Raw genomic sequence first — 57,671 nt, 5'->3', positions numbered from 1 at the left:
CGACTGCTTTGAGTCGGAGTACTCGATTATGTGGTTGCGGCATAAGCAGGACGATCGCCAGTCCCTTGTTGTTATGCTCACGTGTCAGTTCGTGGAGATCATGGGCGGCGCGGAAAAGCAGTGCTTGAGCCTGTCTCGGGCGCTGGAAGGTCGTGGAGAGAATGTCATCGTCTTGTCGAGCCGCGTACCTGGTGTCGCTCTCGATGATGCTGCTATCGGTATCCGAGTGATCCGATTCTGGTGTCCGTCGCCGCCGCAGCTCGCCGGTCGCCATTTGTTGTCGTCATTGCTTTGGGCGGTTCAGGCGCTGTTCTGGCTATCCTGGCATCGCCAGCACATCAAAGTCGTTCACGCGCACCAGCTCCGGATCAATGCCTATGTTGCCGCGGTCGCAAGCAAGTTCCTGAAGCTGCCATCGGTCCTGAAGTTGGGCGTTGGCGGAGAAGAGAACGATCTCGTGGTGATCGGACGGAGGAAGTATCTGTTCGGGAAGGCCGGTGTCGATTTTGTGGTTAGGCATGCGAGTCGGTTCATTGCGATCAGCAAGCAGATCGAAGACGATCTGAAGGCGCATGGCGTATCTCCATTTGCAATCGCGTCGATCCCGAACGGTGTCGATCTCACTCGTTTCGCAGCGCGTATTGAGGAGACACAGGAAGCGCGGGCCGCAAGTGTCAAAGACGCGGCGGTGTTCAGCTTCGTGGGGCGGTTGTCTACCGAGAAGAATGTGTTGTCGATGATTGCGGGCCTCCAGTCCGTACCGGCGCCGAAGGGGACATCGGTGATGCTGGCCGGTGAGGGACCTTTACGGGGAGCAATCGAAGCCAGATTGAAAAGTGCGCGAAATCCGCTAGATGTACGGCTGCTCGGTGCCATTACGGACGTTAGCGGACTTCTTCACCGCTCGCATTTTCTGCTGCTGCTCTCAAGCTCTGAAGGCCTCTCTAACGCGCTGCTGGAGGCGCTCGCGGCTGGTGTGGTGCCAATCATTACGGATATGAGCGGCGCGCGCGACGTGATTCCGTTCGAGAATTATCCGCTGTTTTCGGTGAGCGGTAGCGAAGTCGATATCGCGGTCGCCGTTCGCAGGGCCTATGCACTCGATCCCGCGGTCTGGTTGGAGTGGTCGCGGCGGCTGTCCCAGCACGCGGAGAGAACGTTCGATCTTGAGTCAGTCGCGATGCGCTACGTTGAACTCTATCGTGCCCTGTCCGAGCCAGGCGCTTCTGTCGGACTAAGGACCACTCGCGAGACATCTCAGGTCAATCAAGCCTAGTGATCTTTCAACCCTCAGAAAAGAGGATGTGACCGTGTTGGCTAACCTCACCGAGATCGCCCATTTGCTCAGGCGTCCTGAATGTCTGGAGACGCCGTTATTCTTGAAGGAAGCTATTGGCACCAACGGCGGCGAAGCGGTCCAAACGGAAGACGCCGTCCGCCGCATTCATGGGCAACCGATACTAATTGATTTCAACACCAGCGTGGCGCGACCGGAGGACTTCAGCGAGGGATTTCGCCCGCTTCTGGATAGGAAGCGACACTCTTTTTTCAGACGGTTCGCGAAAAGTCTCTATGTGTCTACGGCGACAAGCGCACGGAACTACAAGCGGGTAGCGGCGGAGATCAAGGCGCGTGTCGCCAAGCCGGTTGTGCTGGTGATTGGTGGCGGAACCAGGGGAGAGGGGGCGGACGCGCTTTATAGTGATGCCGAATTACGCGTCGTCTCGTTCGACATCTATCCGAGCGATAATACGCTCTTCGTCGCCGACGCTCACTCGATCCCATTGATGTCGGGCTGTGTCGATCTGGTTTGCATTCAGGCCGTGCTGGAGCATGTCGTGGACCCTGTCCGAGTGGTCTCCGAGATCGTTCGCGTACTGAAGCCCGGCGGGTTCGTCTATGCGGAAACACCATTCCTGCAGCATGTTCACGAGGGTGCCTATGATTTCTGGCGTTTTAGCGAAAGCGGGCATCGGCTGCTCTTCCGCGAGTTCGAGGCAATCGATCGTGGCACTCTCGGTGGGCCTGGTCTTTCGCTCTACTGGGCCGTTCGTCAGTTCTGGAGGGCGGTCACGCGATCAAAGACGCTAGGCAATTTGTTGGCAGCTCCGGGACTGGCCTTCGTCATGCTGGATCGATTTATCCCCGAGCAGCGGCGGATTGACGGTGCAAATGGCTCATTCTTTTTCGGCGTTAAATTTTCGGGGAATGTCCGGCCGCGACTGCATCCAGCGGATATCTATCTGGGCTAGCGAGGTGGCGTCGTGAACCGTAACACAGTTGATACTGGAGGGACGTTTCTCTGATGGACGCGCGTGGGGAATCCTCCGGCGGCAGCCTCACACGAAGGCTCGGTACCGGCGTTGGCTGGCTGATGATCGGGCGCCTCGGGTTGGCACTCTCCGGGCTTGCGTCGTCAGTGGCACTGGCACGACTGATGTCACCGCGTGAATTCGGCATGATGGCTGCGATCACGGTCGTTCTGTTTCTCGGCAATGCACTGACCGAGGGCGGCTTTGTCTCTCCCATCATTCAAAGGACAAAGGTCGATGCTGATCTCAGAAATGCAGTTTTCAGTCTGTCTGCAATATTTGGCCTCGTGCTCGGAGCTTTGGCAGCCGCTGCGTCGCCGTGGGTGGCCGGATTTTTCAGGATTGAAGGACTCGAATGGCCGCTGTTAGCTGCGGTCGTCATCATTCCAATCAAAGCGATGGCGGCGCCTGCCATCGGGTTGCTGATGCGCGATCATCGCTATCGGGAGGTCACGGTTGCCGCGCTGTTATCGAGCATATTCGCCTACTCCATCGTAGCCATCTTGCTTGCCGCTCTGGGATTCGGGATTTGGGCTTTGGTGATCCCGAGCATTCTCGCCGCGTTGACCGAGCTGGTCCTGGTTGGTCGTGCAGCCGGTCCGCCTCGAAAATTCGTATGGCGGATCACAGATCGGAATTTCATCAGCGACTGGCGCGCCTCCGTCTCCAGTGGGCTTTTGAACTGGGGTGCGCTTTCGAGTCCGAATGTCATCGTCGGGCGACTGTTCGGCGCGGATGGACTGGGGCTTTACTCACGTGCCGGCAGTCTATTCTCCATGGCAACGCAACTATTCTCCACGACGGTTGAGCGGGTCATGTTCTCGGGTTTGTCGGGAGTTCAGGACGATGGCGAGCGTGTAACGTTGCTCTTTCGGCGCATGCTGTCCGTGTTGCTGCCTATCTACGTCACTATAGGCGTCGGGCTCGCCATCCATGCCGAGCCGATCATTCGTATCCTGTTCGGTTCTCAATGGTTGCCCACGATCCCCGTGACCAGTGTGTTGTTCCTGGCATTTTCAGGCCGCGCCAGCTACAAAATCTCGGAGTCACTAGCGCTCAGCAAAGGACGTTTCAACGGCGTTGCCTTTCGTCAATTGCTCTATCTTGTCCTTGTGAGCGTTGGCTTGCTGGTAGGATCTCCGCACGGCCTGGTCGGAGTCGCGAGCGGCTTCACTGCTGCAATCTGGATATTCTACGTGGTGAGTGTTCTCCAGGCTCGGCGTCTTGTTAATCTCAGCTGGGCAAGCATCGCCTTCGTGCACGTGCGCGCCGTTGGGATCGCTGGCGTTGGCGCATTCGCCGACATCGCGGTGATCTGGTCCTTCTCACGGTTTGGCTGGCTTCTGTCGCATGGTGCGGGGGCAGTGGCGCTAATCATCGTTCTTGCGGTGACGATGTCGCTGTTGCCGGATCGGATCATCGGCGAGGATCTGGTTTGGGCCCGGCGCAGAATATTCTCACTGATCAAGATCCGGACGGGCAGGCCGGTGGTTGGCCTGCCCGTTGTGTCGGTCGACTGAGGCTGACTGACAGCCCAGGCGCCTACATGTTGCCATCTAGCTGACGGCGCGAAGCAAAGACTTGGGTCGCGAAGGCTTGTGACCGACGCTGTTGTAAATGAAGCCGTGGCGTTCGATCTCGGCCGCTCGGTAGACATTCCGGAGGTCGACCAGAATAGGCAGATGCATCAGCTCGCGAAGCCGTGGGAAGTCCAGTGCACGATAAGCATCCCACTCCGTCACTAAAACCAGGGCGGACGCATTGTCAGCGCAAGTGTAGGCATCCGGATAGAACGTCACTCCGCTAATAACCCCCTGGGCCTGCGCCATTCCCACTGGATCTGTAACATTGACCGTCGCGCCGGCGTCGAGCAACGCCTGAACGATCGCGATGGATGGAGCATCGCGCATGTCGTCGGTATTGGGTTTGAAGGTCAGCCCCAGCAATCCGATCGTCTTGCCTTTAACGGAGCCGCCACAGGCGGCAATGACCTTACGAGCCATGGCGCGCTTTCGCTGGTCGTTTACGGCAGCGGCCGTTTCCACGATACGTAACGCTCCACCATAGTCTTGCGCCGTCTTGACAAGGGCCGCCGTATCTTTCGGAAAGCATGACCCACCATAGCCTGGGCCGGCGTGCAGGAATTTCTGACCGATCCGGTTGTCCAGCCCCATACCGCGCGCGACATCCTGGACATTGGCATCGGCTAGCTCGCAAAGGTCTGCGATCTCGTTGATGAACGTGATCTTGACGGCCAGGAAGGCGTTAGATGCGTATTTGATAAGCTCGGAAGTTCGCCGCTCCGTGAAGAAGATTGGCGACTGGTTGAGGAACAGTGGGCGATAGACTTCGCTCATTACATCCCGTGCACGCTCTTCCTCGGTGCCGATGACAATACGATCCGGCCGCTTGAAGTCGCCGATCGCAGCGCCTTCACGCAAGAATTCCGGATTTGAAACAACCGAGAACTGCAGATCAGGTCGCGCCGACCTGATGATGCTCTCGACTTCATCACCGGTTCCAACCGGTACCGTCGACTTGAGAACGATGATTGCATAGCCATCGACGGTTCCCGCTATATCGCGCGCTGCCTGGTAGACATAACTCAGATCCGCATGGCCGTCGCCCCGTCGTGATGGCGTGCCGACGGCGATGAAGATGGCGGATGCGCCTTTGACAGCAGCCTTGAGATTTGTGGTGAATCGCAATCGATCGGCGGAAATATTCCGGGTGACGAGGTCGTCCAGTCCGGGTTCAAAGATCGGAATGGTACCAATCTTGAGGTTCTCGACCTTGGTGGAGTCCGTATCCACGCAAGTCACAGAGTGACCAAAGTCTGCAAAACAGGCTGCCGAAACCAGTCCGACATAGCCAGCACCTACTACCGTAATATCCATCGTTCAAACCTCTTTTACTCGAGAAAACGAAAGTCCGGCAATTGCACATATTTGAAGCGACGCGCGAACGGCACCTCATAGCCTGATATGCAGAATCCCTGCCAATTCGCGGGACCGGTGGACGGTATGACTCAGCTTGAGGAGTTCACGTGCAACGCGAAAGCCGATGAAGCCGGCTGTGCCCGTGACAAGAAAACGCATTGTTGGCTTCCTTTCGGGATATGCGGGGATGGCCAACGTCAACCTCCCGATAGCATTGTCCTTACGATTCCATCGGCCGCCCGGAGCGCCAGCTGTATGATTGTGAAAGTCGGATTGGCGCTGCCAGAAGTTGGGAATGCCGATGCGCTGGCGATCCAGATGTTCGGGACCGCATGGCATCGCAGATCCGGATTGACGACAGAATCTGCCGGTATAGTGCCCATGCGTGTCGTGCCGGACGGGTGAGAAGTGTCAATAGAGTCGGAGAGGGACAGGGTTCCCTCGATCACGTTCGGATTCCAGATTACCGGACAAAGCCGCTCGATCCCCGCACGAACCCAGAAATCGCGGAGGCACTGAATCGTCCGCAGGAAGGTGCGGAGATCGGTCTCGCCTGGCGCCCATTGCAGCTTGGGTAGCGGAACGTCGAAGCTGTCGCGCTGCTGCGAGAGTGCAATTTGGTTGTCGTAGACGGGGACTTGCTCGATCCTGACATCGAGGCGTAGTTCGGCCGCCGATGGTAGAAATTTTTTCTGCGTCAGCGCGCGCCAGAGACGAAGGCTCCTCAGCAAATCGACGTTCGTCGAAAGATAAAGAAACTTTCGTAGCGAATGCTGTATCTCGTGCCGCTGGAAATCGCGAACGAGGGCTCTCAGCATGTCCAGTGGCGTTCCGTCGGATATATGAAGGCGCACTTCGGCATAGGCGCTGGCGACGGCATTGATATCCTGCGCCTGGTCACTGAGCTGGAAGTAGAGCTTTCGGCGAGTACTCCCCCAGTAGTCGTAACCGAACAGGCGGGTTACGCGACTATCGTCTCCAGGCTGCAGGCGCCCGACTTCGAGCCGGATATGATCCTGGAAATAATGGCCTAGTGCACGGCAGTTTTCGAATGCGCGATATTGTGTCTGCAAATTTAGCAATAGCAGCAGGCGCGTCGTTTCTATCGTGCCAGCTGAGATCAGGAACTGATCGGCCCTGACCTGAAGCTTGCGGCCTCTGAGCGAACGTGCCTCGACCGAGGTCAGTCGACCCGTCGCTTCGTCGACTTGCAGGCGGCAAGCGGTTGCTCCGAGATAGAGCTGGAGACCGGAACTGCGTGCGATCTCCCGCCTCAGCCGCTGGCCGATATTTCGGCGCCGGAAGTTTGGCCATTTTGGCAGGCGGATCTGGATATCCGGATCGCGCCGCGGAATGACAGTATCGGGGTCCAAGCTGTCAAGAACGTCGCCCTCGAAAGCGCTGTTGTCCAGACCGAATAAGCGCTCGATCTCAGTCGTATAGATATCGAGTTCGTGGATCGGAAACGGCCAGCCATCCAGCGACAGATGCGGCCGTGGACCCGTGTCGTGCGGTGTCAGTGGAAGAAGGCGGCCACCCCACCGGCGCGATGTGCCGCCAAGGCCGCGCATCCGTCCCGTCATGGCGCCGGCATATGACGTCGTCGATGTGTCCGCGCGGTTCAACTCGTTGATGTCAGACTCGACCGTCTGATAACCGCTTTCAAGAAGGATTACGGAATAGCCCAGCCTGGCCATGCGCAGCGATGCAACCAAACCGGCAAAGCCGGCTCCGATGACACATATCTGTGCAAACTTCGTCTCGTCGATCTCTGCGTCGCGGAGGTCTCGAATAGACATTCGCTCGTCCACGCTCAGTCGCATCGCGCAAGCGCGATACAATGGATTTAAAAGGATGCGAAAATAGCCCCAAGAATGTAGTGCAAGAAGAATGCCGCAAAGCTCTCGCGGGAGTCATGTGGCGTTATCGGCAGAAACTCTGTCTCAGCTAATATTGTTTTCGATCGAAGTCCTAAAATTACCCCACGTCGAGACGACGAAGTCACAGCGCTGACATCTGACTTCCTGATCCTCTCTGAGGACCTTCGGGATCCGAATGGATGGGCTTCCGCATGCTGCGCAGTGAAACTCGCGCCAGCCTGACGAGCGAGACTCGTCTTCCCAGCTACGGTCCGGCATACGCACCTCTCAAGCTCGAGATGAACTACTCATGCAATAGTGAGGCCAGCTCTGGCATGTCGATTGCTTGACGCAGGATGTAGTGCGTCATGGGCTTCATGCCCGGGGCCGGCGACCGATTTCGACGGAGCAAAGGACCTATGACCTATTCCGCAACTCATCCGACGCCGGAAGTCATTGATGAGCAGAAGCCGCATGCTGGAAGGTTAGAATCGGCGTCGACTGATGCGTTCAAAGGTATCTGCATCTTCCTTATCATCTTCGGACATAACAAAAGCCTGGAATATGCGAGCCCGGAGTTCCGGGCTTTTCTGTACTTGTTTCACGTCGCGATGTTCTTGTACTTGCCGTTCCTGAGGCCGTGGCAGACGTGGGGGCGAGCAAAACCACTCGACCTGATCATCCGCTACGGCTGGCCATGTGTGGTGTTCACACTCGTCTACTCACTTATCTTTGTAAAATTCTCCGGTCGCTCATTGACCGAAGTACCCATGCTGGTCGCTGAAGCCGTGCTTGCCATGAGCGCGCGCGGCTTCGATCACGCGACAGGCCTTCAGCTGCTCTGGTTTTTGCCAGCGCTGATCGGTGTCCGTTTCGCGATGATGCTCGTGGCACCGCTCGCAGGCGCGCAATTATGGCCTGTTCTGGCCGTCGCGGCTTTCGCCCACAGTCTGGTAGGTCTGTTGCCGGAGAGTCTGAAATACGTCACGCCATTCGGGTGGCCGATTGCGGCGTTGCTGCTGTTTCCGGGAATGGTAGTTGCGCTCCTCGATCTTGGGCGACGCCGAATACCAGTGTGGATGCTCATCGGCCTTGGCGCGATTGCATTGACGCTCATGCTCGCGACGGGGCTGATCAATCGTGGTCATCCGCTCAATGTCGGAATGATTTTTGTGCCGTCAATCGCAACGCCGTTGAAATTGATTGCGCTCGACCTCATCCAGATATGGGCCTTTGTCACTCTCATGGCCGTCAGCCGATTATTGCCGGTGCAGAGGTTGTTCGGCGGGCTTGGCAGGATGTCCTTCGAGCTCTTTGTGCTTCACCAACCGATCTATATCGGGATCCGTGCGATCTCGCCGGTGCTAGTCACCAGTTGGGGACCTTGGCTGATAGGCGCTGTGACACTCGCTTTGACGATTGCAATCGCCGTGGGTGTTGCTGTTGCCATTCGCAGTGTGCCGCCAGTGCACAGGCTCCTGTTTCCAGCCGGTGTTGGATCCTTCGGCCGCTTGTGGAGTCCACACCTGCAGCAGTGAGAAACCTGGCCTGGCGGGGCACGGCGAATGGGCAAGTTGAAGGTGAACAGGGCAGATTGAGGCAATCATGCAGGCCGAGACGAGTTCTTCGAATGACGCAAGCGCCGTCAAAGAGATGGCTCACGCCGCAGCTCATTATATCAAGCCGGGAGGCTCATTCGTCCTGCTTGGCATCGCCTTTGTCCTGACGCTTGCAATGCTGGCCCATAACGGCATTTTCGGCGTTGTCGAGACGTTCTCGGACGAGCATGACCATTTCAAGCGGTCAATGATGTTCGCCAGCATTGTCCGCGGAAATGCAAATCTCGAGACGATCGGCACGTTCTATGCGGGGGGAATCTGGCCGCCGCTCTATCCGATGCTGATGGGCAGTCTCCTGGCACTAACGAATTGCGGTGTGGGGTTTCTTAGGGGAACCAATGTACTGCTTGCCTATGGTGGCTTTGCGTTTCTGATCGGCGCGATAGAGCAGCCATGGGGCCGCTATATCGGTATCGTCGTTGTTGCTCTGTTCGTTATCGGAACACATTATTATTTTCAAATTCGTCCTGAAAGCCTGGTTCTCCTGTTGCTCGGTGCCGCGATATTTCTGATCGTGAAGTATCGCCTGTTCTCCGTTGGTACGCAGGGGCAACCTAGCCGATATATGCTTTGCGGGGCGTTGTTCGCGATGGCTTGTCTGACACACGCTTTCGTTGCGGTGCTGGCCATTTATCTTGTGATACTCGCTCTGCTCAGGATCCGGTATCGGTTTCATTTTGTGGTGGCATTTGCCCTGATCGCCGGGCCCTACGTTGCTGCGCAGGCGATGATACATAACGGCGTGGTGCTATTCGCGACCACGGCCGAGGAAAATCTTGCACGGAACAATAATGCGTTCCTTCGGAATCATGAGCGACCGCAGGCGGATGAACTGCTCTTCGCGGAAATGGAGCGGCGGTATAAAGCGGGTGACAAGGTGACATACCCGCGCCCCATGTTGTTGCCCCAGGGAAGATACGAGCAGTGGCTCCATGACGAAAACAAGCGCCGCATATTCAAGGAAATGGCCATGGAGGAGGTCCGCGCCGATCCGGCGGGCGTAGCGATCCGGGCGATGCAGCGCGCCACAGGCCTGATTGGCGAAGAGGGCTGTGTCCCGGGCCAGCGTTATGGCTGTAATGTCGGCCCAAAACTCGACCTGATGGCATTCTACGGCCTCGAGCTAATGGCACTCATCGGTTTGATCTATGTGGCACGAAGTGAACGAATTCGAGTTTCATCATTCTCATTTGCAATCGCATGCGTCGCGTTGCTCGCTCCCATGATTGTCACCCAGGCGGTGGAGCGCCAGTTCGTTATTGTGCTGGTATTGGCATCGTTCGGTGGATTGGCTCGCCTCAAATCGCCGCGAACATAGGCACCACGCGCGACGCGGGCGCGGTCCGCAGTGCGAATGGTGCGCTATAGGACATCGCGCGCTTCCGAAGAAAAAGCTGCGGAAGGCTAATTTTACAGGAAAAGTAAGTCTCGGTTCCATCCGAACAAACTCGGAAGTGTAGTTTCTGGAGATGTCGCAAATGAAGGCGTTTCCTGCATATAATATGTACTTGCCGAAAATTGTACGCGTTCGATAGCCTACCCGAAGTGGAATTTTCCTTTAGGAGGATCCATTGCGTTTCGCAGCTTTAGACGGCTGGCGTGGTATAGCAGCCATCGGGGTTGCAGTTTTCCATCTCAGTGTTCTCGGTCATTTTTTTGATATTCCCTTTGTCCGAAAAGCGGATGTATTCGTCGATTTCTTCTTTGTCCTGAGCGGTTTTGTTCTTACTCACGCTTATGGCAACCGTCTTTCGAACAAGGACGAGTTTTTTCGTTTCGCTATTCGTCGCTTCGGCCGGCTGTGGCCGCTGCACATTGTCACTACGCTTGTTCTGCTCGCAAGCGAGGTCCTGAAGTATGCGACGATGAAGTTTGCAGGCCTCGGCGCGGGTGCGCCTGCATTTGCCGGACGAACGAGCGTGGAGGCGCTCATCTATAATGTATTCTTGCTGCATGGCCTTGGCTTCTTCCCGGACTTCACCTGGAACCTGCCGAGTTGGAGCATCAGCACTGAATTCTACGTCTATGCAGCATTCGCGAGTGTTTGCGTGGTGTTCGGACGACCGTCCGTGGTGATTGCGGGGGTGGCCGCTGCGCTGGCTGCCGTCGTCTTCTACATGTTGATCGGTCAACGTACCGGGCCGCCGCCGCTCTATACCGCTGTTCCGCGATGCATGTGCGAATTCTTCGTCGGCGTTTTCGTCTACCGGCTCTTTCGAATGACGCCGCCATCGGGGATGCGCGTAGCGTCGTGGTTCGAGGTCCCAATCGTTATCGCGATGGTCGTGCTGGTTTCGATTTCATCCCGCAGCCAGCTAGCCTTCGTGAGTCCGTTTCTCTTTGGAGCGATGGTCTTTGTCTTCGCGGGCGGGGGCGGGATCGTATCGAACGGGCTCATGTGGCGGCCGCTTCAGAGCATGGGAGAGATTTCGTACTCGATTTATTTGGTTCATTTTGTTGTTCTGACCATTTTCAATGCGCTGACACGGGCGCTGGAGCAAAAACTGCATATGCCGCTGCGCGCGCAGTTCGTTCATGACGGAGCGCCGTTCGATGTTCTCACGGTGGGCGGCCCCTGGTTTCTGGATCTCGTAGCGGTTGGCTATCTCGTCATCGTGATCTTCGTGTCGCGTCATACGTACAATCTAATTGAAGTCCCGGCTCGGGATTTTTTCAACAATGTGGCCGCAAACATGTTTCCGGTCGCACCTGCGGGGAGTGCGAAAAAGCCGATTCCGTGCGGCCTACGGGATGCGCTCTGAAGTCCGAGGCGGTGACAGGCGAGTCTTCGATGGGCTGGCGCAACGCGAGACGAGATGCAGACGAGTTGATGTGAGACGACCTGAAATACTGTGAGGCGATCTGGAGTAAGGCGTATGGGCTTAGCAGAAGCGTCGTTATCCGGTATGTCGGTTCCACTTATTGTCGATGTCGACGGAACGCTCCTGAAGACAGATTTGCTCGTCGAGACATTTCTTGCTTTGCTCTCACGCAAGCCATGGAGAGCACTGCTGGCACTGGCGGAGTTGCGGAAAGGCAAGGCTGCCTTCAAGGCGCGGCTGGCGAGCGAAGCCGAGATTGATGTCTCGCTGATGCCCGTGCGGGAAGAGGTCATCACCTTCCTTCACGGTGAAAAGGCTCGAGGGCGGAAGATCTATCTCGCGTCAGCGGCAGATGCGCAGCTTGTATCCGCATTGTCCGATCACCTCGGCCTGTTCGACGGTGTGCTTGGATCGGACGGCACGATCAACCTGTCTGGTGCTGCCAAAGCGGATGCCTTGTGCGAGCGATTTGGCAGGGCTCAGTTCGACTATGTTGGCGACAGCCGGGCGGACCTCAAGGTCTGGAGCACCTGCAACGTTGCGATCGTCGCGGGTGGTCGGGGCGCGTGGCACTCCGGGATTTCAGGCGGCCAGCCCGGCGTGGTGGAGATTGTCGGGTCCCAGCCGGGCCTTCGCGATTACATCGCGGCGCTGCGCCCGCATCAATGGCTGAAGAACGCGCTCGTGTTTGTTCCCGCTATCGCCGGGCACGTCCTGATGACGACCTGGTTCGGGTCGATCCTCGCCTTCATCAGTTTTTGCCTGTGCGCGTCCGCAGTCTATATTCTCAATGATCTACTCGATCTACGAGCCGACCGACAGCACCCGCGCAAGCGCCATCGTCCGTTCGCATCAGGGCGCGTTCCCATCATCCATGGAGCGGTGATGGCGCCTAGCCTGTTGCTCGCGGCGTTTTCCCTCACATTGTTCCTGCCGAAGGTCTTTGCGATCGTCTTGGCCGGCTACCTGGTTTTGACAACGCTTTATTCCTTTTGGCTTAAGCGCAAAGTTCTGGTGGACGTCATCGCACTCGCTTGCCTGTATGCAGCGAGGGTGATCGGCGGATCGGTAGCGACGGGTGTACTAATTTCTCAGTGGCTGGAAGCGTTTTCCATCTTCCTGTTCCTCAGCCTCGCGCTGGTGAAGCGTTCCGGAGAACTTGTTGATCGAGTAAACAGCGGACGTGGTGATCCGAGCGGACGAGGGTATCGGCTCGACGATTTGCCGGTGATCGAGTCCATGGCCGCTGCCAGCGGCTATTTGTCGGCGCTGGTGATGGCGCTCTACCTGAATAGCGAGGCTGTCGTAAATCTCTATAACAAGCCGCATCGCCTACTGCTGATCTGTGTGGTGTTGCTGTTCTGGACGAGTCGGATGTTGCTCAAGGCTCATCGCGGACAGATGGACGATGATCCCATCGTGTTCGCTGCGCGGGACCGGGTCAGTCTGGGCGTCGGAGCGGTATGCCTCGGTGTCGTGTATATCAGCCTATGAAGTCATCAACTCATAGCCTGATCGCGACTTATGTCGTCTTTTGCGTGATAGCAATGGCGACCAACCTCGGAACGCAGAACGCGTTAAGCTGGCTGTTGGTAAAGCAGGGATTCGCAGACCAGTTTCGACTGCTTGTCGTGCTCACCGGCGGTACACTGGCAGGACTTCTGATTAAGTACGTGCTGGACAAGCGCTATATCTTCGACGACCGCAGCCGCGACCTTAACTCTCATGCGCGCAAATTCTCGATGTATACGGCGATGGGACTGGTGACGACGGCCATCTTCTGGATATTCGAATCCGTGGCGTTCTTCATCGTGCCGACGACAACGGGATTGATGGTCGGCGGCGTGATCGGGCTCACTATCGGCTACGTCATCAAGTACCACCTCGATCGGCGATTTGTCTTTGAGGCGGCGGTATGATGCTTTCAGGATGGGGACGATATCCTGTGCTGCCATGCACAGCCCGGAAGGCGCGCGGCGAAGCTGATGTTATAAAGTTGATGGCTTCAACAACAAGCCTGATCGCCCGCGGAGCGGGCCGCGCTTATGGCGACGCAGCACTGAATTCGCAGATGACGCTGCTGATGGAGGGCAGCGACCGCATTCTTTTTTTCGACAACCAAACGGGTCGTCTGACATGCGAGGCGGGAGTGCTTCTCGCCGACATCCTGAACGTCTTCGTACCGCAGGGCTGGTTTCCGCCCGTTACGCCGGGCACGCAATACGTGACCGTGGGAGGCATGATCGCCTCGGACGTCCATGGAAAGAATCATCATGGTGCGGGAAGTTTTGGCGAATATGTTGAGTCCCTTGAACTCGCGGTCAGCGATGGACGAACGTTGCGCTGTGCGGGTGATGAGAATGTCGACCTGTTCAATGCCACGATCGGCGGCATGGGACTGACCGGCGTCATCCTGCGCGCGACCTTCCGCATGCTGCGCATCGAGACGGACCTGATCGTTCAGGAAACGATCCGTGCAAACAACCTGAGAGAAGCTTTTGACGTGCTGGAGAACTCGCTTTCTGCAACGTATTCGGTCGCATGGATCGATAGCTTGGCAAAAGGAGACAGGTTTGGCCGCTCGGTTGTGTTCACGGGAGAGCATCTGGCGGCAGCGGAATTGCCGAAGGATCGGGCATCTGTGCCATTTTCCGCCAAGCTTCCGAACGGGCGAAAAGTGCCATTCGACCTTCCCGGAATGACTCTGAACAGATTTAGCGTATCGGCCTTCAATGCACTCTATGTCGGATCGCGCAAATTCGGGCGCTCGTTGATCAATTTCCAGCCTTACTTCTACCCTCTCGATAGTATCGCGGAATGGAACCGGATCTACGGGCGCGCGGGCTTCGTTCAGTATCAGGTGGCATTTCCGCGCGAGAGCAGTTTCGAAGGGATAAGCACGATCCTTCGGACTGCCTCTGACTACGGACTGGGGTCATTTCTCTCCGTATTGAAGCTCTGTGGGAGACAGCGGAATAGTCCACTCTCGTTTCCACGGGAGGGCTACACGCTGACTCTCGATTATCCCATTAGAGCAAGAACTTTCAGCATGCTCCTCGAACTTGATCGCATCGTCGATGATCACGAGGGGCGGATCTATCTGGCGAAGGATGCCAGGATGGGAGCCCGCATGCTGGAGCGTGGATATCCGCGGATCGCTGAATTTGCCGCTGTACGGCAACGGTTCGATCCGGATCGCAAAATGCGTTCCTTACTCTCTGACCGACTGGGCATCTAATGATGATCGCTTCGCCTGTTTTGATCGTGGGTGCCGCGTCCGATATCGGACGCGCGATTGCGGCGGAGTATGCCAAGGCTGGCGCTTCGCTCATTCTCGCCGCGCGAAATGTCAGCAGGCTGGAGCCCGACGTGAAGGATCTGTTCTATCGATATAAGGCGGACGCGCAGCTAATGGAGCTTGATATTCTTGACGAGGGGCAGCGCGAAGCACTGCTTGGAAAACTAACGGAGGTTCCCGGTACCGTCATTTCCGTTGCCGGCGTTCTCGGCGACGAAGTGGCCGCATGGAGCAGTGCCGCTGCTGCTAACCACATCATGCAAGTAAATTATGTTGCTCCGTCCCTATTGCTCGGGGCCTTGGCCAATCTCATGGCGGAGCGGCCAGGCGCGTGCATCATTGGAATTAGCTCGGTCGCGGGAGACCGGGGACGCAAGAAGAATTATACATATGGTTCCGCAAAGGCAGGTTTCACTGCGTTTTTGTCCGGTCTGCGTAATCGCTTCGGATCGAGCGCACTTCACGTGCTTACGGTCAAACCTGGATTTGTCGCCACCCGAATGACCGAGGGAATGGCACTTCCACCGCTTCTGACGGCGAGTCCGCAGCAGGTTGCCAGTTCCATCATCAGTGCACACCGCAAGAAGAAGGACGTACTCTACGTGCTGGGTGTCTGGCGAGGGATCATGTTCATTATCCGGGCGATCCCGGAACGTATGTTTAAATCCATGGATATCTAAGAAGGATCGAGGGTGGAGATGTCTGAGTGAGGTCGTGGCCGATATCTGGCACCGTCCTTGCTTAGTATTTGGTTCGGCTCAGAAGATTTCGAGTCCAACTACCTTTCTATGCTTTCTACGACGCGCAGTATTGTGAAGTAGTGTCAGAGTAAGGGAGCAGGCCGTGCTCGAATTGCATCGAAATTCGTTTCGTGTTGACCAAGAGATCAATCAGGCGCCGCCTTTTGGCGATCGAAGTCTTAGCCTGTCCGGATTCCTGGCAATATTCCGCCGAAACCGCTGGTTGGTGATAGGCTGCCTCGTCCTCGCCTGGGGCATTGGTGCGACCGTCTATATGACGTCTCCCAAGCTATACACGTCTAAGGCGCGCATGATGCTGGACGCGACGAGGTCAAAGTTCCTGTCGTCGCAGCAAGCCAGCGCGCCCGACGGGGTTTTGGATGCCATGACCGTCGAGAGCCAGGTCGAGGTGGTGCGATCGGAAGGCGTTGCGATTGCTGTCGCCAAGAAATTGGATCTTGCCAACGATCCTGACTTTACTTCGCCAAGCGGGTCTCCAGTGGCGACTGTTATCCGGTTTGTTGTTGGTCTTTTCACGGAATCGTCCGATCCGAGCGAAAGCCGAGTTTCGCGTGCTGCGGTCGATAATCTACTCGAGAATCTGACAGTCACTCGGGTTGGATTGACCTACGTCATCGAGATCAGCTTTCGCGCCCGCGATCCAAAGAAGGCTGCCGTCATCGCTAATGCGTTTTCGGATGCATATATCGCAGGTCAACTGGAAGCAAAGTATAGCGAAGCGAAAAGAGCGGCCGACTGGCTGCGTGAACGAATTGCTGAACTTCGGCAAGAGTCGTTCGTTGCTGAAAGCGCCGTGCAGGATTTCAAATCGCAGAATAATATCGTCGACACCAAGCAGGGCCTCATTAGTGAACAGCAATTAGGCGAACTGAACACGCAACTGGTGCTCGTCCAGGGGCAGGTTGCGGAGGCTAAAGCACGACTGGATCGTGTGAACGTGGTCATGACCGAAGGTGTCACTAACGCCGCGGTCGCAGATACGTTGAAAAGTGAAGTTATCAACCGAATGCGCCAACAATATCTCGATATGCAGCAGCAAGAAGCACAATTGTCGAGAAAGTACGGACGCGAACACGGAGCCGCCGTCAACCTGCGAAACGTGATGATTGGCCTCGAGCGGTCGATGGCTGACGAAGTAAGCCGCGTTGCCGAGGCGAATAAAAGCGACTACCAAATTGCCCTGCTACGTCAGCAAGCGATCACTGCAAACGTAAATACCTTGATCAAAGGCGAAGCGCTGACGCGTAAGGCGCAGGTGACCCTACGCCAGCTTGAAAGCACAGCGCTGAGCTATCGCGCGATTTTTGACTCGTTCCTCCAAAAGTATGTGCAGTCGAATCAACAAACCTCGGTTCCTTCCACGGAAGCGCGCGTTATCACGATTGCGACGCCGCCAGAAAAGAAGAGCAATCCAAAGGGCGGCATCATTCTTGGTATCGCAAGCGCGCTTGGCTTGATGGCCGGCGCAGCCGCTGCTTTTGGACGCGAGGCACTCGATCGGACGTTCCGCTCGACTGAGAGTGTCGAGTCGACGCTACGCGTTTCTTGTTTCGGAGCTTTGCCGTTCGTAGCGGGGAGGAAATTGCGCAGGTCGGGACCGAAGATACTAGGTTTGGGAGAGCCTAAGACTGATGCTCCGGCCCGCGACCTCGACCCAGGCGAGTCAATTGCGCGCTACGTCATTAATGATCCATTCTCGCGCTTTGCTGAAACGCTTCGCACGATCAGGGTCGCTGCTGATCACGCCGGATTGATCGGGAAGTCGAAGGTCATCGGCGTTGTTTCAGCGATGCCTGAAGAGGGGGCAACCACAATTGCTGCTAATCTCGCTCATTTGGTAGCGCATGCAGGCAATCATGTGTTGCTAATAGACGGCGGTCTGAGGGATGCCGGCCTGACGCGTGCGCTGGCTCCAGCGGCGGCAACCGGACTACTCGATGCGATCGGATGTCCTGAAGATACCAATGAATTTTTCTGGCAAGATGGTGAAACGGGATTGAAGTTCCTGCCAGCGATAACGCAGGAAAGACCGATCCACACGGCGGAGAAACTCTCGTCGGTCGGGATGGATTTGTTGCTGAAGAAGGCCAAGGAGAACTTCGATTACATTATCATCGATTTGCCGCCGCTAACCAAAGCGGTGGATGCCAGGGCCATCAGCCCTCTGATCGAAAAATTCGTCTTCGTTGTGGAGTGGAGAAAGACCTCGTACGACGAAGTCATTGGTGCCCTGTCTACGGCACCAATGGTCTATGAGAAAATGCTAGGCGTTGTGCTTAATAAAGCGGCATCCTGATAGTATCATTTGAGAGTTCGTCGGGTGAACTGTGCTTATTCGATTGGCATGAACCCGCGGTGCTCTCTGGCTCATTGGAGTCTCTCACCTCTGCTCTCAAGACTTCCAATGATATCAGTATGTTATTTTTGGTTTTCCAGCCATAAGCATTCGTTAATCGTCTTTGGTCATCATCGATTAACCGATGTTGCCTGAAATCCTCCATTCCCAATAAAAAAGCACTGGTAGTTCAAAGGGGTTGGACGAGTCTGACCTGCCTTGGTACGGCATCTGCAGGCTATTGTTCAGAAATGCGTTTGCGTTCTTGCCAATAAGGCTGCCCGTTTGATGAAGATGTCTACGCCAACCAATTCCGAGGGCGGTTTACGGATTACGCTTTTCTCCAACTGCGCGCGGCCTCGGCCTGTGTTGGCAGGGCTGGCATTTGTCTCGTTACTGTTGGGAGGCTGTGCGGGCGGAGTGCTTCCGTCCAGTGGTCCTCCGTCAGCTAGGGTCTTCAAGGAGTCGGTCGACACCGTTGGTAACCCCAATTCGACCGTCGGCTATGTTGTAGTTAACCTCCGCCCCGAGGTGGTTACGCATTTGAATTCCGAAGATGGCGGGCGGCTCTTTAGCAACATGCGGGGACGCGCGAAGACGAGTGTTGCGCTTGGAATCGGCGATGTCGTCAGCATCACAATTTATGAGGCCCAGCGCGGCGGTTTGTTCACGTCGACCGAAGGCAATGCCGCGCCTGGCAACGCTGTGGAGCTGCCACGTCAGCAGGTCGACCTGGCCGGCAACATCACCGTGCCTTATGCTGGCGCCATCAAGGCTGCGGGCCGGTCACCGCAGGATGTGCAGCTTGAGATCAAGAGTAAGCTAAGCGGCCGTGCGATTGATCCTCAGGTCCTTGTTTCGGTCGCGGATCGAATCTCCAACAGCATCAGCGTTCTTGGCGAGGTGAATACGCCCGCTCGTATTCCGATCGAACCTGGTGGCATCCAGCTGCTGCCAGCGCTTGCCCGGGCGGGCGGCACAAAGGCACCGGCGTTTGAAAGTCTCATTTCGATCCAGAGAGAAGGGAAAATCGACAGCGCGCTGCTCGTTGCTGTAAATGAACGGCCCGACAACAATATTCAGCTTCGTCCCGGTGATGTCGTGACGGTTACGCGTCGTCCGCGCTACTTCTTGGCTTTCGGCGCGACTGGTCAGACAACAACTCTTGGGCCCCTGGATCGTCGCTTCCCGTTCGACTCGTACCGTATGTCTCTCGGAGACGCTCTCGCCAAGGCCGGCGGTCTTCAAGATGACCGCGCGCAGGCGGCAGCTGTATTTCTCTATCGATTTGAGTCGCGCCAAGCACTTGAGCGCATGGGCGTAGACGTCAGCCTGCATCCCGGCCCGCTTGTCCCGACAGTGTATCGGGCAGACCTCGAAGATCCATCAGGTTACTTTCTCATCTCGGATTTCATCATGCGTGATCGGGATATGATCTACGTTTCGAACGCGCCCTCTGTTGATTTCCTGAAGTTTATCACTCTTATCCGATCGGTCCCGCAGACCGTATCCGACTACAGGGTGGCTGCGGAAGCTCGCTTCTGATTCTTTGAAATCACGCGCATCAGATGCACGCTCGCCCCATGTGTCCAAAACATGGGCGCCTACCGCGAATGCTAACAAGATTTTGCGCCGCGGAATCGAATATTCTGGACTCTTGGTGTAGTTTTGTTAGTTCGATAGTTGCCTCACAAAATTTAGCTTGGGACGCATTAATGTTCTGCTTAGGCAGCGAGAGCTGACATGAGCGTCATCATGATGCTGATTATAATCAACGGGCTGGCTGGCTTTGCGCTCGGTCTGCTTGGACGGAGCGGCATCGCAATTTTTGCGCTACTTGGCTCGATGCTTTTCTCAGCAATTGTACTCTCAGCTAATGTCGAAGGCCAGATTGTCTGGAAGACGCTTCTTTGCATGTTCACCGGGCAAGCCGCGTTTCTGTTGGCTTCCGTGTTCGTCTTCTTGCGGAGCAATAAGCGCCGTTCTTCCGAAATTCCTTTATCGCAAGATGTCGCAATCAAGGAAGCAAAGCGGTGGGAGAAGAAGCCCGCTAGCAAGACGCATTAGCTGTTGGAGACAACCGCAGGCATACCGTCGAGGCGCTAGGAAGTTATCGAACAAGCCGGTTAATCTGGAGCGGAGCCGGTGCAACGATCCGCTTACTCCAGCGTCGCATCCGAAGCAATTCTCCGCCTCCGCATCCGACAGCGGGTACCATTGCCGCAATAGCAACGCCTTCAGCATCACCAGTGGATCATGGGCCGCCGGCCTGCACCCTCGAACTTCAATCGCGCCAGCAGCGACACCAGTGCTTCCGCAAGGCTCAGTTTATCCCGCTCCGCCATCGTCCTCCTTCGATCCATGCCTCTCAGCATCGAATCACAGAATGACAATTTTGGAACGACTCCCAGGAGGGAACGGCCGAGCCGAGGCGCGATCGAGTTCGCAACAGATGGACCGTGATGAGCCCCAGAACGCACGCCGAATCTCTGTCGGAAATCAACGATCCGCCAAATCGTGGGTTCCAATTCACTATCAATTCTCGTCGCCTAAAATTGTCACCGCGAATTGGCCTGCAGTGCCTTCGTATCCAATACTCGACAATGACGCCCGTTACTCAGTCGCCTGTTCCGTCCACCGGCGATGAGCGATGAAAATATTCGCCGTCTCTGTGGTAGATCAACAGCGGCACATTCGAGGTTTACAAGGTGGCTCGGCTCGCCGCTCCACGACCCGCTTACCGCGAAAGCGTTGGGTGAACGGGCAGCATCTGCGGCGCTGCACGTCTTGAGATTAACCTGCTCAGATCAGCTTCAGCCCCTTCAAACTCGAATGGCCGTGTTTGCCGACGATGATGTGATCATGCACCGCGATGCCGAGCGGTGCGGCAACATCGATCACGGCCTTGGTCATCTGAACATCGGCCTGTGATGGCGTCGGATCGCCGGATGGATGGTTGTGCACCATGATGATCGCTGTCGCGGATAGTTCGAGCGCGCGCTTCACGACCTCCCGCGGATAGACCGGTGTGTGATCGACGGTGCCGACCTGCTGGACCTCGTCCGAGATCAACTGGTTGCGCTTGTCCAGGAACAGAATACGGAACTGCTCCTTGTCGGCGAAGGCCATGGCCGTGCGGCAATAGTCGATCACCGTGGCCCATGACGACAATGCGGTGCGCTGTTTCAATTGCCCCTTGGCGACGCGGCTGGTGGCAGCGGCGATCAGCTTGATCTCGGTGATGGCGGCTTCACCGAGGCCGTCGACCTCGCGCAGCCGCGTGTCCGGGGCATGCACCGTCTCAGCGAAGGAGCCGAATTTCGTGATCAGCGATTTCGCCAGTGGCTTCACATCCCGGCGCGGCAGCGCACGGAACAGCACCATTTCCAGCAGCTCGTAGTCGCTCAGCGCATCGGCGCCGACGCTCCGAAAGCGTTCCCTCAGTCGCTCCCGATGGCCATGATAATGTGGCGCTTCGGCAAGACCCGGCGGCACAGTCGGATCGATGGGGCTGACGGGCATGTGGCGCAAACGCTCGCATGGACACTATTCGCGAGCATGCCGTGCCCGGCTACATTTGCAACCAGAAAGTGTCTGTAGCGCTGCGGCGATTTGAAGTTTAGGCGGCGGGCGTCGGCGGCTGTTCGTTATGCCGCTTGGACAGCGTGAAAATCTCAACGCCGGTGGCGGTCACGCCAACGGTGTGCTCGAACTGCGCCGACAGCGACCGGTCGCGGGTCACGGCGGTCCAGCCGTCGGACAGAACCTTCACATGCGGTTTGCCGAGATTGATCATCGGCTCGATGGTGAAGAACATGCCGGGGCGCAAGGTCACGCCTTCGCCAGGGCGGCCGACATGGATGATGTTCGGCTCGTCGTGGAACATGCGGCCGAGGCCATGGCCGCAAAAATCGCGCACCACGCTCATCTGCTGCGGTTCGACGAAGCTCTGGATCGCATGGCCGATGTCGCCGGTGGTATTGCCGGGCTTGACCACGGCGATGCCGCGCATCAGCGATTCATAGGTGACCTCGACCAGACGCTCAGCCTTGCGGGCGAGTTCGCCGACGCCATACATGCGGCTGGAATCGCCATACCAGCCCTCGACGATGAAGGTGACGTCGACATTGACAATGTCGCCTTCTTTCAGCGCGCGGTCGCCGGGCATGCCGTGGCAGACCACGTGATTGATCGACGTGCAGGTCGAATAGCGATAACCGCGATACATCAGCGTGGCCGGAAAGGCGCCATGGCTGAAGGCGAATTCGCGGACGAAGTCGTCGATCGCCGAGGTCAGCACGCCCGGCTTCACCAGATCGGTCAGCTCGTCGAGACACTGCGACACCAGCGCGCCGGCCTTGCGCATGCCGGCAAAAGCGGCGGGACCATGCAGCTTGATCTGACCGGTTTTGCGCTGGGAGGTTTCGGAGGCTTCGACGTAGCTCATCAGGTGATCTTGCCAGGCAGGATGCGACGGGAATGCGTGATTTGAGGCCCCAATTTAATGGCTGGGGCGGTCAGCGCAAGCCAAAGCAGCCTCTCCAGGACCTCATTGCTCGGTCCCCACGCCAGCCATATTCATGGCTGAATCGGCACTCGGCCGGCCAAAACGATGCTGCCGTGGTCGATCCGGCAGGTATAGGCGATGGCTTCGACGCCTGCGGTGCAGGCTTTGTCGAAGGCGCGGCCATAGGCCGGGTCGATATCCCGCGCCAGCGCAAAAGCCGTGGATGAGCCGATCTGGACCACGAACAGCATCATGGCCCGGGCGCCTGTGGCAACCATGGCGGCCAGTTCGTCGAGATGACGGGCGCCGCGTGCGGTGACGGAATCCGGGAACTCTGCCAGTCCGAGCTGGCGCATCATGTGGACGTTCTTGACCTCGACATAGCAGGGCGGCCGCGACGGGTGTTCCAGCACGAAATCCACCCGCGATGCCGCACCATATTTCACCTCGCGGCGGATGGTGTCGTAGCCGGCGAGTTCGGGGATTGCGTTCGCCGCCAGCGCCTCGGCGACAATGGCATTGGGGTGCATTGTATTGACGCCGACCAGTTCCGGGCCATTGCCGAAATCGGCTTCGATCAGCTCCCACGAAAAAGGCAGCTTGCGGGTCTTGCTCGGCGACTTCGACAGCCAGACCCGCGCGCCGGCCGCCTGCAGGCCGAGCATCGCGCCGGGGTTGGCGACATGGGCGGTGATAATGCTGCCATCGGCGAGCTCGACATCGGCAAGGAAGCGCTTGTAGCGCCGCAGCAGCGTCGCCGGAACCAGATCGGCCTGTAGCTTCATCAGAACTATTCCGGACCGGATGCGACTTCGACAATGGTTTCGACCGGTAGTGCACCGCCACGGATCTTCAGCTCGCGGACCGGATAGGGCACCCGGATGCCCTCGCGCTTGAAGGCATCCCACAGTCCCAGCATGACCTCGCTCTTCACGGCATCCATGCCATCGGGCGAGTCGATCCAGAAGGTCAGTGAGAATTTCATGCCGGCTTCGGCGAATTCAGTGAGGATGCAGTTCGGCGTCTTGGCCGTATTGGCCCGTGGCGATGCCGTTGCGACGTCAATAGCCAGCTTGCAGACGATGCGCGGATCCGCATCGTAATTGGCGCTGAAATTGACCTTTACCAGCGTGTCCTTGTCCGTATAGGTCCAGTTCACCACCTTCTGGGTAATAAGGTCCTCGTTGGGGATCAGGAACTCGCGGCCGTCGCCCGCGGCGACCGAGATGTAGCGCGTATTCATCGCACTGATGCGGCCGGAGCTGTCGCCGATGGTGACGAGGTCGCCGGGCTTCACCGATTTATCCGCCAGCAGGATCACGCCGCTGATGAAATTGGCGACGATTTTCTGCAGGCCGAAACCGATACCGACACCGACCGCGCCGGAGAACACGGCAAGGGCCGAGAGATTGATGCCGACCGCACCCATGACGAGAGCGACGGCGAACACCATCAAGAGCAGGCGCACCAGCTTGATCAGCAGGACCTGGATCGAAGGGGTCAGATCGTGGGACTGCCTGATGCGGCCTTCGAGAAAATTGCTGGCGATGTTCGAGAGCCATAGCGCTACCGCGAGCAAGACGCCGAGCTTGATCAAGAGCAGCGGGGTCAGCCGGAGGCCGCCGAGATCAATCCCGTTCGCATCCAGCATGGTGATGGTCGGCTGCAACTGGCCGACAATGCTGAGCGCCGCCACGAGCCAGGCCGAGATCGACACCAGCCGGACCAGGAATTCGTTACGGATCACGCTGGTGACAAGCCGGATCACCAGCCAGGCGAGTGCAAGCTTCGCGGCCATTGACAGCAAATAGCTGCGGCTCGGCCATGTCACGCTCAGCATGATCACGCGGTCGAGGGTCATCAGGATCGCAAAGGCCGCGGTGGCCGCGCTGCCGACGAGAATACGCATGAACATGCGCAGTGGCGCCGGCCAGCCCATCGCCAGCGAGGTCATATCGACCCGCGAGCGGATTGCGGCCCCGATGGCGAAGGCAATGCCGCCACCGGCCATCATCAATCCGAGCTGCAGATAGAACCACGGCGAGGTTACCTCGGCGCCGAACGATCGTGCGGTTGCCAGCACGAATTCGTGGGTGTCGGTCAAGTCAAGCATCGCGCGGCTCTCGTTGTCGTGAATGTATCGTGTGGTGTGGAATCATCGCTGGACGGCGTATTTGATTCGGATGGGCAGAGATTCACACAAGCACCACGTCGGCGCCATCGAGCGGAGCTTCTGCCTTGAGTAATTCCCGAGAAATATACCTGCAAATAGGTATCACGCAGAAAACGTTTGGCGTCTCGGGATGACGACGATAAGCATGGATTTACAAGTATTTCCGGCCTCGGAGCCTCATGGCGTCACTTGATTCCGTCAGCATTGCCATCCTTCTCGGCGCAGTTCTGGTCATGGCCGGCATCCTGTCCAGCCTGCTCGCGCTTCGCTTCGGCGCGCCCTTACTGCTGTTCTTCCTGTTTATCGGCATGGTGGCCGGCGAAGCGGGCCCCGGCGGACTGCGGTTTGACGATGTCCATACAACCTATGTGGTCGGCTCGGTTGCACTCGCGCTGATCCTCTTCGACGGTGGGTTGAAGACACGATTTCAGGCCATTCGCGCGGTGCTGGCCCCGTCGATGGTGCTGGCCACGATTGGCGTGTTGTTGACGGCGTTGATCACGGCACCGGTCGCCAAATATGCCCTCGACCTGAACTGGACCCAGGCGCTGCTAACTGGCGCGGTGGTGGCTTCCACTGACGCGGCGGCTGTTTTTCTGCTGGTCCACGCGCAAGGCCTACGCCTTAGGCCGAGGGTTGGCGCGACGCTGGAAGTTGAGTCCGGAACGAACGATCCGTTCGCCGTCTTTCTGACCCTGACGCTGGTCAAGCTTCTGTCGCTGGGGGACGCCTCTGCCGGTCACGTGGCAATGGAATTTGTTCAGGAAGCCGTGCTGGGCACCCTGATTGGCGTCGTCGGTGGCCGGCTGGTTGTCCTGGCCATGAATCGCGTGGCGTTGCCGCAGGGGTTGCATGCGCCTTTCGTCTGCACCGCGGCTTTGGTGATCTTCGGGCTGGCCCAGATCGCTCACGCCTCGGGCTTTCTGGCGGTCTATCTTGCCGGCATCATCATCGGCAATCGTCCGACACGGGCGCATAATTCCGTGGTGACGTTCCTCGACGCTGCGACGTGGCTGGCGCAAATCGTGATGTTCGTGATGCTCGGTCTTCTGGTGTCGCCGGAGCGGCTGGTGGGCAGCATCATTCCGGCGGTCGGCGTTGCCCTGGTTCTGATGTTCGTGGCGCGCCCGGTTGCGGTCTTCCTGTGTTTGCAGCCCTTCCGCTTCAACTGGCGCGAAAAGATGTTCGTTTCGTGGGTCGGCCTGCGCGGTGCCGTCGCAATCTTCCTCGCCTCGATCCCGATGCTGGTTGGTCTGCCCAAGGCGTCGCTGTATTTCGACGTCGCTTTCGTGGTCGTGATCATCTCGCTGCTGTTCCAGGGATGGACGCTGGCTTTTGCCGCCCGGAAGCTGCATGTCGCTCTGCCGCGCACCGACAGGGGGCCGCGCCGCATCGAACTCGATTTGCCAGGTCAGCTCGAACAGCAATTGGTCGGCTATGCCGTGCGCCCGAAGAGCCTCTACCTGAAGCGCAACCTCATTCCGTCGTGGTCGAAGCCGACGCTGGTTATTCGCGATGAGCGCATCCTGACGCCGGCGGAGGCCGAGCCTGTTACGGCCGGCGATTACATCTATCTGTTGGCGCCACCGGAAAAGGCGGAGGCGCTGGATCGCTTCTTTGTCGACATGCCGCCGAGTACAGCGCCGGACCCGCATCTGCTTGGTGATTTCATGGTGTCTGGCGAAATCACTCTCGGCGATCTTGCGGCGATCTACGGCATCGCCGTCGATCCAGCCCAGGCATCGCTGACGCTGGCGGATTATTTCGATATCCATCTCGATCATGCGCCGACCGTTGGCGCCGCCTTGCCGATCGACAGCATCGATCTTGTCGCGCGCAGTCTTGGTGGCGGACGCGTCAACGTGGTTGGCCTGCGTCTGCCCGAAGATGAAGATCCCGCGCCGCCGAAGTTGACACGCAGGCAAGCCCTCAAGGCGAAATTGAAACGAGGCTGGACCACGCTGTCCGGCGCCTGATTGGCTCAGGCTGCCGGGATGATACGCGGCAGGATCTCGGTGCCACCGAAGGCCGCGACACGGCCGCGCTTCAGCATCACGACCTGCGTCGCCAGTTGCCGCATCTCGTCGGCATCGTGACTGACGAAGACCATCGGCACATCGCCTGCATCGCGCAGCCGCTTGAGGTAGGGCAGGATCTCCGCCTTCCGCTCCTCGTCGAGCGCACCCATCGGTTCGTCGAGCAGTAGCAGCCGCGGTTGCGATAGTAGCGCACGTCCCAGCGCGACGCGCTGGCGTTCGCCGCCCGAGAGGCCGCCGGGACGGCGATCAAGCAGATGTCCGATATCAAGCATCTCTGTAATGCGTGTTTCCTCAGCGGGATCGCGTGTCAGACGGTTCATCCGGCGACCGTAATCGAGGTTCTGTGCGACGCTCAGATGCGGAAACAGTCGCGCATCCTGAAACACGTAGCCGATGCGGCGCCGATGCGGCGGGACGTGGATGCGCGCGCTGCCGTCATAGAGCACGTCACTATCCACGGCGATGATGCCGCGATCCGGCTGCACGAGGCCGGCAATCATGCTGACCAGCGAGGTCTTGCCCGCACCTGAGGAGCCGAACAGGCCCGTCACGCGGCCTTCGCTGGTGAAGGCGACGTCGACTGAAAATTCGCCGAGTTGTTTGAACACATCAACGCGCAGCACGATCAGTTTCCGTGCAGCCGTTGCGTCGCGCGGCGCGCGAACCATTCCGAAGCGATAAGCGCCAGCACAGCGATGCCGATGGAGATCATCACCAGACGTGAGGCTGCCGCGTCACCGTCGGGCGTCTGGATCAACGAGTAGATCGCGGAGGAAATCGTCTGGGTCTCGCCGGGAATGTTTGAAACGAAAGTAATGGTGGCGCCGAATTCTCCGATGGCCTTGGCAAAGCCGAGCACCATGCCGGCCAGGACGCCGGGCAGCGCCAGCGGCAGGGTCACGGTCGCAAACACCTTCCAAGGCGATGCGCCGAGCGTGCTCGACGCCTGTTCGAGCCGCCGGTCAACCGCTTCAATCGAGAGCCGGATCGGCCGCACAAGCAGAGGGAACGACATCACGCCGCATGCAAGCGCGGCACCCGTCCAGCGAAAGGCGAAGACGATGCCGAGATGTTCGGCGAGCCAGGCGCCGAGAAGGCCGCGTTTGCCGAGCAGCAGCAGCAGCAGATAGCCGGTGACGACGGGCGGCAGCACCAGCGGCAGATAGATTATGGCGTCGATGATCGGCTTGCCCCAGAAATCACGCCGCGCGAGCAGCCAAGCGACGCCGATTCCAATCGGCGTCGAGATCAATGTCGCGATCACGGCGACCCTGACTGAAAGCAGGATCGCCGTCCATTCTTCAGGGGAGATGTCGGACACGTGTCAGGACGTCGGCTTGACCAAGAACGTGAAGCCGTACTTCTCAAGAACCGTCTTTGCGGCCGATGACCTCAGGAAGGTCAGGTAGTCGGCAGCTTCGGTCTTCGCGGTGGTGGTCGCCGCGACCGGATAGATGATCGCCGGGTGCGAGTCCGAGGGGAAGGTGCCGATGATCTTCACGCCCGGATCGATCTTGGCATCGGTCGCATAGACGATGCCAAGCGGAGCTTCACCGCGTGAGACCAGCGTCAGCGCAGCGCGCACGCTCTCGGCCATGGCGAATTTCGACTCGGCGGCGGTCCAGCTGCCGAGCTTCTCAAGCGCGGCCTTTGCGTATTTGCCGACCGGGACCGACTTCACATCGCCGGTGGCGATCTTGCCGTCACCGGCGAGCTTGGCGAGATCGAAGCCTTGACCGATGGTGACGTTGTCGAGCTTGGCGTCCTTTGCGGCGATCAGCACGATGCTGTTGCCGAGCAGGTCGGTGCGCGTGGCGACGTTGATGTTCTTTTTGCCGATGGCGTAGTCCATCCAGTCGGTGTCGGCGGACACGAAGACGTCGGCCGGCGCGCCCTGTTCGATCTGCTTGGCGAGCGCCGAGCTTGCAGCATAGCTGGCGGTGATCTTCACGCCGGTCTTGGCAGTGTAGGCGGCATCGAGCTCGTCGAGCGCGTTCTTCATCGACGCTGCGGCGAACACGGTGAGGGTTTTGTCCTGCGCATGGGCAGGCGTGAAGGTCGATCCGAGCAGGATCGAGAACGCAGCGAAAAGTCCGGCAAAACGGTTCATGTGGCGCTCCATGCGTGAGCACAGCGCAAAGTGCGCGCAACTCAGGCGTTGGTTGGGTGGGACATGCGACAGGCGGAAGCGCCGTTCCGGCAATCCCGAGGACTTACGGTCCGCAGGGATATCGCTGGGGAATAATATCAGGCTGGCCAAGGGGGTAAAGGCCCTTGGGCGCGGAGGCCTCTAAGGCTGCCGTCACTCGGACGGCAGCACGGCCAAGCTGATGGTGTTTTCAGTCACGCCGCTGACCTGGATCACAAACGGACCTGCCGCAAGATCGTACTTCATGGTCTTGCGGATGCCGGCGCAGTCGGTCGCGCCGCTGAACTCCATCGGCTTCAGGATTTCGCCATCCTGGACCACGTCGACCCACGCCGCCGCCGACAGGCTGACGGTGTATGTGCCAGCCTTCGGCGCCTTCTGGAAGCGCGCAAAGCCTGCAAATGTGCCGTCTTTCGGCTTTCGCTCTGGAGACGTCGGCAGCTTCGCCTCAGCGGGTGTCTTCAAATCAAGGATCGCTGCGGCGGGAATTGCGAGGTCGGCGCCAGAGGCAATCTTGAGGCGATCTTGCGCCGTCAGTGCGGCGCGCTCCTTGTCGATCGGCCACTTGAACTTGTCACAGCCGCTGGGCTCGGCAGCCCATGCAGGCGCCGAACCGAGCAGTATGAGCGCGACAATCAGACGCGCATACATGATCAATCCACCGCGATCATGACGTCGGAGGCTTTCACCACGACGATGCATTTGCCGCCGGCCTTGAGCGCCAGATCGTCAACGGCTTCGTTGGTGATCGACGAGGTCACGACCTGGCCGCCGCCGATGTCGACGCGGACATGCGAGGTGGTCGCGCCCTTGGTCACTTCGAGGACGGTACCCTTGATCTGGTTGCGTGCACTGATGCGCATGTTGGATCTCGCAGGATTGGGCCGGGCAGCTGACAGCCGCGGCTGATATGGAAGGAGTGCGGGAGGGGCGTCCGTTGTTGATCGTCGGCTTACGGCACAACGATGGCGTGTTCTAACCCGGTTTCACGACAATGCGATAGCCAGTCGGCCGATCACGGTGCCGTCAGAACCTGTCGGCACGCAGCCGGCATTTCTGCGAGCGTCATCGGCGGCTTCGGCTTGGGCGGAACCGGCGGCGGTTTCGGATGCAGTACGGCATCGCTGAACCAGTAAGCCAGATCGCCGGCGCTGCAGCCCTCGGAATCAGTCGGCGGTGGCTGGGCTTCGCATTCGGCACTGCCGACCGGGCATTTGATGCGGACATGGAAATGATAATCATGGCCGTACATCGGCCGCACCTTCGACAGCCAGCTGCGGTCGCCTTTGGCCTCGCGGCACAGCGCCTTCTTGATGGCGGCGTTGACGAAGATGCGCTCCACGCTGGGCTCCACCGCCGCGGCGCGGATCACCGGCAGATGGGACGGCGTCCAGGTAGTCGGATCGATGTCGAGCCGGTCGTGCCGCACCATCATCACCGCCGACATCTCCTCGCGCTCGTTGCGCGAGAGCTGGCGGTTCGGCATCGGCGTCAGCCAGATATCGGCATCAAGCCCGACCTGATGGCTGGCATGGCCTGTGATCATCGGGCCGCCGCGCGGCTGCGACATGTCACCGACCAGGATGCCTGGCCAGCCGGCGTTCTTGTTAGCCTTGACCGATAGCCGCTCCAGCAGCTCGACGAGTTGCGGATGCGCCCAGTTGCGGTTGCGCGATAGCCGCATCACCTGCCAGGTCGGCCCGTTGATCGGCAGCGCTTCGGCACCTGCGATGCAGCCCTTGGCGTAGAAGCCGACCACGCGCACCGGCGATTTCGTCGGCAGCACCTTGCGGCCGAATAGTTCTTTGGCGCCGATGGCCGGGTCGTTCGGATTGGCCAGCGGCGGCAGCGGTTTCAGATCGACGCTGCCTTTGGTTTGCGCCAACGCCAGCGGCGTTGAAGCAATGACGGCGGGCAGGAATATGAGGCTGAGAATCAGGCGAAGGCTCATGCCGCGACTATAGCTGAAGCTGTCGATGAGGTGAGTGACCTGCGGCACGCATGATTTTAATGCGCGGGTAACCATGTCTGACGCTGGCGCTTTTTTTTGCGTTTGGGTTTGCTGGTCCTCCCGTTGCGACCGGCTCAGTCGTTTTATCAGCGTTTCGAGCCGCTTGCGTCTCTCACTTGGCGGGGATGATCGCGCGTGACCCGGTAACATCCAGACATGGGTAACCATAGGCCCACGGCTTTTGCCTGTTGTGAAGGCACGGGATGTGTACAGGCGCGCAGTTCAGACGGTAATCGGTTGCTGTGAACGGGCATTGATACCGTTTTTTCAGACACTTCTTGCACATATTGTCACACGCGCGTTGCGAGTGGATCATTGATGCCGAAGTTCCGGCCTGAAGCGAAAAAGAAAGCGAAAGCCGGACTGGCGTCTCGGATCACCCGGCCGAGCCGGGCGATCGCGGCTGCACCGAAACTGGCGCCGAAAAAGGGTCTTGTCAGCGGTCCCATTCGCGAGATCGTGCGCCAGCGTGCCCAGGCCGAGGCGGCGATCGCGGAAGCCCGCAAATCCCACGAGCGTCTGCGCGAGGCGATCGACATCCTGCCGCAAGGCATCGTGTTTCTCGATTCCGACGGGCGCTACATCCTCTGGAACAAGAAGTACGCGGAAATCTACAACCGCAGCTCGGATCAGTTCGTGCCGGGTGCGCGTCTGCAGGACACGATCCGCGTCGGTGTCGAACGCGGCGACTATCCTGAGGCCATCGGTCGCGAGGACGAATGGATCGCGGAACGCGTCGCCAAGCTGTTCCATCCAGGCGAACGTCACGAACAGGTTCTGGCCGATGGCCGCGTCGTCCTGATCGAAGAGCGGCTCACCGAAGACGGCGGTGTCATCGGTCTGCGCGTCGACATCACCGAGCTGAAACAGCGCGAGGCGTCGTTCCGCCTGCTGTTCGAGAGCAATCCGGTGCCGATGATCGTCTGTGCGCTCGATGACGAACGCATCCTCAGCGTCAACGACGCTGCGATCGAACATTACGGTTACACGCGTCCGGAATTCGAGAAGCTCACCATCCGCCAGTTGCAGGCTTTCGAGGCCGCCCCGCCCTGGGTCGGCGATCACGCCAATGACGAGCAGGCCGCGCGAACCTGGAAACACGTCAAGGCCGACGGCTCGCTGATCGATCTGGCGATCTATTCGCGGCACCTCGTCTACAACGAGGAGCCAGCCGTGATGCTGGCGCTGATGGATATCACGGAGCGCAAGCGTGCCGAGATGCGGCTGGCTTTCATGTCGCATCATGATGGCCTCACCGGCCTGCCAAATCGCAACCTGCTGCGCCAGCGTCTCGACGAGGTCCTCGCACATACCCGGCGCACCGGCGAGAAGGTCGCGGTGCTGTTTCTCGGCCTCGACAACTTCAAGGGTGTCAACGACACGCTCGGCCATGGTATCGGCGACAAGCTGCTGCGCGGCGTGGCGCGGCGGTTGCGGTCGTCGTTGCGCGAGGAAGACGCGCTGGCGCGGCTGAACTCGGACGAATTCGCCATCATCCAGACCGGCATCAACCGTCCCGAGGATGTCGTGCTGCTGGCGCGCCGGCTGCTCGATGCCGTCGGTGAGACCTATCTGCTCGACGGTCATTCGGTGGTCATCGGTGCCAGCATCGGCATCGCGATGGCGCCGAGCGACGGCGACGAATCCGAGCGGTTGCTCAAGAACGCCGACATGGCGCTGTCGCGCGCCAAGAACGACTCGCGCGGCACCTTCAGCTTCTTCGAGTCCGGCATGGACGCTCGCGCGCAGGCGCGCCGCAAGATCGAGATCGATCTGCGCTCCGCCATTCAGGACGATCAGCTCCGGCCCTTCTACCAGCCGCTGATCGATCTCAAGACCGGCCGCATCACCGGCTGCGAGGCGCTGGTGCGCTGGCCGCATGCGGAGCGCGGCATGATTTCCCCGGCGGATTTCATCCCCGTTGCGGAAGACACCGGCCTGATCAATGCGCTCGGCACGCAGATCCTGCGCCGCGCCTGCAATGAGGCTGCGCGCTGGCCCGATGAAGTGCGCGTCGCAGTCAATCTATCGCCGCTGCAGTTCCGCGTCGGCAATCTGCTCTCGGTGGTGATGGATGCGCTGAAGCATTCGGGACTGCCGCCGCGGCGGCTTGAGCTTGAAATCACCGAGACGCTGCTGCTGGAAAAGAGCAATCAGGTGCTGGCGACCCTGCACGCGCTGCGCGCGCTCGGCGTGCGCATCTCGATGGACGATTTCGGAACCGGCTATTCGTCGCTGAGCTATCTCAGAAGCTTTCCGTTCGACAAGATCAAGATCGACCAGTCCTTCGTGCGCGATCTCGGCTCCAATCGAGACGCGCAGGCCATCGTGCGTTCGATCATCAGCCTCGGCATGGGCCTCGGTGTCACCATCACGGCGGAAGGCGTCGAGACCGAATCCGAACTCGCCTGCCTGCGCAGCGAAGGCTGCCATGAAGGGCAGGGCTTCCTGTTCAGCCGGGCGCGGCCGAATGAGGAGATTGTCGAGCTGCTGCGCGCTCAGGCCATTGCTGCGCCGGATGCGGAACTGTCCGTCCGCGCGCAGGTCGCATAAGGCACGCGCCGATCTCCGCTTCGGCGAGGGCGCGGACGACCCTTCATCCCGTTTCCCATTGCGAGAATGGAGCGCCGGGAGGCGCCAGGGGTTTGCGAGACCCCTTGAGGCTAGCCTTGCAAGGGCCGGCCCGCACGTCAGCACCGGCGGGATTGCGAGTCCCGCAGGGAAGACGCGCGCGTTACGACATCGGTGGGGGTGCGAAGCCCGCCGAGCGAACGCTGCGCCTCCCGGCGCTCCACCAGCAGCTGCCCGGATGACCGGGTCGCCGCTGCAGTCTGATCGACGCTGTGTGTCATGAGCACGCAGCAATCGAGCAGGCTGGAAGCGAGGTAACTCAATCTAGGACTAAAGTCAATACCAGTTTAAGCTCGGAGGGATGCCGAAAAATCCCTAGTTGGAAATCTTCGCTTTCGAGCGCTTCACGATATTTTCCATCCGCGCAGAATCCTTGGCGATAACAGCTCCGAACTGATCGGGCTTGTCCGCGATCACGGTCAAACCAAGGCCTTCCAGGCGAGCCGAAACAGTTGAATCTCGCAACGCCTCCACGATCGATGTGTTGAGCTTCTCAATCACGTCCTTGGGGGTCGCCGATGGAGCGACAAAGCCGTACCAGTTGCCCGCGAGGAGATCGGGATAGCCTGCCTGCGGTGACGTCGGCACATTGGGCAGCTGTTTGCTTGGTTCAGGCGCGGTCACGACGATGGGCCTCAGCGCTCCGCTTTGTACCTGCTGGACCGTGTTCGACAGATTATCGCACATCATGGACACCTGACCACCGATGACATCCTGAAGTGCCGGAGCTGCGCCCTGATACGGGATGTGGACGGCATCGATGCCTTCGAGCACCTTCAGCGTCTCGCCGCACAGATGGCTCGTGCTGCCGATACCGGCTGACGCAAATGTCAGCTTGCCCGGCTCGGCCTTGGCCAGCGCCACCAGTTCCTTCAGCGAGTTCGCCTTGACCGAAGGATTGACGACCAGGATGTTCGGCGTCGAAGCGCCATTGGTGATGGGCGCGAAATCCTTTTCGGAATTATAGGCGGGCTTTTCATAGATCCACGGATTGATCGCCATCATGCCGGTTGTCGCGAGCAGAATCGTATAGCCATCCGCCGGCGACGCGGCGACGCGAGCCGCCCCGATCGAGCCGTTGGCGCCGCCGCGGTTCTCGATGATCACGGTGACGCCGAGCGACTTCGACATCAGCGGAGCCACTAGTCGTGGAATCGCGTCCGCCGTGCTTCCAGCCGGATAAGGGACCACGATTGTGATCATTTTTTCCGGAAAGCCGGCCGCTGCCGCGCCGGGCACGCCCAAGGCGACAGGCGCTACCAGCGCCGCCAAAAGAAACGTCGTCCACTTCATCCGTAAATCCTTGCTTGGCATTCTGAAACTCCTGCATGACATCTTGGGAACCATGGTGTTGGCTCCTCCAGGCTTACTGGCGCTTCCACTGCCGCGGTTCTTATCCAGCCGAGTGACCGGTTGCCGTCGACATCGTCTCAGAGAGAGTTGCTGATCACCCCGGGCGGTGCTCAGCCACATGCAACGCACCGGCCCGCTCAAGCGAGTCGAGCATCGCGATCCGGCGCAATAGCGCTCGTGCCTTTTCCGGATCGGCGGCTGCTGCGCGAATGTCGTCGCGGAAACGCGCGCGATCGGCTTCGTCTTTCGCTTCGAGGTTCTTCTTGTTGCGGATGGTGTCGCCCTGAATGGCCTGCATCGTGACCGTCCGGCGCTGCAGATCGTAATCGGCGAGAATGCCCTCATCAGCGGTGCCGTTGATGACTGGACCCAGCTTCGCGGTCAGGTTCAATGCATCATGAATGCCGCCATTCATGCCCATGCCGCCGAGCGGGTTGTTGATATGGGCGGCGTCACCGGCCAGAAACGTGCGGCCTTTCTGGAAATTCGCGGCGACGCGCTGGTGCACACGATAGAGCGTGGTGTGGAGGATGGGGGCGTCCAGCTCTGCGGGAACGATCCGCCGGATCGACGCCGTCACATAGGCTTCGGACAGTGCTTCCTCATCGGATGTTTCCGCGGCCACCGGCATCATCACGCGCCATGCGCCGAGGATACGCAGAAGGAAGTACCAGCGTTCGGGATCGGCGACATAGCTGACCGATGAGACGCCCGGCCGAAGCGCGGTGAAATCGACCGGTGTCGTCATCACGAGGAAACGCTCGGGCCAGGTGAAGCCCTCGAATTCCATGTCCTGGCTGCGGCGGACGATGCTGTTCGCACCATCGGCGCCGATCAGCCAGGCGCATTCATGCGGGGTGTCGTGGCCGTTGGCCGTGACCACCACCTTGACGGTATCGCTGGTCTGCTCGACCGATTTAACCTCGCTGCCGAACGCGATCGAGAACAATGGATTGCCGGACAGGGCGTCCAGAATGATGCGTGTGAGCTTGAACTGTTCGGCTTGCAGGCGGAACGGATGCCGCACCAGATCGGAGATCGCCGCGAAATCGAATGTGCCGAGCACACCGTCCTCGGACGAACTGTACTGGACCGTCGGTGCCTTCAGCCCCTGTGCAATCAACGTGCTGGCGAAACCGAGATCGTCGAGCATGTCCAGCGTGGGCGGATGGAACGTCGATGCGCGCGACTCGCTGCTCAGCGCGTCGTTCTTCTCGAGCACCAGAACCGGAATGTTCTGCCGCACCAGATCTGCGGCAGCCACCATGCCGACCGGCCCTGCACCGGCGATGATGACGGGAAGCTTCGCATTACTCATATCAAGACCTCTTGCGGGGATTTCAGGGAGCATCGGCTCTGATCTGCGGCCCCTCTAAGAGGCTGCCGTCATCGTCTCTGTGGCTCTCAGGCGGGATCGTAGTAGTGCATTTCGAGAAGCAGGCAGCCGCCCTCGGATTTGAACGGACCATGCCACGCGCCTGGCGGTCTGACGGCGTAGGTGTAGCCGGCGAACGGCGTGCCGCCTTGCCCGTTCTCGTCATTGCCAACGATCAGGTCGCCGGAGACGAGAAAGACTTCTTCCCAGTGGTCGTGAACGATCTGCTGTGTGGTGAAGAGACCCGGAGGGAACTTCAGCAATCGCGTCCGGCTGCCGCGTTTGTTCGCGGTATCGAGCGATCCGGACAGGATCTTCTCCAGCGCGCCCGACGCGGGATCGTAGCCCTCGGGCAATTGCCAGCCGCTCTCCATGTCGAGCGTGTGGAATTCGTCATGCAATTTGTTGACTGCCACTGATGTGCTCCTTGAAGTTGATGACCGAAGCACCTGTGCGGGGCACCGCGCTGCAGTCTGCATGTCTTGAGACCGTTGCCGGGGCGTGACCTCGCCAGAGGTCGCCGCCCGCCATGACTTTTGTCATCCGCGGGGAGATTGTTGCCTTGTGCTTAGGCGTGCAAACAATTTAATCTGCGGACATCTTGCGTTTTTGGAATGAACTATGCGCCGCAGAATACCGAGCCTCGGCGCGCTGATGGCGTTCAGCGCGGCTGCCAAACACCTCAGCGTCACGCGTGCCGCCAGCGAACTCGCGCTGACCGAAAGTGCGGTGTCGCGCCAGATTGCGCAGCTGGAGACGCAGCTCGGCGTGAAACTGTTTCATCGGATCAAGAAACGCATCACGTTGACGCGGGCAGGGGCGGCCTACAGCACCCGCGTGGCGCAGACGATCGAGCGGATCGAGCGCGATGCGCTCGAGATCATGGGCTATGAGGCCGACGGCATGGTTCTGGACGTCGCGGCGCTGCCCACTGTCGGCGCCCAGTGGCTCATTCCGCGCCTGCCGGACTTCTATGCGCGCCATCCCGGCGTCGCCGTCAATGTGAGCGCGCGCAACACGCGCTTCTTCTTCAGCGAGACCGCGCTCGATGGTGCGCTGTACTTCGGCGAGCCGGACTGGCCGGGCACGCAGGCCGACTATCTGTTCGATGAAATTCTTCTGCCGGTCGGATCGCCGACGCTGATCGGCAGGCGCGGCGAATTGCCGCCGAGCGAGGTCGCCGAGCTGCGGCTTCTGCATCTCGTCACACGCGCCGATGCATGGCGTCGCTGGTTCGATGCTGCGGAGCTCGGCGGCACGAATGTGATCCGTGGGCCGCGTTTCGATATCCAGTCCACTTTGATCAGCGCGGCAAGCTCGGGCCTTGGTGTTGCCCTGCTTCCCGAATTCCTGATTTCCGACCAACTCAGGTCGGGCAAATTGAAGGTGTTGTCGAGCCTGACCCTGAAAAGCGTCGGCTCGTACTATTTCGCCTGCCCGGAGGAGAAAGCCGGGAATCCTTTGCTGCAGGCATTCCGGGCGTGGTTGCTGTCGCAAGCCCAGGCGTCTGCGCATCCCGGCTCCTCGCCAGGAGCTTTGCCAAAAGTGACTGGTCGCCTCGCGGATCGACGCAGCGCAACGACCGCAGGTGGCAATGGATAATGATTGTGGGCTCTACCGCGCGCTCTCGTTGAGAGTCCAGTAACAGGTCTCCGGTCTGAACCGCGGCGTCTACCGGCAGCACGTGCTTTTGGACGATACCGGCGCGCAGCATGCACTGGCTTCCTTCTGCGCCTCCAGCCAGCGGTCGCGTGGCTTGCAACTCGCCGGACGCGGGGCAAGCGCCACCGTGAGAACGTCGCCCTGTATGCGCGGGGTATCCGCGCAGTGTAGTTGCATCGGCGCGATGCCATCGCTCACTTCGAAAGTCAGTCGCGCATTGATATCGAGAGCGACATGGTCGGAGACTTTCCGGATGATGGCGGCGAATTTAGCCGCCGTCATATGGGTCCGGCCACTTTCGACGATGTCCCACAACTGTACGAAGATCTCCGACCACGCTTCGGGATTGCCGCCGCAATCAAGTGCGGAAAAGGCGCCCGCCTTGACTTCGGTGATGTGGTAGCCCGCCTGAATGCTGTGACCGCTATAGGTGAACACCAAAGGCAATGCCGGTGCCGCGTCGCAGGCGGCGAGGAGCGCCCCGATGCTGATGTCGTCGGCGGTGATCTGCGGCGAAGGCGGAATTTCCGGCTTGGCAAGGTCCAGCATCGATGTTACTCCATGATTCGATATTTTTAGGATTATTGAAATATGGAAGAACGTCAAGCCCTGTCGGCTTTCGCAGCGCTGTCCCAGGAGACACGGCTTCGCATCGTGCGCCTGCTCGTGCAGGCCGGTCCCGCCGGGATGCCGGCCGGCGCCGTCGCGGAGGCTGCAGGCGTGTCGGCCTCGAACGTGTCCTTCCATCTGAAGGAGCTGACCCAGGCTGGCCTTGCCAGCGCGAAGCGGGAGGCCCGCTCGATTGTCTACACCGCCGATTACGACGCCCTGTCGGGCCTCATCCAGTTCCTGATGCGGGATTGCTGCGCGGGTCATCCCGACATCTGTATGCCGGCCACGGCGTCCGCATGCACCTCGGACAGCAAGGAGCTGTCACGTGCCTGATAGCGTCGACGTCATCATCTATCACAACCCTGATTGCGGTACCTCGCGCAACACGCTGGCCATGATCCGCAATGCCGACATCGAGCCACACATCATCGAGTATCTGAAGACACCGCCGTCGCGGGTCCTGCTCGTTCAATTGCTCGCGCGCGCCGGCATGTCGGTGCGCGACATCCTGCGTGAGAAGGGAACGCCCTATGCCGAACTGGGCCTCTCCGACACCAGTCTGACCGACGCGCAGTTGCTCGACGCCATCGAAGCCCATCCGGTTCTGATGAACCGCCCGATCGTGGTCTCGGCGCTGGGCGTGAGACTCTGCCGGCCATCCGAAGCGGTTCTGGACATCATGCCCACTCCGCAGCTTGGCGCGTTCTCGAAAGAGGATGGCGACCGGGTCGTGGATGCGAGCGGCCAGCGGATCGCAGGACAACGTCATGACCAGTGAAGTCATTGGCAGGCCGGTTTCCGCTCCGGCGATGGGCTTGTTCGAGCGCTATCTCACGATCTGGGTCGGTCTCTGCATCGTCGTCGGCATTCTGCTGGGCCGATGGATGCCGGCCGTTTTCCATGCGCTGGGCTCGGCGGAGATTGCACAGGTCAATCTGCCGGTGGCTGTCCTCGTCTGGCTGATGATCATTCCCATGCTGCTCAAGGTGGACCTCGGAGCGCTCGGTCACGTTGGCGCACACTGGCGCGGCATTGCCGCGACCGTCGGAATCAACTGGCTGGTGAAGCCGTTCTCGATGGCGCTTCTCGCCTGGCTGTTCATCGGCCATCTGTTCAGGCCGTATCTGCCCGCGGACCAGATCGATAGCTATACGGCCGGTCTGATTCTGCTTGCCGCTGCGCCGTGCACGGCGATGGTGTTTGTCTGGTCGAACCTGGTCGATGGCGAGCCGAACTTCACGCTTGGACAGGTCGCGCTCAACGATACCATCATGGTGGTCGCCTTCGCTCCGATCGTCGGCCTTCTGCTCGGACTATCATCCATCATCGTGCCCTGGGGCACGTTGCTGTTGTCCGTCCTGCTCTACATCATCGTGCCTGTGGCAATCGCGCAATTCTGGCGGCGCGCATTGCTGGCGAGGGGAGGCGAGGCGGCGCTATCGCAGGCACTGTCGCTGCTCGGTCCGGTATCGCTGGTCGCGCTCCTGCTAACTCTGGTGCTGTTGTTCGGCCTGCAGGGCGAGCAGATCACCCGGCAGCCGATGGTCATTGCGCTGCTCGCCGTCCCTATCCTGATCCAGGTCTATTTCAATGCCGGTCTCGCCTACTGGCTCAACCGCCGCCTGGGTGTCGCCTGGTGCGTGGCCGGCCCTTCCGCCCTGATCGGCGCATCGAACTTCTTCGAGCTCGCCGTAGCGGCGGCGATCGCACTGTTCGGTTTTCAATCGGGCGCGGCACTGGCAACGGTCGTCGGCGTTCTGATCGAGGTGCCGGTGATGCTCTCCGTGGTTCACATCGTGAAGGCGACACGGGACTGGTACGAGCGGGGAGCTGTGAACTGAGGTGGCAGTCGTTCGTTGGCAAGTCGTATCCGCGCTCGGTACGACGCAGACACTGGCATGGGCTTCCAGCTACTATGTTCCGGCCGTATTCGCAGATCCCATTTGCGAAGACCTGCATCTGTCCAAGACGTGGTTCTTCGCGATGTTCTCCGTGGCACTGCTGGTGTCGGGTTTGCTCGGCCCGCTCGCCGGCCGCATGATCGACCGCAGCGGTGGCCGGGACGTGCTTGTCGGTACCAATCTGATGTTTGCGGCGGGGCTGGCCTTGCTTGCGGTTGCAACGGGGCCGATCACGCTGGCCCTGGCCTGGCTGGTCATCGGCGCCGGCATGGGTTTCGGCCTGTATGAGGCCGCGTTCGCGACGGTTGCGGGATTGTGGGGACGACAGGCCCGAAGTGCGATCACCGGCATCACCCTGTTCGCCGGTTTTGCGAGCACCATCGGCTGGCCGCTCAGTGCCGCGATGATCGATGCCTTCGGCTGGCGCGGCGCCTGCTTCGCATGGGCCGCGTTGCACATCGTCATTGGTTTGCCGCTCAACCGCTTTCTCGTTCCGAAGGCGCCGCCGCATGCGCATCTGGATGAGCCTGCCGTCCCCACATCAGGCATTCCATGGGCGATGATCGTTCTGGCGGGCGTCTTCGGTGCGACCTGGTTTGTCACCACCGCCTTTGCCGCGCACATGCCGCGCCTGCTGGAAGCGCTCGGGGCCACCCCGGCGCAGGCCGTGTTGGCCGGGGCTTTGATGGGGCCTGCGCAAGTCGCAGCCCGGATCGGGGAATTCGGCCTGCTAAGACATGCGTCGGCGATGATATCCGCACGCCTGGCCGCGGGCCTGCATCCCGTCGGCGCCGGATTGCTGATCCTGTTCGGAGCGCCAGTCGCGCTTCCATTCGCCCTTCTGCACGGTGCCGGCAATGGCTTGTTCACGATCGCGCGCGGAACGCTTCCGCTGGCCATGTTTGGCGCCGTCGGATACGGCATGCGAACCGGCTGGCTGGCCGCGCCGGCGCGCATCCTGCAGGGTGCAGCGCCGCTGCTGTTCGGCCTTGTGCTGGATCACGGTGGCCCGCGCGTCGCGCTGGCGCTCACAGGCGGGCTGACGTCGCTCGCGTTCCTGGCGCTCTTCTGGTTGAGGGCTCCGGTGGCGAAGCCGGAAACTGGCGTCCTCGTTCAAAATCCGATGAAGAATTGACGTGCTCCATCGACCGGTTGGCCTGTGGTGGTTCGACCGCCCGGCGTGCCGGGCGATCGAACTCGTCAGCGGTTACTGCTTCACATACTGGCAGCCGCCGTCCTTCATCGGACGAAACACCTGATCGCCGGGGACTTCTGCGAGCACCTTGTAGTAATCCCACGGCGCCTTGGACTCTTCCGGCTTCTTGACCTCGAGCAGGAACATGCTGTGCACCATGCGGCCGTCCTCGCGGAGCACACCATTGTCGGTGAAGGCGTCGCGCACCGGCATCTCGCGCATCTTCGCCAGCACCGGCTTGGTGGCGCGGGTGCCTGCTGCCTGCACGGATTTGAGATAGTGCAGCGTCGCGCTGTAGGTCGCGGCCTGGTTCATGGTCGGCATCCGCTTCATCTTGTCGAAGAACTTCTTGCCGAAGGCGCGGGTGCGATCGTTGAGATCCCAGTAATAGGCCTCGGTGATGATCAGGCCCTGCGCCATCTTCAGGCCGAGCGAGTGGATGTCGGAGATGAACATTACGATGCCCGCGAGCTTCTGGCCGCCGGCGACGATTCCGAATTCCGACGCCTGCTTGATGGTGTTGATGGTATCGCCGCCGCCATTGGCCATGCCGATGATCTTGGCCTTGGACGATTGCGCCTGCAGCAGGAAGGAGGAGAAGTCCGCCGTGTTCAGCGGATGCTTGGCGCTGCCGACCACCTTGCCGCCCGCGGCGCGCACCACGTCGCCGGTGTCACGTTCGATGGAATGGCCGAACAGATAGTCGGCCGTGATGAAGTACCAGGAATCGCCGCCCTGTTTGACGATGGCGCTGCCGACGGTGTGGGCGTTGCCATAGGTGTCGTAGGTCCAGTGCGCGGTATAGGGCGAGCACGACTTGCCGGTGATGTCCGACGACGCGGCGTCGGTGACGATCATGATCTTTTCGAACTGCTTCGACATTTCCATGCCGGCCAGCGCGGTGGCCGATGTGGGCATGTCGATGATCATGTCGACATTCTCGGCTTCATACCATTTGCGCGAGATAGTGGCGGCGACGTCGGCCTTGTTCAGCGCATCTGCGGTGACCAGCTCGATCGGCTTGTCGAACATCTTGCCGCCGAATTCCTCGATGGCGATCTTCGCTGCCTCGACATTGCCCTGGCCGCCGATGTCGGCATAGACCGAGGCGAAGTCGGCGAGCACGCCGATCTTGAGCGGAAGCGTGTTGGCCTGCTGGGCCAGTGCGGAAGCGCCAAAAAGCAGCGAAACAGCAAACGTCGTAGCCGCAACCGTGCGGTGCGCGATCATTCAATCCTCCCCAAATTTTCATACGCGCCGTTTTCGGCGTCGTGGCGGCAGCATGAGGGGCGAAGGACGGGGAGGCAATAGCGGTCGTGGGGGATGTTTGGTCGCAGAAATCTGCCGCATTGCGGTGGGCGGAAAATTAGACCGGCGGATAGCTCCGGCCGCGTCTTGCTTTGACGAAGGAGCTCAGCCGGCTGAACGTCGTTGGTTCAAAAATGCAGATCGCCAGCAGGATGAGCCAAGCCACGCAGAACAGGGGTAGCGGATGGCTTGTCGCGGGCCATAAATCCCAAATCACATAGGCTTGCGCAATTCCCGGAAGGAACATGGTCAGGAGCAAAGCGGTGAGCAGCGGGAGGTGGCTGAAAGTATAGAAGAAGGTGCAGGCATAGATCAGCATCGTGAGCAACAAGAGCCAGGTCAGGCTGGTTAGCCAGATCACGTCCCCGAGATAATGCGCGACGGCGTAGGCGCCGATGAAGACGACGATCGTGGCGATCACACCGTCCGGATTGTAGTGGAATACGGCCAGTGCGGCTGCGACAATAGACAGTGCATCGACGAACCACCCGCGCGCCGTGTCATAGCGGCGTGCGAGATTGTTGGGGTAGATCTCTGGAATGCAATTTCCACTCATCGGGAATGGGTCGTCGCAATTGGCGGATCCGTTCATTTCCAGCTGCAAGCGGAAGCGCTGAAAAGCCGCGAAACGGCAAGCGTCGTGGCAGAATCCGCTCAATGCTTCTCGCGGTGCCTATGAGCGCGGCTTGCGTTTGCTTCGGTGATAGGTGAGCGCCAGTCCGACGCAATGGCGCAGAGCGATTTCGGGAGGGTCGTCGTCGAGGCTGAGGATGATGCTTCGGTTACCGCCGTAGTTCAGGCCTTCGGGATACAGCGAGCGAAACGTTTCAACCAGATTGGTATTGCAGTTGAAGTAGATCGCGTACCGGTTGGTGTCCTTGATCCGGTCGATCCGGATCGTGCTGCCGCTTCCGGTTGCCGCCGTGAGATAACTCGGCTGATTCCACTTCAGTGTCTCTTCGAGCGGACCGACGCCATCGATTTCCGCGGCGGTCTCGAAGATCAGTTGCCGGAGCGCCAAGAGCCTAGCCTTGATCGCCGGAGGATGCTGGTCGAATGCTGCTTTGACAGCTGGATCTGAAAAGCCTTGGGGAGGTCGCTTCGCCGTTCTGTTCGCATCCCGTATCGCAGTCATATGCGGTACCTCTGGTCAGAACGGCGGGCGGTTGATCCTCAGCTATCCACCTTCAGCGCGGCAATAAACGCTTCCTGCGGGATGTCGACCTTGCCGAACTGCCGCATCTTCTTCTTGCCTTCCTTCTGCTTCTCCAGAAGTTTGCGCTTGCGGCTGATATCGCCGCCATAGCACTTCGCGGTCACGTCCTTGCGCAGCGCGCGGACGGTTTCGCGGGCAATTACCTTGCCGCCGATCGCCGCCTGGATCGGGATGACGAACATGTGCGGTGGGATCAGTTCCTTCATCTTCTCGACCATGGCGCGGCCGCGGCCTTCGGCGCGGGTGCGATGCACCAGCATCGACAGCGCGTCGACCGGCTCGGCATTGACCAGGATCTGCATCTTGACGAGATCGGCGGCCTTGTAGTCGGTCAGATGATAGTCGAACGAGGCGTAGCCCTTCGAGATCGATTTCAGGCGATCGTAGAAATCGAACACCACTTCGTTGAGCGGCAGCTCGTATTTCACCATCGCGCGGGCGCCGACGTAAGTGAGTTCTTTCTGATTGCCGCGGCGTTCCTGGCAGAGCTTCAGCACGCTGCCGAGATATTCGTCGGGCGTCAGGATCGTGGCTTCGATCCACGGCTCCTGGATCTCGGCGATCTTCACCACGTCCGGCATGTCGATCGGATTGTGGATCTCGATCTCCTCACCGTCGGTGAGATGCATCTTGTAAATCACTGACGGTGCGGTCGCGATCAGGTTGAGATCGAACTCGCGGCTCAGGCGCTCCTGGATGATTTCCAGATGCAGCAGGCCGAGGAAGCCGCAGCGGAAGCCGAAGCCCAGTGCAGCCGAGGTTTCCATTTCGAACGAGAACGACGCGTCGTTCAGCCGCAGCTTGCCCATGGCGGCGCGCAGCGTCTCGAAGTCGTCGGCATCGACCGGGAACAACCCGCAGAACACCACGGGGATCGCGGGCTTGAAGCCCGGCAGCATGTCGGTGACCGGCTTGCGATCGTCGGTGATGGTGTCTCCGACGCGGGTATCGGCGACTTCCTTGATGGCGGCCGTAATGAAGCCGATCTCGCCGGGACCGAGTTCGTCCACATTGACCATCTTCGGCGTGAAGTAGCCGACGCGCTCGACATCATAGGCGGCGTTGGTGCCCATCATGCGGACGCGCTGGCCCTTCTTCATGACGCCGTCGACGACGCGGATGAGGACGACGACGCCGAGATAGACGTCGTACCAGCTATCGACCAGCAGCGCCTTTAGCGTGGCCTCGCGGTCGCCCTTCGGTGGCGGCAGCCGGTGCACGATGGCTTCCAGAACGTCAGGCACGCCCAGACCCGTTTTTGCCGAGATCATCAACGCGTCCGAGGCGTCGATGCCGATGACGTCCTCGATCTGCTTCTTCACCTGCTCGGGCTCTGCCGCGGGCAGATCGACCTTGTTGAGGATCGGCACAATTTCGAGATTGGCGTCGAGTGCGTGATAGACGTTGGCGAGCGTCTGCGCTTCCACGCCCTGCGAGGCGTCGACCACCAGCAGCGCGCCCTCGCAGGCCGCCAGCGAACGCGAGACCTCGTAGGCGAAGTCGACGTGGCCGGGCGTGTCCATCAGGTTGAAGATGTAATCCTTGCCGTCCTTGGCCTTGTAATGCAGGCGGACGGTCTGCGCCTTGATGGTGATGCCGCGCTCGCGCTCGATATCCATCGAATCGAGCACCTGCTCCTTCATCTCGCGCGCCTGCAACCCGCCGGTGATCTGGATCAGGCGATCGGCCAGCGTCGATTTGCCATGGTCGATATGGGCGACGATGGAGAAGTTGCGAACGTTCGAAATCGGGGAGGTTGTCATGCGCGCGGGATAGCATTCAGGCCCCGATGCGGCAACCTTAATGCGGGTTTCGGCCTGATTCCCGGCCCTGTTTCCGTCACGGCATCCTGATTTTACTCCGGCCCGAAACACGCTAGGCAGGGGCCCATGAGTACAATCGCTTCCTCTACCCCCGCCAAACGCCGGGGCTTGCTGTCCATCGGCCGCCGCGGCGCTGCGCGGCTCGTTGCCTGGGCGTGTGATCCGCAATTGAGCGTCCTGCTGGTGCTCGGCTTCACGATCGCCCATGTGGTGCTATGGACCGCGATCCTGACCCAGGTAAAGGCGGCGCAGGACATCCATTTCGACGTCTCCGAGGGCTATGCCTGGGGGCAGAAGTTCCTGATGGGCTACGGCAAGCATCCGCCGCTGTCGGGCTGGATCTCGGGCGTCTGGTTCAAATTTTTCCCGCCGGTGGACTGGGCGACCTATCTGCTCGCCATGGTCACAGTCGGCATCGGAATGATCCTTTGCTGGGCGATTGCGCTGCGCGTGGTCGATCGGCGCCGTGCCTTTTTCGTGCTGCTGATGGTCGCGATCTATCCGATCTTCAATTTCAAGGGCTTCAAATACAATCCGGACCTGCTGCAGCTGGTAACTTTGCCGCTGGTGGTGCTGGCCTATTTGCACGCGTTCGAGAAGCGCTCGATTCGCTCCGGTGTATTGCTTGGCCTCGCCGCTGCGCTGGCGCTGATGACCAAATACTGGGTGGTGACGATGATCGGCGCCATCGGTCTGGCCGCGCTGATCCATCCGCAGCGGATGCTGTTCCTGCGCTCGCCGGCACCATGGATCGCCATCGCGACGATGGCGGCGGCGATGATTCCGCATCTCGACTGGGTGCGGCAGGTGGAATACGCGCCGTTTCGTTACGCCGGCAATACCTATGCGATCTCGTCACGCTGGGAGAGTTTGCAGCTGGCGTGGGGCTATGTCGGCCATAACGTCGCGCTGCTGCTGTTGCCGCTGGGGCTGGCCGCTGCGGTGCTGGCCTGGGGCCCACGCTGGTGGGTGTCGGTAGCGCGCGATCCCCGCGCATTCGTCAAGCGGCCGTGGTCACTGACGACCAATCCCGGTGTCCGCAGGGACCGGGCCCTGAATATCTGGCTGATCCAGGCCATTGTCGCCGTCGGGCCGCCGATCGGTGCGTTGTTGTTCGACGTTTATATCAAGACCGATTGGGGTATCTCGCTGTTCTTCCTGGTGCCGCTGGCGGTCATTGCGATCCCGGCGCTGAAGATGCCGCGGGTCGCGCTGGTACGGCTCGCCGCGATCTGGCTGGTGCTGTCGCTGGTCACGCTCGCCGCCGCACCGCAGATCGCCATCGCGTCACTGCCGCGCGATGCCAACGGCAATTTCGCTCACATCTCCTACTCGCAACTCGCGCGCGAACTCACCGAAGTCTGGCACAAGCGCTTCCACACGCGCTGGAGCGAGGTCGTGGGCTTCGTCGATGTCGCCGAGCAGATGACGTTCTACAGCCCCGATCATCCGCTGCCGCTGACGCCTTACGAGCCGTGGCCGTCAGGCGTGACGTCGATGGCCGAAGCGAAGCGTAACGGCTTCATCGGAATCTGCATGGTCGGTGACTGGAAATTCGATCGCTGCGAAGCGTGGATGAAGGACAATCTCCCGAATGCCGAACGCATCGTGATGTCGACGCGACGCTTCTTCAAGGGCAATGTCGGCACGACCACGCGGTGGAATGTCTATGTGGTGGCGCCTGGAGCGATGAAATAGCCGTTCGCTGACGAAGCGGCTTTCGGCGAACCGCTACTCTTCGCCGAACTTGTTGGTCACAAGCTCGGTGATCGCATCCAGCGCCGCTTGAGCTTCGGCGCCTTTGGCAGTGACCATGATGCTGGTCCCGGGTCCGGCGGACAGCATCATCAGGCCCATGATGGATGTACCGCCAACGGTCTCGCCGTTGCGTGTCACCGTGACGTCGGCATTGAACCGCTCGACCATCTGCACGAATTTGGCAGAGGCGCGCGCATGAAGGCCACGTTTGTTGGTAATCGGAATCTCGCGGGAGACGCTGCCGGACACCGTCGTATCGTCTGGGCTGTCGCTCATTTGCCGGCGAGAACGCGGCTGGCGATGGTGACGTATTTGCGGCCGGCTTCCTGCGCCATAGCGATCGCATCGGGCAGCGTGCGCTCTTCGCGCACCTTTGCGAGCTTCACCAGCATGGGCAGATTGATACCGGCAAGAACCTCGACCTTCGGCCGGCTCATGCAGGAGATCGCCAGATTCGATGGCGTGCCGCCGAACATATCAGTGAGGATGGCAACGCCATCGCCACTGTCGACGCGATTGACCGCTTCGATAATGTCGCTGCGACACAAATCGGAATCGTCTTCGGCGCCGATCGTCACGGCTTCAATTTGTTTTTGCGGACCCATTACGTGCTCAAGCGCCGCCTTAAACTCGTCGGCAAGGCGCCCATGGGTCACAAGTACTAGACCAATCATCGGAAACTCCTCGTGGGTGCTTTTGGTGCACCGCACGAAAGGGCCACTTTGACCATCCAGAGCCCCTATGCAAGAGGGCTCTTCGCGAATCTCCCTTAAATTGCACGGATGCGGCGGGAAGTAGCGCGGGTCTATTCGGTGGCGATAGTGGGACTAATATGGTTACCAATTCCCTTCGAGCAATCGTCCAAAGGTCGCACTGCGGCTAAACCATCGTTTGTAATAAGCGCGGCTACGACCAATGGTAGTGGTGAAAAGCCTGTCCCGACCGGGATTCGGGGCAATTCGACGCCCTCCAGTGTGGTTTTGAGCGCTTCCGGCTCTGGCAGGCGCGCAGCGTCGGTGGCGGCGAGATCGACCACCAGCCCGACGATGGCGCCGGTAGCGCAGTCCAGACGCCGGATTCCGAGCCCCCTGACCTCAAGCAGCCCGACCAGTTCGGGCGCCGGCCGTACCCACAGTTTTCCATCCCTGACATCCAGATGCACCCGGTCGTCGCCGACCAGCATGGCCTCGGGAAGCTGTCCGCTCTGAGCGGCGAGGATCAGGTCGAATACCAGCCGCGATTTTCCGGAACCGGACGGCCCCCGGATCAGGACCGCGCGCTCATCGACCAGTACGGCGGAGGCATGGATGCTTTTGCCATCCGCACTCATGTGGCCGGCAACCGTACCACGAAGCGCGCACCCAGCACCGGGATCTCGCCGTCGGCATTGGCCGGGCCGATGCGGTTCTCCGCCCAGATCGTACCGCTATGGGCCTCGACGATCTGCTTGGAGATCGACAGGCCGAGGCCAGAATTCTGACCAAAGCCCTGATGTGGGCGGTCGGTGTAAAAGCGTTCGAAGATCCGTTCGAGTGCATCCAGTCCGATGCCGGGGCCGTCGTCATCGACGACGATCTCGATCTTGCCTTTCAGGCGACGGCAGACGATCCGCACCTTGCCGCCCGGCGTCGAGAATGACTGCGCATTGGTGACGAGATTGGTGATGACCTGACCGAGGCGGGAATCGTGGCCCGGCACTGAAAAGGCGTCGGTGGCAGCGCCTTCGAAGCGGACTTCAACGCCGACGTCATGACCGAGCTTGGTTTCGTTGGCGACCGAGGTCAGTGTGGTCAACAACCGTCGGACATCGACGGGCGCAGTGTCGTTGCGCTGTAGTTCGGCGTCGAGACGGCTGGCGTCGGAAATATCCGAGATCAACCGGTCAAGCCGCCGCACATCGTGTTCGATCACCGCGAGCAGGCGGCCGCGGCTGTTGTCGTTCTTTGCCAGCGGGAGTGTTTCCACGGCGGAGCGCAGCGAAGTCAAAGGATTCTTGAGCTCGTGGGAGACGTCGGCCGCGAACATCTCGATCGCCTCGATGCGGTTATAAAGCGCATCGGTCATGTCGCGCAGCGCGCCGGAGAGATGGCCGATCTCGTCGCGGCGGCGCGTAAAATCCGGGATCTCGACACGCGTGCGGATGCGGCGACGAACGCGTTCGGCGCTGTCGGCAAGACGTCGCACCGGACCTGCAATGGTCGATGCCAGCAGCAGCGACAGCACGATCATCACCACGGCCGCGACCGCAAAGACTTTCAGAATCGCCAGACGTTCGGCGGTCACCATCTGATCGATGTCGTCGCCCTGGGTCGACAGCATCAGCGAACCATGGACGGCGCGGAAGCGCTGCACTGGCACGGCGACCGAGACGATGACTTCGCCCCGTTCGTTGATGCGCACCATGCTGCTCTTCAGACCGTCGAGCGACTGTTGCACTTCCTGATAGCCGTTGCCGTTTTCCGGACCAAGTTCGCGATACAGCGGAAGGTCGCCGCGATTGAGCCAGGTTCGGACCGCGATCATTGTGCGTTCGGCAAAGCCGGGCTTTTCGGTGGTCGGGGGCGGCAGTTCGAAACGCAGCACATCGCCGCGGCCATAAAGGCTGCGGCTGTCGAGGATCAGCACGCCATCGCGGTCGTAAATGCGCGCACGAGTCTTGGTCGGCGAAATCAGCCGCCGCAGCACCGGCGCAACGCGTTCGGGATTGATCGGGAAATCGAGGCCGGAGAGTTCGTCCGGCACGCCATAGGTTTCGCCGGGCTTGAGATCGAGCAAGCGGTCGGGGTCGATCGTGATCGTATTGGTTTCGACGGTGGCCGAAGCGGCAATGGCGCTGGCGATGATTTCGGCCTGCACCAGCAGGCTCTGCGCACGCGCGTCGATCAGGCCGGCGCGAAATTGCGAGAGATAGAGAATGCTGGCGACGAGGGCGCAGAGGCCGGCGAGATTGAGCGAAACGATGCGACGCGTCAGGCTCGAAAAGGTCAGCGCAACGAAGAACTGCCGGGCACGGCGCAGCCAGTCGAGCGGGCGCTGCCAGCCGCGACGGGTGCGATCGGCATCGCCGCCTGCCGCATGCGGCGACGTGCCGTCGGCGTCCAGGCTTTCATCAGGCTGCGTACGATCCAGCAATGCCAAAACTGCCCGGTTGTTGTCGATATCTGCGATGCGCCACGCCGCGCTCATTGTTGCGTGTGCGGATGCGCATTCTAGCGCAGCACGGCTGAGCCGTCAGGCCCCAACCGTGCTGCGGGAACCCTTACAGATCAGGTTTCCTTGAAGCGATAACCGACGCCATACAGCGTCTCGATCATTTCGAAGTCGTCGTCGACGACCTTGAACTTCTTGCGCAGCCGCTTGATGTGGCTGTCGATAGTGCGATCGTCCACATAGACCTGATCGTCATAGGCGGCATCCATCAGTGCGTTGCGGCTCTTCACCACACCCGGGCGCGTCGCCAGCGCCTGCAGGATCAGGAATTCGGTGACGGTCAGTGTGACCGGCTCGTTCTTCCAGGTGCAGGTGTGACGTTCCGGATCCATCCGCAGCAAACCGCGATCGAGCGCCTTGGCGTCGGTCTCCTTCGGAGCGGCAGTCGGGTCCTTCGGCGCGGCGCGGCGCAGCACGGCCTTGACGCGCTCGACCAGCAGACGCTGCGAGAACGGTTTGCGGATGAAATCGTCGGCGCCCATTTTCAGGCCGAACAGCTCGTCGATCTCCTCGTCCTTCGACGTCAGGAAGATCACCGGCAGATCGGACTTCTGGCGCAGACGGCGCAGTGTCTCCATGCCGTCCATGCGGGGCATCTTTATATCGAGGATTGCGAGGTCCGGCTGGCTCGTGCGGAAGCCATCGAGTGCGGAAGCACCATCCGTATAGGTCATGATGCGGTAGCCCTCGGCTTCCAGCGCGATCGATACGGATGTGAGAATGTTACGGTCGTCGTCGACCAGTGCGATAGTTGGCATGAGCCTGCTTTCCGAAGCGGGATGGGCTATCCGGCAGAATTCAACAATCCGCCGTATGAGGTGGCCTTAAGAACACAGTCAACGAGCAATGCAAGCTGGGCTGAAGTGTGGCCGAGTTCCCTGAACGCTTGAATGACGCGTGGGTTCCGTAGATGTATAGACCTCCCGGGGAAGAAGAAATAGCCACTTTTTGCAATGAAATACGGGATTTAACCATGCAGCCGACCCCTGATTTCGACCCCTCGCGCGTCACCCGGTCGCTGTTGCGGCGCAGTCGGCAGGGGGCGCTGGCTACACTGGCCGTCGGTTCCGGCGATCCTTATTGTGCGCTGGCCAATGTCGCCAGCCACCCGGACGGGTCGCCGATTCTCCTGATTTCCCGGCTGGCGCTGCATACCCGCAATATTCTGGCCGATGCCCGCGTCTCGCTGATGCTGGATGAGCGAGCGCCGGGGGACCCCCTGGAGGGCTCACGCATCATGCTCGGAAGTATCGCGCAGGAGGCCAGCGACAGCGAAAAATCGCTGCTGCGCCGGCGCTATCTCAGCGTCCATCCATCCGCGCAAGTCTTTGTGGATTTTAAGGATTTTTCGTTCTTCCGGATCAAGCCGAAGAGTGCCCATCTGGTGGCCGGCTTTGGCCGTATCAACGACCTGAAGCCAGAGCAATTCCTGACCGATCTCACCGATGCCGAAGGCATGCTCGAGGCCGAGGAGGGCGCCGTTGCTCATATGAACGCCGATCATCTCGACGCGCTCAATCTCTATGCAACCAAGCTTCTCCACGCGGACGCAGGCGACTGGCGGTGCACCGGATGCGATCCGGATGGTATGGACCTGCAGAACGGCGCGACGGTGATCCGGCTGGACTTTCCGCGGCGGATTGTCACTCCGGGTGCATTGCGGCAAGTCCTGAAGGAACTCGCAGAGCAGGCCCGCGCTTTGAATAATTGAGCGGTATCAAGTGCCGTGCTGGAATAAACCAAATATGCGGACAGCAGCTTGGCATTTCACATCTTCGTCACTATTAGATCGCCGGGTTACGGCCTCGGTGGTTATAATGACGGCTACCGCTGCTGACGTGCGATTGAAGACAGTTGCACAGGTCGGATATGCGGACTCAAGGAGGAATATTCCGTGCAAGAGACGGGCGTACGCAACGGTGCCTATGGCGCCGACAAATTCGGACTGAAAAATCTCAAAGCGGTGAACTGGAATCTCGGCGCGCCGCAGCTTTACGAATATTCGCTGCGTAACGGCGAAGCCGAATTGTCGTCCGATGGCGCGCTCTGTGCTGACACGGGTGAATTCACCGGCCGCAGCCCGAAGGACAAGTTCACCGTCAAGGACGCTTCCACCGAACAGATGTGGTGGGCTGGCAATCAGGCGATTACGCCGGAGCAGTTCGAAGCGCTCTATATCGATTTCAAGAAGCACGCCGAAGGCATGACCCTGTTCGCGCAGGACCTTTACGGCGGCGCCGATCCGAGTTTCCAGATCAAAACCCGCGTGTTCACCGAACTCGCATGGCACTCGCTGTTCATCCGCACGCTGCTGATCCGCCCGGAAGCCGCTGCGTTGAAGGACTTTGTGCCTGAACTGACCATTATCGACCTGCCGAGCTTCAAGGCCGATCCCAAACGTCACGGCTGCCGCTCGGAAAACGTCGTGGCCATCGATTTCGCCCGCAAGATCGTCCTGATCGGCGGGTCTTATTATGCCGGCGAAATGAAGAAGTCGGTCTTCACTACGCTGAACTACTATCTGCCCGCCAAGGGCGTGCTGCCGATGCATTGCTCGGCCAATGTCGGCCCCGATGGTGACAGCGCGATCTTCTTCGGACTCTCGGGCACCGGCAAGACGACGCTCTCGGCCGATCCAAAGCGCACGCTGATCGGCGATGACGAGCATGGCTGGGGCAAGGACGGCATCTTCAATTTCGAAGGCGGCTGCTACGCCAAGACCATCAAGCTCTCGGAAGAAGCCGAGCCCGCGATCTATGCGGCATCGAAGCGCTTTGGTGCGGTGCTGGAAAACGTCGTGCTCGACGCCAATACCCGTCTGCCGGATTTCGACGATGGCTCGAAGACCGAGAACACCCGTTCGGCCTATCCGCTCGACTTCATCCCGAATGCCTCGCGCACCGGCCGCGCGCCGCAGCCGAAGAATGTGGTGATGCTCGCCGCCGACGCGTTTGGCGTGCTGCCGCCGATCGCCAAGCTGACTCCGGCGCAGGCGATGTATCACTTCCTGTCCGGCTACACCGCGAAGGTCGCCGGCACCGAGCGCGGCCTCGGCAACGATCCGGAGCCGGAATTCTCAACCTGCTTCGGCTCGCCCTTCCTGCCGCTCGATCCCTCGGTCTATGGCAACATGCTGCGTGACCTGATCGCCAAGCACAATGTCGACTGCTGGCTGGTCAATACCGGCTGGACCGGTGGCAAGTATGGCGTCGGTTCCCGCATGCCGATCAAGGTGACCCGCGCGCTGCTGACTGCGGCGCTGAACGGCTCGCTGCGCAACGTGGAATTCCGCACCGACAAGTATTTCGGCTTCGCAGTCCCGACCGCGCTGGATGGCGTGCCGTCGGAGATCCTCAATCCGGTGAACACCTGGAAGGACAAGGACGAGTTCGATGCCACCGCGCGCAAGCTGGTTGGCATGTTCCAGAAGAACTTCGCCAAGTTCGAAGCGCAGGTCGATGCGGATGTCCGCGCCGCTGCGCCGGATGTGAAGCTGGCCGCGGAGTAAGTTGCTGCTTCAAGATTGAATGCGAAAGGGCGGCCGTAAGGCCGCCCTTTTTGCTTGATGGACAAAATTTAAGCCGTCGTTGCAAACGAAGCGAAGTAATCCAGAGTACAAGCGAAGGCAGAGTTGCTTCGTCGCTGCACTCTTCGCGATAACGACCAGGGGTAGAGAATTGCACCCATGAAAAACGTCATGCTCTCCTGGCCGTTCTGGGCGCTGCTGTCCGCGGCCTTTGCGGCGCTCACGGCGATCTTCGCCAAGATCGGCATCGAGAACGTCAATTCCGATTTTGCCACTTTCATCCGCACCATCGTTATCCTGCTGGCCGCGGGCATGATGGTCTATGTCACCGGCAACTGGCAGTCGCCGTCCAATGTATCAGCGAAGACGTGGGTGTTTCTGGTGCTGTCTGGTTTCGCGACCGGAGCATCGTGGATCTGCTATTTCCGCGCGCTCAAGCTTGGCAATGCCGCGCAGGTGGCACCGATCGACAAGCTCAGCGTCGTATTCGTGGCGGTGTTTGCCGTGCTGTTCCTCGGCGAGAAACTGTCGCTGCCGAACTGGCTTGGCGTGGCTCTGATCGCCTGTGGTGCCGTGCTCGTCGCGTATCGCGCGTGAACGCCGCCGCGCTCACGTCGCCTTGCGGGCCTGCAGACTCGGTGTGCCCGGCAGATCGCCAGCAACCGGCACGCCCCAGATATCATCGGCATATTCGCGGATCGTGCGATCCGACGAGAACCAGCCCATCCGCGCGGTGTTGAGGATCGCGGCGCGGCTCCAGGCGGAGCCGGCCCTCCACCGCGTGTCGATGCCGCGCTGGGCTTCGTAATAGGAGTCGAAGTCGGCCGAGACCACATAGTGATCGAGGTGGCGCAGCGCGTGGCCGACCGACGCGTAACGGCCGGGATCGTCCGGTGAGAATGCGCCGGTCTCGATGGCCTGGATGGCGCGGCCGAGATTGGGCGATTTATTGATGACGTCGGAGGCGTCGAGGCCCTTGGCACGGCGCTCGACGACTTCGGCGGCGGTCATGCCGAAGATCGCGATATTCTCCGGGCCCACATTGTCACGGATTTCGATATTGGCGCCGTCCAGCGTGCCGATGGTCAGCGCGCCGTTCAGCGAGAGCTTCATGTTGCCGGTGCCGGAGGCTTCCATGCCGGCGGTGGAGATCTGCTCGGACAGATCGGCCGCAGGAATGATGACTTCCGCGAGGCTGACATTGTAGTCCGGCAGGAACGCGACCTTCAGCTTGCCGCCGATCGTGGTGTCGTTGTTCACGACCTCGGCGACGTCATTGATGAGGCGGATGATCAGCTTGGCGTAGCGATAGCTCGCCGCTGCCTTGCCGGCAAAGATCTTGACGCGCGGCACCCAGTCCTTGCCCGGCTCGTCCTTGATCGCCTGATACAGCGCGACTGTTTCAATGAGGTTGAGCAGCTGTCGCTTGTATTCGTGGATGCGCTTGATCTGCACGTCGAACAGCGCCGAGGGATCGGCCTGAACGCCGAGCTTCTCGCCAATCACGCGCGCGAGCGCGAGTTTGTTGTGATGCTTGACCTTGCGGAATTCCTGCTGGAACGCGGCGTCGCCGGCAAAAGCCTCGAGCTTGATGAGCCGGGTGGGATCGTCGAGCACGGCTTCGCCGCAGGTGGCGCGCAACAGGTCGGTGAGCTTCGGATTGGCCAGCATCAGCCAGCGGCGGAAAGTAATGCCGTTGGTCTTGTTGGTGATGCGGCCGGGATAGAGCTGGTTGAGATCGTGGAACACGGTCTCCTTCATCAGCTCCGAATGCATCGCCGAGACGCCGTTGATGCGGTGCGAGCCGATGAAAGCGAGATTGCCCATGCGCACGCGGCGGCCGGAGGTCTCGTCGATGATCGAGACCGAAGCGCGATAGGCGGTGTCGCCGGGGCGCGTCGCATCGGCGCGGTCGAGATGCGCTTCGTTGATGCGGTAGATGATTTCGAGATGCCGCGGCAGCAGACGCTGGAACAGTTCGACCGGCCAGGTCTCCAGCGCTTCGGGCAGCAGCGTGTGGTTGGTGTAGGACAAGGTCGCGTTGGTGATCTGCCAGGCGGCATCCCAGCGCATATTGTGCTGATCGACCAGGATGCGCATCAGCTCGGCAATTGCCAGGCTCGGATGCGTGTCGTTCATCTGCACCGCCGCCTTGTTGGCGAGGCCACGCAGATTGCCGTCGGAATGGAGGTGACGCTTCACCAGATCCTGCAGCGAGGCGGAGACGAAGAAGTATTCCTGGCGCAGACGCAATTCGCGGCCGGCAGCACTCTCGTCGTTCGGATAGAGGAATTTGCAGATCGCTTCGGCGCGCGCCTGCTCGGCGCTGGCGCTGACATAGTCGCCGGTGTTGAAGACGTCGAGCCGCAGCGGATCCGGCGCGCGCGCCGACCACAGCCGCAGCGCGTTCACATGTTGGCCGCGCCAGCCGACGATGGGCGTGTCATAGGCAACGGCCTCGACGGTCTCACCGGGATGCCAGATCACCTGCTTGCGGCCCTTGCCGTCCTCGACGGTCTCGATGCTGCCACCGAAATAGACGTTATACGTGACTTCCCGCCGCGGTAGTTCCCACGGATTGCCAAAGCCGAGCCACTCGTCGGGATATTCCTGCTGCACGCCGTGCGAGATGACCTGACGGAACAGGCCGAAGTTGTAGCGGATGCCGTAGCCAAAAGCTGGAATGCCAAGCGTTGCCATGCTCTCCATGAAGCAAGCGGCGAGGCGGCCGAGGCCGCCATTGCCGAGCGCTGCATCCGGCTCGCATTTGCGGAGTTCGTCGAGGCCGACACCAAGATCGCCGAGCGCGGCTTCGAACAGCGGCAGCAGGCCCATATTGTTCAGCGCGTCGGTGAACAGGCGGCCGATCAGGAATTCGAGCGAGAGGTAATAGACCCGCTTGCGGCCGGCGTCGTAGCTCTCTTTGTCCGAGCTCAGCCAGCGATGCACCATGCGGTCGCGCAGCGTCAGGGCGGCAGCCTTGTACCAGTCGTGCTTGGTGGCGAATGCGGCTTCCTTGCCGATTGCCAGCCTCAACTTGACGAGAATAGCGCTCTTGATGTCGGCAAGCGCCAGTTCATCGACAGCCGTATTCTCGGGCTGGAATTTTGCTGGGACTGATAGATCTGACAAACCGGCCATCCTGAGCTGTGTCACTGACCAAAATCATACGCGCATTTGGCTGCTCCCGGAACCCGTGGGGGTGGCGAGCTTTTGCCATGGAGCTGCCCGGGATTTGGGCAGGCACGCGAGAACAGAATTTATAAAAATTGGAACA

Annotated in this window: 50 protein-coding genes; 24 read left to right on the top strand and 26 right to left on the bottom strand. The window is 60.0% G+C overall.

Annotated elements, in window-relative coordinates:
• Positions 1-28: 28 nt before the first annotated feature.
• The 3 genes from AC1DUY_RS25440 to AC1DUY_RS25430 are packed head-to-tail and all read left to right on the top strand — an operon-like array spanning position 29 to position 3,832.
• Complete coding sequence (locus AC1DUY_RS25440; protein WP_441231381.1) at positions 29-1,276, top strand: glycosyltransferase family 4 protein; 1,248 nt, start codon at positions 29-31, stop codon at positions 1,274-1,276.
• Between the two features lie 37 nt (positions 1,277-1,313).
• A complete protein-coding gene (locus AC1DUY_RS25435; RefSeq protein WP_478117936.1) occupies positions 1,314-2,252 on the top strand; it encodes a class I SAM-dependent methyltransferase in 939 nt (312 codons plus the stop codon).
• A 53-nt stretch (positions 2,253-2,305) separates the two neighbouring features.
• Positions 2,306-3,832: an oligosaccharide flippase family protein gene (locus AC1DUY_RS25430; protein WP_441231383.1), complete on the top strand. Its 1,527-nt coding sequence runs from the start codon at positions 2,306-2,308 to the stop codon at positions 3,830-3,832.
• A 36-nt stretch (positions 3,833-3,868) separates the two neighbouring features.
• Here AC1DUY_RS25430 and AC1DUY_RS25425 read toward each other — a convergent pair whose 3' ends face one another.
• Together AC1DUY_RS25425 and AC1DUY_RS25420 are read right to left on the bottom strand one after the other, a co-directional pair.
• Complete coding sequence (locus AC1DUY_RS25425) at positions 3,869-5,209, bottom strand: UDP-glucose dehydrogenase family protein (protein ID WP_478117933.1); 1,341 nt, start codon at positions 5,207-5,209, stop codon at positions 3,869-3,871.
• 239 nt (positions 5,210-5,448) lie between these two features.
• Positions 5,449-7,050: a GMC oxidoreductase gene (locus AC1DUY_RS25420; RefSeq protein ID WP_478117932.1), complete on the bottom strand. Its 1,602-nt coding sequence runs from the start codon at positions 7,048-7,050 to the stop codon at positions 5,449-5,451.
• 479 nt (positions 7,051-7,529) lie between these two features.
• On the opposite strand from AC1DUY_RS25420, the gene AC1DUY_RS25415 reads away from it, so the two are divergent.
• From AC1DUY_RS25415 to AC1DUY_RS25370, 10 genes are all read left to right on the top strand, one after another.
• The gene (locus AC1DUY_RS25415) at positions 7,530-8,648 is read left to right on the top strand and encodes an acyltransferase family protein (RefSeq protein WP_478117930.1); all 1,119 of its coding nucleotides are present in this window, start codon (positions 7,530-7,532) and stop codon (positions 8,646-8,648) included.
• A 67-nt stretch (positions 8,649-8,715) separates the two neighbouring features.
• Entirely contained in the window at positions 8,716-10,047 is a 1,332-nt protein-coding gene (locus tag AC1DUY_RS25410; protein ID WP_478117928.1) for a hypothetical protein, read from the top strand.
• 253 nt (positions 10,048-10,300) lie between these two features.
• Entirely contained in the window at positions 10,301-11,491 is a 1,191-nt protein-coding gene (locus tag AC1DUY_RS25405) for an acyltransferase family protein (protein ID WP_478117926.1), read from the top strand.
• A 114-nt stretch (positions 11,492-11,605) separates the two neighbouring features.
• Positions 11,606-13,045: a UbiA family prenyltransferase gene (locus AC1DUY_RS25400; RefSeq protein WP_478117924.1), complete on the top strand. Its 1,440-nt coding sequence runs from the start codon at positions 11,606-11,608 to the stop codon at positions 13,043-13,045.
• On the top strand, positions 13,015-13,470 hold the full coding sequence (locus AC1DUY_RS25395) for a GtrA family protein (RefSeq protein WP_478117922.1): 456 nt from the start codon (positions 13,015-13,017) through the stop codon (positions 13,468-13,470). The genes AC1DUY_RS25400 and AC1DUY_RS25395 overlap by 31 nt, the downstream gene beginning before the upstream one ends.
• An 80-nt stretch (positions 13,471-13,550) precedes the next feature.
• The gene (locus AC1DUY_RS25390; RefSeq protein ID WP_478117920.1) at positions 13,551-14,789 is read left to right on the top strand and encodes an FAD-binding protein; all 1,239 of its coding nucleotides are present in this window, start codon (positions 13,551-13,553) and stop codon (positions 14,787-14,789) included.
• Positions 14,789-15,529 carry an SDR family oxidoreductase gene (locus AC1DUY_RS25385; protein ID WP_478117918.1) on the top strand — a complete coding sequence of 247 codons (741 nt, stop codon included), beginning with the start codon at positions 14,789-14,791 and terminating at the stop codon, positions 15,527-15,529. Before AC1DUY_RS25390 ends, AC1DUY_RS25385 begins: the two co-directional genes overlap by 1 nt.
• A 163-nt stretch (positions 15,530-15,692) precedes the next feature.
• The gene (locus AC1DUY_RS25380; RefSeq protein WP_478117916.1) at positions 15,693-17,906 is read left to right on the top strand and encodes a Wzz/FepE/Etk N-terminal domain-containing protein; all 2,214 of its coding nucleotides are present in this window, start codon (positions 15,693-15,695) and stop codon (positions 17,904-17,906) included.
• Positions 17,907-18,488: 582 nt separating this feature from the next.
• Complete coding sequence (locus AC1DUY_RS25375) at positions 18,489-19,490, top strand: polysaccharide biosynthesis/export family protein (protein ID WP_158550426.1); 1,002 nt, start codon at positions 18,489-18,491, stop codon at positions 19,488-19,490.
• Positions 19,491-19,688: 198 nt separating this feature from the next.
• Positions 19,689-20,012, top strand: a complete 324-nt coding sequence (locus AC1DUY_RS25370) for a hypothetical protein (RefSeq protein WP_315841130.1) — start codon at positions 19,689-19,691, stop codon at positions 20,010-20,012.
• A gap of 735 nt (positions 20,013-20,747) precedes the next feature.
• Here the strand turns inward: AC1DUY_RS25370 and radC are convergent.
• The 4 genes from radC to AC1DUY_RS25350 form a co-directional block, all read right to left on the bottom strand.
• Complete coding sequence (gene radC / locus AC1DUY_RS25365) at positions 20,748-21,467, bottom strand: RadC family protein (RefSeq protein WP_441231394.1); 720 nt, start codon at positions 21,465-21,467, stop codon at positions 20,748-20,750.
• Between the two features lie 97 nt (positions 21,468-21,564).
• Positions 21,565-22,392: a type I methionyl aminopeptidase gene (map, locus tag AC1DUY_RS25360; protein ID WP_120288215.1), complete on the bottom strand. Its 828-nt coding sequence runs from the start codon at positions 22,390-22,392 to the stop codon at positions 21,565-21,567.
• A 131-nt stretch (positions 22,393-22,523) separates the two neighbouring features.
• Positions 22,524-23,237, bottom strand: a complete 714-nt coding sequence (gene sfsA, locus AC1DUY_RS25355) for a DNA/RNA nuclease SfsA (protein WP_441231395.1) — start codon at positions 23,235-23,237, stop codon at positions 22,524-22,526.
• Between the two features lie 5 nt (positions 23,238-23,242).
• Positions 23,243-24,565, bottom strand: coding sequence for a mechanosensitive ion channel family protein (locus AC1DUY_RS25350; RefSeq protein WP_441231396.1), 1,323 nt, complete (start codon positions 24,563-24,565; stop codon positions 23,243-23,245).
• A 239-nt stretch (positions 24,566-24,804) separates the two neighbouring features.
• On the opposite strand from AC1DUY_RS25350, the gene AC1DUY_RS25345 reads away from it, so the two are divergent.
• The gene (locus AC1DUY_RS25345) at positions 24,805-26,601 is read left to right on the top strand and encodes a potassium/proton antiporter (protein WP_093759886.1); all 1,797 of its coding nucleotides are present in this window, start codon (positions 24,805-24,807) and stop codon (positions 26,599-26,601) included.
• A 5-nt stretch (positions 26,602-26,606) separates the two neighbouring features.
• Here AC1DUY_RS25345 and modC read toward each other — a convergent pair whose 3' ends face one another.
• From modC to mepA, 6 genes are all read right to left on the bottom strand, one after another.
• Positions 26,607-27,287, bottom strand: a complete 681-nt coding sequence (gene modC, locus AC1DUY_RS25340) for a molybdenum ABC transporter ATP-binding protein (protein WP_068733910.1) — start codon at positions 27,285-27,287, stop codon at positions 26,607-26,609.
• A 2-nt stretch (positions 27,288-27,289) separates the two neighbouring features.
• Positions 27,290-27,985 (bottom strand): molybdate ABC transporter permease subunit, encoded by a 696-nt coding sequence (gene modB, locus AC1DUY_RS25335; RefSeq protein ID WP_068733848.1) that lies wholly within the window; start codon positions 27,983-27,985, stop codon positions 27,290-27,292.
• Positions 27,986-27,988: 3 nt separating this feature from the next.
• On the bottom strand, positions 27,989-28,774 hold the full coding sequence (gene modA, locus AC1DUY_RS25330; protein WP_309947960.1) for a molybdate ABC transporter substrate-binding protein: 786 nt from the start codon (positions 28,772-28,774) through the stop codon (positions 27,989-27,991).
• 192 nt (positions 28,775-28,966) lie between these two features.
• The gene (locus AC1DUY_RS25325; RefSeq protein WP_231078305.1) at positions 28,967-29,464 is read right to left on the bottom strand and encodes a hypothetical protein; all 498 of its coding nucleotides are present in this window, start codon (positions 29,462-29,464) and stop codon (positions 28,967-28,969) included.
• Between the two features lie 2 nt (positions 29,465-29,466).
• The gene (locus AC1DUY_RS25320) at positions 29,467-29,676 is read right to left on the bottom strand and encodes a TOBE domain-containing protein (protein ID WP_089262895.1); all 210 of its coding nucleotides are present in this window, start codon (positions 29,674-29,676) and stop codon (positions 29,467-29,469) included.
• Between the two features lie 152 nt (positions 29,677-29,828).
• Complete coding sequence (gene mepA, locus AC1DUY_RS25315) at positions 29,829-30,764, bottom strand: penicillin-insensitive murein endopeptidase (protein ID WP_439079161.1); 936 nt, start codon at positions 30,762-30,764, stop codon at positions 29,829-29,831.
• Between the two features lie 378 nt (positions 30,765-31,142).
• On the opposite strand from mepA, the gene AC1DUY_RS25310 reads away from it, so the two are divergent.
• Positions 31,143-33,377 (top strand): putative bifunctional diguanylate cyclase/phosphodiesterase, encoded by a 2,235-nt coding sequence (locus AC1DUY_RS25310; protein ID WP_092140036.1) that lies wholly within the window; start codon positions 31,143-31,145, stop codon positions 33,375-33,377.
• A 393-nt stretch (positions 33,378-33,770) separates the two neighbouring features.
• Here the strand turns inward: AC1DUY_RS25310 and AC1DUY_RS25305 are convergent, their stop codons facing one another.
• The 3 genes from AC1DUY_RS25305 to AC1DUY_RS25295 form a co-directional block, all read right to left on the bottom strand.
• Positions 33,771-34,748, bottom strand: coding sequence for a Bug family tripartite tricarboxylate transporter substrate binding protein (locus AC1DUY_RS25305; protein WP_176454493.1), 978 nt, complete (start codon positions 34,746-34,748; stop codon positions 33,771-33,773).
• 154 nt (positions 34,749-34,902) lie between these two features.
• Positions 34,903-36,126 carry an FAD-dependent oxidoreductase gene (locus tag AC1DUY_RS25300; RefSeq protein ID WP_478117908.1) on the bottom strand — a complete coding sequence of 408 codons (1,224 nt, stop codon included), beginning with the start codon at positions 36,124-36,126 and terminating at the stop codon, positions 34,903-34,905.
• An 86-nt stretch (positions 36,127-36,212) separates the two neighbouring features.
• Entirely contained in the window at positions 36,213-36,599 is a 387-nt protein-coding gene (locus tag AC1DUY_RS25295; protein ID WP_068733870.1) for a cupin domain-containing protein, read from the bottom strand.
• Positions 36,600-36,804: 205 nt separating this feature from the next.
• On the opposite strand from AC1DUY_RS25295, the gene AC1DUY_RS25290 reads away from it, so the two are divergent.
• Positions 36,805-37,785, top strand: coding sequence for a LysR substrate-binding domain-containing protein (locus tag AC1DUY_RS25290; protein ID WP_478117906.1), 981 nt, complete (start codon positions 36,805-36,807; stop codon positions 37,783-37,785).
• Between the two features lie 69 nt (positions 37,786-37,854).
• Here the strand turns inward: AC1DUY_RS25290 and AC1DUY_RS25285 are convergent, their stop codons facing one another.
• On the bottom strand, positions 37,855-38,394 hold the full coding sequence (locus AC1DUY_RS25285; protein WP_478117904.1) for a DUF6428 family protein: 540 nt from the start codon (positions 38,392-38,394) through the stop codon (positions 37,855-37,857).
• 42 nt (positions 38,395-38,436) lie between these two features.
• Between AC1DUY_RS25285 and AC1DUY_RS25280 the strand changes: the two genes are divergently transcribed.
• From AC1DUY_RS25280 to AC1DUY_RS25265, 4 genes are read left to right on the top strand one after another with little or no spacing between them, the layout of a single operon-like run.
• On the top strand, positions 38,437-38,790 hold the full coding sequence (locus AC1DUY_RS25280; protein ID WP_089262883.1) for an ArsR/SmtB family transcription factor: 354 nt from the start codon (positions 38,437-38,439) through the stop codon (positions 38,788-38,790).
• Positions 38,783-39,235 (top strand): arsenate reductase (glutaredoxin), encoded by a 453-nt coding sequence (gene arsC / locus AC1DUY_RS25275; protein ID WP_478117901.1) that lies wholly within the window; start codon positions 38,783-38,785, stop codon positions 39,233-39,235. Before AC1DUY_RS25280 ends, arsC begins: the two co-directional genes overlap by 8 nt.
• Before the next feature lie 31 nt (positions 39,236-39,266).
• Positions 39,267-40,298 carry an ACR3 family arsenite efflux transporter gene (gene arsB, locus AC1DUY_RS25270; protein WP_093759868.1) on the top strand — a complete coding sequence of 344 codons (1,032 nt, stop codon included), beginning with the start codon at positions 39,267-39,269 and terminating at the stop codon, positions 40,296-40,298.
• Between the two features lies 1 nt (position 40,299).
• On the top strand, positions 40,300-41,493 hold the full coding sequence (locus AC1DUY_RS25265; protein ID WP_478117899.1) for an MFS transporter: 1,194 nt from the start codon (positions 40,300-40,302) through the stop codon (positions 41,491-41,493).
• Positions 41,494-41,565: 72 nt separating this feature from the next.
• Here the strand turns inward: AC1DUY_RS25265 and AC1DUY_RS25260 are convergent, their stop codons facing one another.
• From AC1DUY_RS25260 to lepA, 4 genes are all read right to left on the bottom strand, one after another.
• Positions 41,566-42,783 carry an ABC transporter substrate-binding protein gene (locus AC1DUY_RS25260; protein WP_089262875.1) on the bottom strand — a complete coding sequence of 406 codons (1,218 nt, stop codon included), beginning with the start codon at positions 42,781-42,783 and terminating at the stop codon, positions 41,566-41,568.
• Positions 42,784-42,919: 136 nt separating this feature from the next.
• Positions 42,920-43,519, bottom strand: coding sequence for a hypothetical protein (locus AC1DUY_RS25255; protein ID WP_478117897.1), 600 nt, complete (start codon positions 43,517-43,519; stop codon positions 42,920-42,922).
• Positions 43,520-43,534: 15 nt separating this feature from the next.
• The gene (locus tag AC1DUY_RS25250; protein ID WP_478117895.1) at positions 43,535-43,882 is read right to left on the bottom strand and encodes a DUF1801 domain-containing protein; all 348 of its coding nucleotides are present in this window, start codon (positions 43,880-43,882) and stop codon (positions 43,535-43,537) included.
• Positions 43,883-44,034: 152 nt separating this feature from the next.
• On the bottom strand, positions 44,035-45,840 hold the full coding sequence (gene lepA / locus AC1DUY_RS25245; RefSeq protein WP_478117893.1) for a translation elongation factor 4: 1,806 nt from the start codon (positions 45,838-45,840) through the stop codon (positions 44,035-44,037).
• Between the two features lie 126 nt (positions 45,841-45,966).
• Here lepA and AC1DUY_RS25240 point away from each other — a divergent pair, with 126 nt between their 5' ends.
• On the top strand, positions 45,967-47,598 hold the full coding sequence (locus AC1DUY_RS25240; RefSeq protein WP_478117891.1) for a glycosyltransferase family 39 protein: 1,632 nt from the start codon (positions 45,967-45,969) through the stop codon (positions 47,596-47,598).
• 33 nt (positions 47,599-47,631) lie between these two features.
• On the opposite strand, the gene AC1DUY_RS25235 is transcribed toward AC1DUY_RS25240, so the two are convergent.
• From AC1DUY_RS25235 to AC1DUY_RS25215, 5 genes are all read right to left on the bottom strand, one after another.
• Positions 47,632-47,934 (bottom strand): HPr family phosphocarrier protein, encoded by a 303-nt coding sequence (locus AC1DUY_RS25235; RefSeq protein WP_089262865.1) that lies wholly within the window; start codon positions 47,932-47,934, stop codon positions 47,632-47,634.
• Positions 47,931-48,332 carry a PTS sugar transporter subunit IIA gene (locus AC1DUY_RS25230; protein WP_068733893.1) on the bottom strand — a complete coding sequence of 134 codons (402 nt, stop codon included), beginning with the start codon at positions 48,330-48,332 and terminating at the stop codon, positions 47,931-47,933. The genes AC1DUY_RS25235 and AC1DUY_RS25230 overlap by 4 nt, the downstream gene beginning before the upstream one ends.
• A gap of 131 nt (positions 48,333-48,463) precedes the next feature.
• Complete coding sequence (locus tag AC1DUY_RS25225) at positions 48,464-48,928, bottom strand: HPr kinase/phosphorylase (protein WP_374725710.1); 465 nt, start codon at positions 48,926-48,928, stop codon at positions 48,464-48,466.
• Between the two features lie 56 nt (positions 48,929-48,984).
• Positions 48,985-50,790: a sensor histidine kinase gene (locus tag AC1DUY_RS25220; RefSeq protein ID WP_081421901.1), complete on the bottom strand. Its 1,806-nt coding sequence runs from the start codon at positions 50,788-50,790 to the stop codon at positions 48,985-48,987.
• 134 nt (positions 50,791-50,924) lie between these two features.
• On the bottom strand, positions 50,925-51,626 hold the full coding sequence (locus AC1DUY_RS25215; protein ID WP_068733897.1) for a response regulator transcription factor: 702 nt from the start codon (positions 51,624-51,626) through the stop codon (positions 50,925-50,927).
• A 215-nt stretch (positions 51,627-51,841) separates the two neighbouring features.
• On the opposite strand from AC1DUY_RS25215, the gene AC1DUY_RS25210 reads away from it, so the two are divergent.
• The 3 genes from AC1DUY_RS25210 (at position 51,842) to AC1DUY_RS25200 (ending at position 54,991) form a co-directional block, all read left to right on the top strand.
• A complete protein-coding gene (locus tag AC1DUY_RS25210; RefSeq protein ID WP_478117951.1) occupies positions 51,842-52,579 on the top strand; it encodes a HugZ family pyridoxamine 5'-phosphate oxidase in 738 nt (245 codons plus the stop codon).
• A 183-nt stretch (positions 52,580-52,762) separates the two neighbouring features.
• Positions 52,763-54,376 carry a phosphoenolpyruvate carboxykinase gene (locus AC1DUY_RS25205; protein WP_320446492.1) on the top strand — a complete coding sequence of 538 codons (1,614 nt, stop codon included), beginning with the start codon at positions 52,763-52,765 and terminating at the stop codon, positions 54,374-54,376.
• Between the two features lie 177 nt (positions 54,377-54,553).
• Positions 54,554-54,991: an EamA family transporter gene (locus AC1DUY_RS25200; protein WP_439065772.1), complete on the top strand. Its 438-nt coding sequence runs from the start codon at positions 54,554-54,556 to the stop codon at positions 54,989-54,991.
• A 12-nt stretch (positions 54,992-55,003) separates the two neighbouring features.
• Here AC1DUY_RS25200 and AC1DUY_RS25195 read toward each other — a convergent pair whose 3' ends face one another.
• Positions 55,004-57,535 carry a glycogen/starch/alpha-glucan phosphorylase gene (locus AC1DUY_RS25195; RefSeq protein WP_120288235.1) on the bottom strand — a complete coding sequence of 844 codons (2,532 nt, stop codon included), beginning with the start codon at positions 57,533-57,535 and terminating at the stop codon, positions 55,004-55,006.
• Between the last annotated feature and the right edge of the window lie 136 nt (positions 57,536-57,671).

It is taken from the genome of Tardiphaga sp. P4_G1 (assembly GCF_056401215.1).
This window is presented reverse-complemented; position numbering and strand designations above follow the sequence as displayed.

What these genes read in the sequence shown, in the direction of transcription:
- AC1DUY_RS25370 (WP_315841130.1), top strand. Translation starts at nt 19,689, where the DNA reads ATGAGCGTCATCATGATGCTGATTATAATCAACGGGCTGGCTGGCTTT.
- AC1DUY_RS25425 (WP_478117933.1), bottom strand. Translation starts at nt 5,209, where the DNA reads ATGGATATTACGGTAGTAGGTGCTGGCTATGTCGGACTGGTTTCGGCA.
- arsB (WP_093759868.1), top strand. Translation starts at nt 39,267, where the DNA reads ATGGGCTTGTTCGAGCGCTATCTCACGATCTGGGTCGGTCTCTGCATC.
- modA (WP_309947960.1), bottom strand. Translation starts at nt 28,774, where the DNA reads ATGAACCGTTTTGCCGGACTTTTCGCTGCGTTCTCGATCCTGCTCGGA.
- AC1DUY_RS25430 (WP_441231383.1), top strand. Translation starts at nt 2,306, where the DNA reads ATGGACGCGCGTGGGGAATCCTCCGGCGGCAGCCTCACACGAAGGCTC.
- AC1DUY_RS25410 (WP_478117928.1), top strand. Translation starts at nt 8,716, where the DNA reads ATGCAGGCCGAGACGAGTTCTTCGAATGACGCAAGCGCCGTCAAAGAG.
- AC1DUY_RS25260 (WP_089262875.1), bottom strand. Translation starts at nt 42,783, where the DNA reads ATGATCGCGCACCGCACGGTTGCGGCTACGACGTTTGCTGTTTCGCTG.
- lepA (WP_478117893.1), bottom strand. Translation starts at nt 45,840, where the DNA reads ATGACAACCTCCCCGATTTCGAACGTTCGCAACTTCTCCATCGTCGCC.
- AC1DUY_RS25215 (WP_068733897.1), bottom strand. Translation starts at nt 51,626, where the DNA reads ATGCCAACTATCGCACTGGTCGACGACGACCGTAACATTCTCACATCC.
- AC1DUY_RS25210 (WP_478117951.1), top strand. Translation starts at nt 51,842, where the DNA reads ATGCAGCCGACCCCTGATTTCGACCCCTCGCGCGTCACCCGGTCGCTG.
- sfsA (WP_441231395.1), bottom strand. Translation starts at nt 23,237, where the DNA reads ATGAAGCTACAGGCCGATCTGGTTCCGGCGACGCTGCTGCGGCGCTAC.
- AC1DUY_RS25230 (WP_068733893.1), bottom strand. Translation starts at nt 48,332, where the DNA reads ATGATTGGTCTAGTACTTGTGACCCATGGGCGCCTTGCCGACGAGTTT.
- AC1DUY_RS25345 (WP_093759886.1), top strand. Translation starts at nt 24,805, where the DNA reads ATGGCGTCACTTGATTCCGTCAGCATTGCCATCCTTCTCGGCGCAGTT.
- AC1DUY_RS25240 (WP_478117891.1), top strand. Translation starts at nt 45,967, where the DNA reads ATGAGTACAATCGCTTCCTCTACCCCCGCCAAACGCCGGGGCTTGCTG.
- AC1DUY_RS25300 (WP_478117908.1), bottom strand. Translation starts at nt 36,126, where the DNA reads ATGAGTAATGCGAAGCTTCCCGTCATCATCGCCGGTGCAGGGCCGGTC.
- AC1DUY_RS25195 (WP_120288235.1), bottom strand. Translation starts at nt 57,535, where the DNA reads ATGGCCGGTTTGTCAGATCTATCAGTCCCAGCAAAATTCCAGCCCGAG.
- AC1DUY_RS25385 (WP_478117918.1), top strand. Translation starts at nt 14,789, where the DNA reads ATGATGATCGCTTCGCCTGTTTTGATCGTGGGTGCCGCGTCCGATATC.
- radC (WP_441231394.1), bottom strand. Translation starts at nt 21,467, where the DNA reads ATGCCCGTCAGCCCCATCGATCCGACTGTGCCGCCGGGTCTTGCCGAA.
- AC1DUY_RS25420 (WP_478117932.1), bottom strand. Translation starts at nt 7,050, where the DNA reads ATGTCTATTCGAGACCTCCGCGACGCAGAGATCGACGAGACGAAGTTT.
- AC1DUY_RS25325 (WP_231078305.1), bottom strand. Translation starts at nt 29,464, where the DNA reads ATGTATGCGCGTCTGATTGTCGCGCTCATACTGCTCGGTTCGGCGCCT.
- AC1DUY_RS25285 (WP_478117904.1), bottom strand. Translation starts at nt 38,394, where the DNA reads ATGCTGGACCTTGCCAAGCCGGAAATTCCGCCTTCGCCGCAGATCACC.
- AC1DUY_RS25235 (WP_089262865.1), bottom strand. Translation starts at nt 47,934, where the DNA reads ATGAGCGACAGCCCAGACGATACGACGGTGTCCGGCAGCGTCTCCCGC.
- AC1DUY_RS25200 (WP_439065772.1), top strand. Translation starts at nt 54,554, where the DNA reads ATGAAAAACGTCATGCTCTCCTGGCCGTTCTGGGCGCTGCTGTCCGCG.
- AC1DUY_RS25415 (WP_478117930.1), top strand. Translation starts at nt 7,530, where the DNA reads ATGACCTATTCCGCAACTCATCCGACGCCGGAAGTCATTGATGAGCAG.
- AC1DUY_RS25400 (WP_478117924.1), top strand. Translation starts at nt 11,606, where the DNA reads ATGGGCTTAGCAGAAGCGTCGTTATCCGGTATGTCGGTTCCACTTATT.
- map (WP_120288215.1), bottom strand. Translation starts at nt 22,392, where the DNA reads ATGAGCTACGTCGAAGCCTCCGAAACCTCCCAGCGCAAAACCGGTCAG.
- AC1DUY_RS25440 (WP_441231381.1), top strand. Translation starts at nt 29, where the DNA reads ATGTGGTTGCGGCATAAGCAGGACGATCGCCAGTCCCTTGTTGTTATG.
- AC1DUY_RS25395 (WP_478117922.1), top strand. Translation starts at nt 13,015, where the DNA reads ATGCCTCGGTGTCGTGTATATCAGCCTATGAAGTCATCAACTCATAGC.
- AC1DUY_RS25320 (WP_089262895.1), bottom strand. Translation starts at nt 29,676, where the DNA reads ATGCGCATCAGTGCACGCAACCAGATCAAGGGTACCGTCCTCGAAGTG.
- AC1DUY_RS25290 (WP_478117906.1), top strand. Translation starts at nt 36,805, where the DNA reads ATGCGCCGCAGAATACCGAGCCTCGGCGCGCTGATGGCGTTCAGCGCG.
- AC1DUY_RS25350 (WP_441231396.1), bottom strand. Translation starts at nt 24,565, where the DNA reads ATGCTTGACTTGACCGACACCCACGAATTCGTGCTGGCAACCGCACGA.
- AC1DUY_RS25305 (WP_176454493.1), bottom strand. Translation starts at nt 34,748, where the DNA reads ATGAAGTGGACGACGTTTCTTTTGGCGGCGCTGGTAGCGCCTGTCGCC.
- AC1DUY_RS25390 (WP_478117920.1), top strand. Translation starts at nt 13,551, where the DNA reads ATGGCTTCAACAACAAGCCTGATCGCCCGCGGAGCGGGCCGCGCTTAT.
- AC1DUY_RS25280 (WP_089262883.1), top strand. Translation starts at nt 38,437, where the DNA reads ATGGAAGAACGTCAAGCCCTGTCGGCTTTCGCAGCGCTGTCCCAGGAG.
- mepA (WP_439079161.1), bottom strand. Translation starts at nt 30,764, where the DNA reads ATGAGCCTTCGCCTGATTCTCAGCCTCATATTCCTGCCCGCCGTCATT.
- AC1DUY_RS25310 (WP_092140036.1), top strand. Translation starts at nt 31,143, where the DNA reads ATGCCGAAGTTCCGGCCTGAAGCGAAAAAGAAAGCGAAAGCCGGACTG.